At 57.5% G+C, this 56,451-nt stretch carries 58 protein-coding genes (2 of these 58 running past the window's edge); 28 read left to right on the forward strand and 30 right to left on the reverse strand.

All coding sequences use genetic code 11. The annotated features are described in order from the left end of the window. On the reverse strand, window positions 1-92 hold the 5' portion of the coding sequence (gene folK, locus OR573_15705; protein XGA79900.1) for a 2-amino-4-hydroxy-6-hydroxymethyldihydropteridine diphosphokinase. The gene continues 340 nt to the left of window position 1, outside the view; only the first 92 of its 432 coding nucleotides appear in the window; its start codon is at window positions 90-92; its stop codon lies off the left edge, out of view. A 150-nt stretch (window positions 93-242) separates the two neighbouring features. Here folK and OR573_15710 point away from each other — a divergent pair, with 150 nt between their 5' ends. Continuing rightward, window positions 243-1,001, forward strand: a complete 759-nt coding sequence (locus OR573_15710; protein XGA79901.1) for an SDR family oxidoreductase — start codon at window positions 243-245, stop codon at window positions 999-1,001. A 73-nt stretch (window positions 1,002-1,074) separates the two neighbouring features. Here the strand turns inward: OR573_15710 and ybiO are convergent, their stop codons facing one another. The 6 genes from ybiO to serA form a co-directional block, all read right to left on the reverse strand. Beyond that, window positions 1,075-3,396 (reverse strand): mechanosensitive channel protein, encoded by a 2,322-nt coding sequence (gene ybiO, locus OR573_15715; GenBank protein ID XGA79902.1) that lies wholly within the window; start codon window positions 3,394-3,396, stop codon window positions 1,075-1,077. Between the two features lie 98 nt (window positions 3,397-3,494). After that, entirely contained in the window at window positions 3,495-3,923 is a 429-nt protein-coding gene (locus tag OR573_15720) for a DedA family protein (GenBank protein XGA79903.1), read from the reverse strand. 43 nt (window positions 3,924-3,966) lie between these two features. Next, complete coding sequence (locus tag OR573_15725) at window positions 3,967-4,794, reverse strand: helix-turn-helix domain-containing protein (GenBank protein XGA79904.1); 828 nt, start codon at window positions 4,792-4,794, stop codon at window positions 3,967-3,969. Between the two features lie 157 nt (window positions 4,795-4,951). Next, the gene (locus tag OR573_15730) at window positions 4,952-5,779 is read right to left on the reverse strand and encodes an enoyl-CoA hydratase (protein ID XGA79905.1); all 828 of its coding nucleotides are present in this window, start codon (window positions 5,777-5,779) and stop codon (window positions 4,952-4,954) included. Window positions 5,780-5,911: 132 nt separating this feature from the next. Further along, the gene (locus OR573_15735) at window positions 5,912-6,886 is read right to left on the reverse strand and encodes a rhodanese-related sulfurtransferase (protein XGA79906.1); all 975 of its coding nucleotides are present in this window, start codon (window positions 6,884-6,886) and stop codon (window positions 5,912-5,914) included. 187 nt (window positions 6,887-7,073) lie between these two features. Beyond that, window positions 7,074-8,318 (reverse strand): phosphoglycerate dehydrogenase, encoded by a 1,245-nt coding sequence (serA, locus tag OR573_15740; GenBank protein XGA79907.1) that lies wholly within the window; start codon window positions 8,316-8,318, stop codon window positions 7,074-7,076. A 297-nt stretch (window positions 8,319-8,615) separates the two neighbouring features. Between serA and OR573_15745 the strand changes: the two genes are divergently transcribed. From OR573_15745 to djlA, 4 genes are all read left to right on the forward strand, one after another. Beyond that, window positions 8,616-8,933, forward strand: coding sequence for an exodeoxyribonuclease VII small subunit (locus OR573_15745; GenBank protein XGA79908.1), 318 nt, complete (start codon window positions 8,616-8,618; stop codon window positions 8,931-8,933). Next, window positions 8,927-9,817 carry a polyprenyl synthetase family protein gene (locus OR573_15750; protein ID XGA79909.1) on the forward strand — a complete coding sequence of 297 codons (891 nt, stop codon included), beginning with the start codon at window positions 8,927-8,929 and terminating at the stop codon, window positions 9,815-9,817. Before OR573_15745 ends, OR573_15750 begins: the two co-directional genes overlap by 7 nt. An 84-nt stretch (window positions 9,818-9,901) precedes the next feature. Next, on the forward strand, window positions 9,902-11,818 hold the full coding sequence (gene dxs / locus OR573_15755; protein XGA79910.1) for a 1-deoxy-D-xylulose-5-phosphate synthase: 1,917 nt from the start codon (window positions 9,902-9,904) through the stop codon (window positions 11,816-11,818). 38 nt (window positions 11,819-11,856) lie between these two features. Next, window positions 11,857-12,618, forward strand: coding sequence for a co-chaperone DjlA (gene djlA, locus OR573_15760; protein ID XGA79911.1), 762 nt, complete (start codon window positions 11,857-11,859; stop codon window positions 12,616-12,618). A gap of 38 nt (window positions 12,619-12,656) precedes the next feature. On the opposite strand, the gene OR573_15765 is transcribed toward djlA, so the two are convergent. Together OR573_15765 and ribA are read right to left on the reverse strand one after the other, a co-directional pair. Further along, complete coding sequence (locus OR573_15765) at window positions 12,657-13,328, reverse strand: hemolysin III family protein (protein XGA79912.1); 672 nt, start codon at window positions 13,326-13,328, stop codon at window positions 12,657-12,659. Between the two features lie 80 nt (window positions 13,329-13,408). Continuing rightward, window positions 13,409-14,044, reverse strand: a complete 636-nt coding sequence (ribA, locus tag OR573_15770) for a GTP cyclohydrolase II (GenBank protein ID XGA79913.1) — start codon at window positions 14,042-14,044, stop codon at window positions 13,409-13,411. Between the two features lie 193 nt (window positions 14,045-14,237). Here ribA and hemE point away from each other — a divergent pair, with 193 nt between their 5' ends. The 6 genes from hemE (at window position 14,238) to OR573_15800 (ending at window position 20,672) form a co-directional block, all read left to right on the forward strand. Next, complete coding sequence (hemE, locus tag OR573_15775; GenBank protein XGA79914.1) at window positions 14,238-15,320, forward strand: uroporphyrinogen decarboxylase; 1,083 nt, start codon at window positions 14,238-14,240, stop codon at window positions 15,318-15,320. Continuing rightward, complete coding sequence (gene speE, locus OR573_15780) at window positions 15,317-16,189, forward strand: polyamine aminopropyltransferase (protein XGA79915.1); 873 nt, start codon at window positions 15,317-15,319, stop codon at window positions 16,187-16,189. The genes hemE and speE overlap by 4 nt, the downstream gene beginning before the upstream one ends. A gap of 236 nt (window positions 16,190-16,425) precedes the next feature. Continuing rightward, complete coding sequence (locus tag OR573_15785; GenBank protein ID XGA79916.1) at window positions 16,426-17,451, forward strand: amino acid ABC transporter substrate-binding protein; 1,026 nt, start codon at window positions 16,426-16,428, stop codon at window positions 17,449-17,451. Between the two features lie 73 nt (window positions 17,452-17,524). After that, on the forward strand, window positions 17,525-18,715 hold the full coding sequence (locus OR573_15790; GenBank protein XGA79917.1) for an amino acid ABC transporter permease: 1,191 nt from the start codon (window positions 17,525-17,527) through the stop codon (window positions 18,713-18,715). Between the two features lie 19 nt (window positions 18,716-18,734). Then, complete coding sequence (locus OR573_15795; GenBank protein ID XGA79918.1) at window positions 18,735-19,835, forward strand: amino acid ABC transporter permease; 1,101 nt, start codon at window positions 18,735-18,737, stop codon at window positions 19,833-19,835. 108 nt (window positions 19,836-19,943) lie between these two features. Continuing rightward, window positions 19,944-20,672, forward strand: coding sequence for an amino acid ABC transporter ATP-binding protein (locus OR573_15800; protein XGA81770.1), 729 nt, complete (start codon window positions 19,944-19,946; stop codon window positions 20,670-20,672). Here OR573_15800 and OR573_15805 read toward each other — a convergent pair. Beyond that, a complete protein-coding gene (locus OR573_15805) occupies window positions 20,669-21,262 on the reverse strand; it encodes a histidine phosphatase family protein (GenBank protein ID XGA81771.1) in 594 nt (197 codons plus the stop codon). The two genes, OR573_15800 and OR573_15805, sit on opposite strands and share 4 nt — an antisense overlap. 153 nt (window positions 21,263-21,415) lie before the next feature. Between OR573_15805 and OR573_15810 the strand changes: the two genes are divergently transcribed. Both OR573_15810 and OR573_15815 read left to right on the forward strand, forming a co-directional pair. After that, entirely contained in the window at window positions 21,416-21,847 is a 432-nt protein-coding gene (locus OR573_15810; protein ID XGA79919.1) for a host attachment protein, read from the forward strand. A 106-nt stretch (window positions 21,848-21,953) separates the two neighbouring features. Further along, entirely contained in the window at window positions 21,954-23,804 is a 1,851-nt protein-coding gene (locus tag OR573_15815) for a methyl-accepting chemotaxis protein (protein ID XGA79920.1), read from the forward strand. Between the two features lie 8 nt (window positions 23,805-23,812). Here the strand turns inward: OR573_15815 and OR573_15820 are convergent, their stop codons facing one another. After that, a complete protein-coding gene (locus OR573_15820) occupies window positions 23,813-24,739 on the reverse strand; it encodes a LysR family transcriptional regulator (GenBank protein XGA79921.1) in 927 nt (308 codons plus the stop codon). Window positions 24,740-24,895: 156 nt separating this feature from the next. Here OR573_15820 and OR573_15825 point away from each other — a divergent pair, with 156 nt between their 5' ends. Beyond that, a complete protein-coding gene (locus tag OR573_15825; protein XGA79922.1) occupies window positions 24,896-25,672 on the forward strand; it encodes a ferredoxin--NADP reductase in 777 nt (258 codons plus the stop codon). Window positions 25,673-25,775: 103 nt separating this feature from the next. Here the strand turns inward: OR573_15825 and glnK are convergent, their stop codons facing one another. After that, window positions 25,776-26,114 (reverse strand): P-II family nitrogen regulator, encoded by a 339-nt coding sequence (glnK, locus tag OR573_15830; protein XGA79923.1) that lies wholly within the window; start codon window positions 26,112-26,114, stop codon window positions 25,776-25,778. Between the two features lie 274 nt (window positions 26,115-26,388). On the opposite strand from glnK, the gene OR573_15835 reads away from it, so the two are divergent. Further along, window positions 26,389-26,730, forward strand: coding sequence for a type II toxin-antitoxin system Phd/YefM family antitoxin (locus OR573_15835; GenBank protein ID XGA79924.1), 342 nt, complete (start codon window positions 26,389-26,391; stop codon window positions 26,728-26,730). A gap of 6 nt (window positions 26,731-26,736) precedes the next feature. Further along, entirely contained in the window at window positions 26,737-27,000 is a 264-nt protein-coding gene (locus OR573_15840) for a hypothetical protein (protein ID XGA79925.1), read from the forward strand. 138 nt (window positions 27,001-27,138) lie between these two features. Here OR573_15840 and OR573_15845 read toward each other — a convergent pair whose 3' ends face one another. After that, window positions 27,139-28,389, reverse strand: coding sequence for an ammonium transporter (locus OR573_15845; protein ID XGA79926.1), 1,251 nt, complete (start codon window positions 28,387-28,389; stop codon window positions 27,139-27,141). Between the two features lie 43 nt (window positions 28,390-28,432). Next, complete coding sequence (locus tag OR573_15850) at window positions 28,433-28,771, reverse strand: P-II family nitrogen regulator (protein XGA79927.1); 339 nt, start codon at window positions 28,769-28,771, stop codon at window positions 28,433-28,435. Window positions 28,772-29,113: 342 nt separating this feature from the next. Here OR573_15850 and OR573_15855 point away from each other — a divergent pair, with 342 nt between their 5' ends. The 4 genes from OR573_15855 (at window position 29,114) to OR573_15870 (ending at window position 31,654) form a co-directional block, all read left to right on the forward strand. Beyond that, window positions 29,114-29,479: an accessory factor UbiK family protein gene (locus tag OR573_15855; protein ID XGA79928.1), complete on the forward strand. Its 366-nt coding sequence runs from the start codon at window positions 29,114-29,116 to the stop codon at window positions 29,477-29,479. Window positions 29,480-29,517: 38 nt separating this feature from the next. After that, window positions 29,518-31,035: a YifB family Mg chelatase-like AAA ATPase gene (locus OR573_15860; protein ID XGA79929.1), complete on the forward strand. Its 1,518-nt coding sequence runs from the start codon at window positions 29,518-29,520 to the stop codon at window positions 31,033-31,035. Window positions 31,036-31,097: 62 nt separating this feature from the next. After that, a complete protein-coding gene (locus OR573_15865; protein ID XGA79930.1) occupies window positions 31,098-31,379 on the forward strand; it encodes a type II toxin-antitoxin system RelE/ParE family toxin in 282 nt (93 codons plus the stop codon). A 14-nt stretch (window positions 31,380-31,393) separates the two neighbouring features. Then, a complete protein-coding gene (locus OR573_15870) occupies window positions 31,394-31,654 on the forward strand; it encodes a HigA family addiction module antitoxin (protein ID XGA79931.1) in 261 nt (86 codons plus the stop codon). Window positions 31,655-31,728: 74 nt separating this feature from the next. Here the strand turns inward: OR573_15870 and OR573_15875 are convergent, their stop codons facing one another. Continuing rightward, a complete protein-coding gene (locus OR573_15875; protein ID XGA79932.1) occupies window positions 31,729-32,298 on the reverse strand; it encodes an NAD(P)H-dependent oxidoreductase in 570 nt (189 codons plus the stop codon). 97 nt (window positions 32,299-32,395) lie between these two features. Beyond that, entirely contained in the window at window positions 32,396-33,370 is a 975-nt protein-coding gene (locus tag OR573_15880; GenBank protein ID XGA79933.1) for an alpha/beta hydrolase, read from the reverse strand. Window positions 33,371-33,585: 215 nt separating this feature from the next. Between OR573_15880 and OR573_15885 the strand changes: the two genes are divergently transcribed. The 3 genes from OR573_15885 (at window position 33,586) to OR573_15895 (ending at window position 37,377) form a co-directional block, all read left to right on the forward strand. Next, complete coding sequence (locus OR573_15885) at window positions 33,586-35,760, forward strand: malate synthase G (GenBank protein ID XGA79934.1); 2,175 nt, start codon at window positions 33,586-33,588, stop codon at window positions 35,758-35,760. A gap of 152 nt (window positions 35,761-35,912) precedes the next feature. Then, entirely contained in the window at window positions 35,913-36,347 is a 435-nt protein-coding gene (locus tag OR573_15890) for a PaaI family thioesterase (GenBank protein XGA79935.1), read from the forward strand. Window positions 36,348-36,378: 31 nt separating this feature from the next. Further along, a complete protein-coding gene (locus OR573_15895) occupies window positions 36,379-37,377 on the forward strand; it encodes a serine hydrolase (protein XGA79936.1) in 999 nt (332 codons plus the stop codon). A 40-nt stretch (window positions 37,378-37,417) separates the two neighbouring features. Here the strand turns inward: OR573_15895 and OR573_15900 are convergent, their stop codons facing one another. From OR573_15900 to OR573_15960, 13 genes are all read right to left on the reverse strand, one after another. Further along, window positions 37,418-38,911, reverse strand: coding sequence for a mannitol dehydrogenase family protein (locus tag OR573_15900; GenBank protein ID XGA79937.1), 1,494 nt, complete (start codon window positions 38,909-38,911; stop codon window positions 37,418-37,420). 110 nt (window positions 38,912-39,021) lie between these two features. Next, entirely contained in the window at window positions 39,022-39,975 is a 954-nt protein-coding gene (tal, locus tag OR573_15905; protein ID XGA79938.1) for a transaldolase, read from the reverse strand. Window positions 39,976-40,018: 43 nt separating this feature from the next. Then, entirely contained in the window at window positions 40,019-41,497 is a 1,479-nt protein-coding gene (gene xylB / locus OR573_15910; protein XGA81772.1) for a xylulokinase, read from the reverse strand. Next, complete coding sequence (locus OR573_15915) at window positions 41,497-42,981, reverse strand: mannitol dehydrogenase family protein (protein ID XGA79939.1); 1,485 nt, start codon at window positions 42,979-42,981, stop codon at window positions 41,497-41,499. The genes xylB and OR573_15915 overlap by 1 nt, the downstream gene beginning before the upstream one ends. 35 nt (window positions 42,982-43,016) lie before the next feature. After that, entirely contained in the window at window positions 43,017-43,652 is a 636-nt protein-coding gene (locus OR573_15920) for a nucleoside/nucleotide kinase family protein (protein XGA79940.1), read from the reverse strand. A gap of 49 nt (window positions 43,653-43,701) precedes the next feature. Continuing rightward, window positions 43,702-44,490 (reverse strand): L-iditol 2-dehydrogenase, encoded by a 789-nt coding sequence (locus OR573_15925; GenBank protein XGA79941.1) that lies wholly within the window; start codon window positions 44,488-44,490, stop codon window positions 43,702-43,704. A gap of 45 nt (window positions 44,491-44,535) precedes the next feature. After that, window positions 44,536-45,225, reverse strand: a complete 690-nt coding sequence (locus tag OR573_15930; GenBank protein XGA79942.1) for an HAD family phosphatase — start codon at window positions 45,223-45,225, stop codon at window positions 44,536-44,538. Window positions 45,226-45,236: 11 nt separating this feature from the next. Continuing rightward, window positions 45,237-46,385 carry a sn-glycerol-3-phosphate ABC transporter ATP-binding protein UgpC gene (ugpC, locus tag OR573_15935; GenBank protein ID XGA79943.1) on the reverse strand — a complete coding sequence of 383 codons (1,149 nt, stop codon included), beginning with the start codon at window positions 46,383-46,385 and terminating at the stop codon, window positions 45,237-45,239. Window positions 46,386-46,398: 13 nt separating this feature from the next. Then, complete coding sequence (locus OR573_15940; protein XGA79944.1) at window positions 46,399-47,268, reverse strand: carbohydrate ABC transporter permease; 870 nt, start codon at window positions 47,266-47,268, stop codon at window positions 46,399-46,401. Between the two features lie 17 nt (window positions 47,269-47,285). Then, window positions 47,286-48,176, reverse strand: coding sequence for a sugar ABC transporter permease (locus OR573_15945; GenBank protein XGA79945.1), 891 nt, complete (start codon window positions 48,174-48,176; stop codon window positions 47,286-47,288). 72 nt (window positions 48,177-48,248) lie between these two features. Further along, a complete protein-coding gene (locus OR573_15950; protein ID XGA79946.1) occupies window positions 48,249-49,568 on the reverse strand; it encodes a sugar ABC transporter substrate-binding protein in 1,320 nt (439 codons plus the stop codon). Window positions 49,569-49,777: 209 nt separating this feature from the next. Then, window positions 49,778-50,734, reverse strand: a complete 957-nt coding sequence (locus tag OR573_15955) for a sugar-binding transcriptional regulator (GenBank protein XGA79947.1) — start codon at window positions 50,732-50,734, stop codon at window positions 49,778-49,780. Between the two features lie 168 nt (window positions 50,735-50,902). Continuing rightward, the gene (locus OR573_15960) at window positions 50,903-51,292 is read right to left on the reverse strand and encodes a DUF423 domain-containing protein (GenBank protein ID XGA79948.1); all 390 of its coding nucleotides are present in this window, start codon (window positions 51,290-51,292) and stop codon (window positions 50,903-50,905) included. A 145-nt stretch (window positions 51,293-51,437) separates the two neighbouring features. Here OR573_15960 and thiS point away from each other — a divergent pair, with 145 nt between their 5' ends. The 3 genes from thiS to trmB are packed head-to-tail and all read left to right on the forward strand — an operon-like array spanning window position 51,438 to window position 53,236. Continuing rightward, window positions 51,438-51,641 carry a sulfur carrier protein ThiS gene (thiS, locus tag OR573_15965; protein XGA81773.1) on the forward strand — a complete coding sequence of 68 codons (204 nt, stop codon included), beginning with the start codon at window positions 51,438-51,440 and terminating at the stop codon, window positions 51,639-51,641. A 34-nt stretch (window positions 51,642-51,675) separates the two neighbouring features. Then, entirely contained in the window at window positions 51,676-52,470 is a 795-nt protein-coding gene (locus OR573_15970) for a thiazole synthase (GenBank protein XGA79949.1), read from the forward strand. 22 nt (window positions 52,471-52,492) lie between these two features. Next, complete coding sequence (gene trmB, locus OR573_15975; protein XGA79950.1) at window positions 52,493-53,236, forward strand: tRNA (guanosine(46)-N7)-methyltransferase TrmB; 744 nt, start codon at window positions 52,493-52,495, stop codon at window positions 53,234-53,236. A 28-nt stretch (window positions 53,237-53,264) separates the two neighbouring features. Here trmB and OR573_15980 read toward each other — a convergent pair whose 3' ends face one another. Beyond that, window positions 53,265-54,263 carry a 2-hydroxyacid dehydrogenase gene (locus tag OR573_15980; GenBank protein ID XGA79951.1) on the reverse strand — a complete coding sequence of 333 codons (999 nt, stop codon included), beginning with the start codon at window positions 54,261-54,263 and terminating at the stop codon, window positions 53,265-53,267. 877 nt (window positions 54,264-55,140) lie between these two features. Between OR573_15980 and OR573_15985 the strand changes: the two genes are divergently transcribed. Continuing rightward, complete coding sequence (locus tag OR573_15985; GenBank protein XGA79952.1) at window positions 55,141-56,193, forward strand: XRE family transcriptional regulator; 1,053 nt, start codon at window positions 55,141-55,143, stop codon at window positions 56,191-56,193. Further along, window positions 56,194-56,451 carry the 5' portion of a PIN domain-containing protein gene (locus tag OR573_15990; protein XGA79953.1) on the forward strand. Its footprint extends 222 nt past the window's final position, so only the first 258 of its 480 coding nucleotides appear in the window; the start codon lies at window positions 56,194-56,196; the stop codon falls past the right edge of the window.

The raw sequence follows: 56,451 nt of genomic DNA on the forward strand, positions 1-56,451 counted from the left end.
TGTGCAAAATGGTAGTCAGGGTCAATATTCGACCCAATCGAGATGACGCATTCGTGCCGTTCTGGGTGGGCCTGTGCGGGCGCTTGCGACATGATCAACATCCTCGAAGATTGGAAGGAATATTAGCCTAACGATTCCTGCTTTTTGTGCAAGTGCTGTACAACTTATTGACAAACGCTTGCCTCACGCTGAAAGTATGGCTCACTTTTGAATGCATCTTCTTACCCGATGAGGAAACCGTCATGAGCGCTCAGGCAGCACTGATTACCGGCGGCGCCACGCGTCTTGGCCGCCACTTTGCAGAGGCATTGGCATCGGCTGGCTACGATATCGCCCTGCACGTCAACAGCTCTCGCCAGGAGGCAGACGAGGTGGCAGGGGGCATCCGCGCATCCGGCCGCGATTGCGAGGTGTTTAGCTGCAACTTTCTAAGTAACGCCGCTGAAGACGATCTGGGCGGGCTTGTTCAGCGCGTCAAAGCACGTTTCCCGCACTTGAACGTGCTGGTCAACAGCGCTTCCGCCTATGAACCAGCCCCCATCGCCGAGACAGAGCTGGCCATGCTGGAAACCCAGTTTCGCGTCAATATGTTTACTCCGCTGCTATTGACCCGCCACTTTGCTAACGCTGTCGATGAGGGCCGTGTGGTCAACATCATCGATAATAAAGTGGCCTATCACCAGTATCCCTATGCCGCCTATCTGCTGTCAAAGAAGAGCCTGGCCGATATGACCCGCATGGCGGCGCTGGAGTTTTCCCCACGCCTGCGCGTCAATGGCATCGCCCCTGGTGTGGTGTTGCCAGCCTCCCAGCGCACCAGCGATTATATCCAGTGGCGTATCGAGGGAATTCCCGCCGACCGCCAGGGTCATCCGGATCATCTGGTCCAGGCCCTGCACTATCTGCTGGATAACGCCTTTGTAGTCGGCCAGATCCTGTTTGTGGATGGCGGCGAATCCATCAACCTGGAAGGCCGCCACTCGGAAAATTACCCTGGCTGATGAGACTCACCAACCAACAAGGCCGCCCAATCGGGCGGCCTTGTTGGTTCAGTGGCGAGGTAGCAGCAAAACGCTAGATATCATCGCCTGATGGGTTGGCGTTTGATGGATCGGAGTAGCTTTGCAGGCTCTGCTTTGGATCATCATGGCGCACCTCGACCTTCTTGTTGTCAGGCATGGCATCCAGCACGCGGATATTGGCGGCTGGAGACTTGCCGGCTTTGTCTTCACCGAAATACATGGTGGTATGCGGGAAGGGAATCTCGATACCGGCCTGATCAAAGCGCAGCTTGACCAGACGGTTGTAGGCGCGCCCTACCGACCACTGATCGCCAGGGGTGGTCTTGATGACCACCCGGATATTGACCGAGCTGTCGGCCAGAGCCACCACGCCGGGCACATCCAGAGGTGCCAGCAGTTTAAAGCCATGATCCTCGCTGGCTTTAAGATCCTCAAAGGCCAGATGCAGCTGTTCAACCGCTTCATCAATGCTTTCACGGTAGGCAATACCGTACTCGCCAATATGGTTACCGTATTCACGCATATAGTTGGAGACGGTATCCACGCTGGAAAACGGCACAATATGATAGGTGCCGTAAAGATCACGGATACCCACCGAGCGGATGCTGAGCCTTTCCGCCGTACCAGTAACGCCGCCCACGGTGACCACATCGCCAGCATTCATGGCATTTTCCACCTGGATGAAGATACCGGTAATCACATCCTGCACCAGCTTCTGGGCACCAAAACCAATCGCCAAACCCAAGACACCGGCACCGGCGATCAAGGGGCCAATATTAATGCCGATTTCCGACAGCACTATCATGCTGGTCATGGTGACTACGGCAATTGCCAGGGCATTACGGAACAGGCTAAGCAACGTCTTGGCCCGTGCCGATGGCTCACCGCTGCCAGTATCCGGGTTCAACTTATGCTCGATCAGGCTGGCAAGCCCTAACCAGGTACCAATCGACAGGATCAGGATAAAGGCAACATTAATCAGCTTGTTGATCAGTTGGGTACCGCTTTCCGAGGCATACCAGGTGGGCAGATCAAAGGCCCCCCAGGCGTCCAGCACCACCATGATCACCAGAATGGCGATAATGGTGCGCAATACCCGCAGCGCATTGGGCACGTAGCTGTTCAGGCGTTTTTCCAGCAGCGGCAGTTTCTGGCGCAGTTCGCTGGACAGGGTGATACGCCGCCCGATGGTCTGGGTCAGGAAAGACGAGACCAGAATGCCTGCCACTACGGCTGCCAGGGTTTGCAGAGTGGCAAAGAGCACATAGGGCAAGGCATCGACTGGGCGTGTCAGGGTCAATACAAAGACCATCAGGAAGTAGAGCAAGGCAAACAGGTGCCAGGTACGGGCAAACAGTTGCAGCGTGACACGGCTGGCAGTAAAGCTGGCGTTGCGCGCCAAGGCATTGATGTTATCGCGCAGGCGCGCGCGGTTTTTGAGTATCACCGCCACCGCATAAATAAAGGCAAACACCATGATAAGCGTGCCCAACGCCTGCCCCAAGGTAGGTGCCAGGTAGTAATTGACCAGCGGCACCGCCACCATCAACCCGTAGCCGACCATACCGACTAACCGCGCCAGCCAGCGGTTCCAGTAGGAGGCTTCATTGGCGGAAATCGGCAACAAGCGCAGCCCTTCATAGCGGGAGGAGAACAGCATTCGCACGGCAGCCTTGATAAGCTCAATCACCAGAAAGGCATTCAGAAAGAGGGATGCTCGGGTGGAAAGACCACCCGTTTCGCCAATGGCAAAGGTGGCAATCAAATTACCGCCCACATAGGCAAAGGCCACGATCAACACATCAATCAAGGCGGCCACAGCCACGCAGAGAATCAGGCGCAGCACGGGTGTCAGCCCATAGCCATCCCGTGACCACAGGCTAAGCTTGGTGAACAGTGGACGACTCACCTGACGAAAAACAACAAACAGAATAAAGGTCGCCAGCACCACCAGCCCCAGATTGATACTGGCGCTAATAAAAGCAGACGAATCAAAGGTCCCAGCATCTTCTCCTGTAAACAGGCCGGTGACGATATAGAGCGTCTGCTCCAGCTGTTCGCCGACATCACCGACAACCCCACTGGTCATTTCAGCAATCTGGCGAGGAATGGAAACATCCTCGGCGTCCATATCACTGCCTTGCGCAGCCGATGCCTGCACATCTTCCGCAACGCCCGATGCCTGGTTACGCAGCAAGTTGATCAGTTCCTGACGGGACTGCTCATTTTCGAGCAGATCCGCCAGCGTGCTGTAAGAAGCTTGATCGCTCTGAGCAGTATTATCTGCAGTTTGCGCCAGTACTGGTGTTGTTATGGTAACGAGCGTCATCAACAGCCAGATGCCTAGCCAGGGCAAAAGTCTTAGTGGCATCACTGAGCTACCTCATGGGTGATTGAAATGGGTGATTGAATTTTACTATTTAGCCTAACATGCTCTTATGTTGGGTTTGCATACCATACGGGCAAAAACACTCAGCAAAGTGGCGCTAACCAGTGGTGGGCCAATAGCAGCACCAGTGCATAGCGGCCCCCTTTGGCAACCAGTATCCATACAACTGCTCGCCACCAGGGCAGGCGGAACACACCGGCCAGCACCGTCAAGGGGTCACCGACGACTGGCAGCCAGGAAAGCAGCAGGCTGGCTTCACCTAGCCGATGATACCAGCTCTCGGCCCTGGCCAGGCCCTCAGGAGTAGCAGGGAACCAGCGCCGATGCTGAAAGCGCCGGGCATAGCGGCCCATCCAGACGTTAACCAGGCTGCCCAGGGTATTGCCCAAGGTCGCCACCACCCACAGCCAGACAACCGGTTCCCCCAGACACCACAGCCGCGCCAGCCAGATTTCCGACCCACCCGGCAGCAAGGTGGCACTTGCCAGGGCCACCAGAAACAGGCTCAGCACGCCGATATGCTCAGTTTGGCAGCAGCATCATGCATATTATTTTTTACCAGGACGCAGGAAGATGGCCACCCAGCTGAGCGGTCACTTCTGCAGCCGTTGAGCGTACCAGTTGGCCAAGCTCAGCCAGGCGGGTATCCGGAATCCGCGCCACCGGCCCGGACACCGAAATGGCCGCCAGCGGGTGGCCGTGCTCGTCGTGGATACATGCCGCGACACAGTGCAGGCCAATGGCATGCTCTTCACGGTCACAGGCAAACCCCGCGCGCCGGATGCTGGCCATTTCCTGCTCCAGGGCACTGGGCGTTGCCAGTGTATTGGCAGTGACCGGCGTCAGCTTATGATTCGCCAGCAGCTGATTGCGCTCATCATCGGCCATCCAGGCCAGCAGTGCCTTGCCCACCCCGGAGGCATGTAAAGGTGCCCGCGAGCCGAGGCGGGTAATCATACGCATCATTTGCGGGGATTCATGCTGGGCGAGAAACACTGCCGCAGTACCATCACGAATGCCGAGGTTGGCGGTTTCCCCGCTGTCGCGGGTCAGTCGGCGCAGATAGGGGCGGCTGGTGGCAACAAAATCCCGTGCTTCCAGAAAACTGTTGCCGATACGGAATGTCTTGACGTCGATCCGCCATAGGCCCTGTTCGTTTTCCTGGCTGACAAACCCCTGACTTTGCAACGCCTGCAGCAGCCGGTGGGTGGTGGAAGGCGCTAGCTCGGCCATTTCCGCCAGCTCAGAAAGTGCCAGCCCACGCGGGCTTAACGCCAGGTATTCAAGCAGTGTCAGGCCACGCACCAATGATTGACTATGGCCACCGCTGACCTTGTTGCTGCCAGCAGGTCGCCCGGCGGTTCTGCGCTTTACCTCATTCACTCCGCTGTCTCCTTTAAAATGTTCCCTTGGCGCTGCTGTCTAAAGAGGTATCAGCCCCTTTGCAGGCGACGAAATAGGGACAGGATAACGCGACAGCTCTCGAGCTGTCGCGTTTGCGGAAATGTTTTCCATTCGAGGCAGCTGAGCGGCCGAATGCCTAGCGGTGCTTCCACTCGGGGTGACGCTTGGCAATAAAGGCATCAATGCCTTCTGCTACGTCTTCTGCCAGCATGTTGCAGGCCATGGTCTCACCTGCAAAAGCGTAGGCTTCTTCCAACGGCATGGCCAGCTGGCGGCCAAACATGGCCTTGCCGGTACGTACCGCCACCGCACTCTTGGCGCAGATTTTGTCGGTCAGTTCCGCCACGGCCGCATCCAGCTCGGCATCCTCGGCCACCCGGTTGATCAGCCCCCAGTCAAGCGCGGTGTCGGCAGTGATAAAATCGCCGGTCAGCAGCATTTCCATGGCGCGTTTGCGTGCCACATTGCGTGATAGCGCCACCGCTGGGGTGGAACAGAACAGGCCAACGTTAATCCCTGAGACGGCAAAGCGGGTGCTTTGTGCCGCCACCGCCAGATCACAGCTGGCCACCAGCTGACAGCCTGCCGCCGTGGCAATACCCTGCACACGGGCAATCACTGGCACCGGCAGGTTAACAATTGCCTGCATCACCTCGCTGCAACGCGCAAACAGCGTCTGGTAATAGGCTTTTTCCGGGTTAGCACGCATCTGCTTAAGGTCGTGGCCAGCGCAGAAGGCCTTGCCTTCGGCGGTCAGCACCACGCAGCGCACGCTATCATCTTGTGCAATATCACTCAGCGCCGTGTGCAGGGCTGCCAACATATCTTCAGACAGCGCATTGAAGCTTTTCGGCGCATTCATGGTCAGCGTGGTCACGCCGTTGCTGTCTTCACGCAGCAGCAATGCAGCCGGAGCCTCATCGCTGGTCGCAGTAGTCGAGGGTGTCATTGTCGTTGTTGTCATCAGGCGTTACTCCATCAACGGATAGCGGATTGAGCTGCTAGTCTAGCCCGTTGAGCCAGTCCTGCGGGCAACCTACGACGAAAGGCGAATAGGCGCCTTAAAACGTTAAGTGGATGCCTTTGGCAGCGGCTTTCAAGACGTGCGGCGGACGCTCTTGCTCAGGTCACGCCCAATGGGATGCGGCTCGCCCCGCGCCTTGGCCAGATCAATCTGGCGCTGGCGGGCACGCGCCGCTGCGCGGGTCTTTTCAGGCAGCGTATCAATGCAGTGGGGGCAGCTGATGCCCAGCTCAAACGCCGCGCTGGTACGGTCATCCGCCGACAGCGGCTGGCGGCAGGCATGACACAGGGTGTGATCCCCTTCACTGAGGTCATGGCGCACGCTGACCCGGTTATCAAACACAAAGCAGTCGCCGCGCCACAGCGACTGTTCTTCAGGCACTTTTTCCAGATAGCTGAGTACGCCCCCCTTGAGATGGTAGACGTTTTCAAAGCCTTCTTTGAGCATGAAGCTCGACGCTTTTTCACAGCGGATGCCACCGGTGCAGAACATGGCGACTTTCTTGTGCTTCTCGGGATCATAGTGCTCCCGCACATAGTCGGGAAACTCCCGGAAAGACGCCGTTTGTGGGTCAATGGCCCCTTCAAAGCTGCCGATGCCGACTTCGTAATCGTTGCGGGTGTCAATCACCAGCACTTCGGGGTCGCTGATTACCGCATTCCAGTCTTCCGGCTCAACGTAAGTCCCCACGGTGTCGTTGGGGTCGATGCCCGGCACACCCAGCGTGACGATCTCTTTTTTCAGCTTGACCTTGGTGCGATAGAAAGGCGGCTCATCGCAGAAGGACTCTTTGTAGAAGGCCGGATTGTGGGCTATATCCGCCAGGCGTGGGTCCCGGCTCAGCCAGTCTATCAGAGCGTCGATATTCTCACGGCGGCCCGCTACCGTGCCGTTGATACCTTCCTTGGCCAGTAGCAAGGTGCCTTTTATGTGATTATCCAACATCACCTGATAGAGCGGCTCGCGCAGCTCGGCGGTGTTGTCCAGGGTGACGAATTTATACAGGGCTGCCACCACAATCGGCGGCGTTGACGTCTTAGGGTTCATCAAGGGCTCCAGGTGGTCGCCCGCGTAAAGGGCGGACCGGATCAAAAAACGCGCATTTTACGCGGAACAGACCGCTCTCGCACCCCCCAAAAAACAGCAAGGCCCCAACTGCCAGATAACAGCAGCGGGGGCCTTGTGAACGGACGACTATCCGCCGTTTTATACCTTGGATATCCCGCCTTGGGTATCAGGTATTCTGCGAAGAATACAGCGCACGCAGTTTCAGGGTGTGATCAACCTGCTTGAGGGCTTCCAGCGCTGGCGGGCCATAGGCCTTGTCAACGTCAATCACCACATAGCCGACCTTGTCGTTGGTCTGCAGGTACTGACCGGAGATATTGATGTCATTTTCTGACAGCACGCGGTTGATCTGCGACAGCACGCCCGGCACGTTGTCGTGAATATGCAGCAGGCGGTGCTTGTCGGGGTGGGCTGGCAAGGCGACTTCCGGGAAGTTGACCGACGTCACGGTGGTGCCGTTATCCGAGTAGGTAATCAGCTTCTCGGAGACTTCGATACCGATGTTTTCCTGGGCTTCCAGGGTGGAGCCACCGATATGCGGCGTCAGGATGACATTTTCCAGGCCACGCAGCGGGCTTTCGAACTCTTCGTCGTTACCTTTGGGTTCCACCGGGAACACATCGATAGCCGCACCGTTAAGCTTGCCCGCCTTGATGGCTTCCGCCAGGGCGTCAATCACTACCACGCTGCCGCGCGAGGCGTTGATAAAGACAGCGCCAGGTTTCATGGCGGCGATCTCTTTCTCGCCAATCAGCCAGCGGGTGGACGACAGATCCGGCACGTGCAGGCTAATCACATCGGAGCGCCCGAGCAGTTCTTCCAGCGAACCGACCTGATTGGCGTTACCCATTCCCAGCTTGGTCACCACATCATAGTAGATGACGTTGAAGCCCAGGGATTCTGCCAGCACCGAAAGCTGGGCACCGATGTTGCCATAACCAACAATACCCAGAGTCTTGCCGCGGGCCTCATGGGAGTTCTTGGCCGATTTCAGCCAGCCGCCCTGGTGGGCGCGGGCGCTTTTCTCGGGAATACCACGCAGCAGCATGATGGCCTCAGCCAGTACCAGTTCAGCCACCGAGCGGGTATTCGAGTACGGGGCATTAAATACCGCTATACCGCGCTTGAGCGCTGCCTGAAGGTCAACCTGGTTCGTGCCGATACAAAAGCAACCCACCCCGACCAGCTTTTCCGCTGCCGCAAACACCCGCTCGTTGAGCTGGGTGCGGGAACGGATACCGATAAAGTGCACATCACGGATTTTCTCGATCAACGCCTCTTCATCCAGCGATGTCGGCAGATGTTCGATGTTGTGATAACCCGCGTTATGAAAATTGTCCACCGCAGTCTGGTGGACGCCCTCAAGCAGCAGGATCTTGATCTTGCCTTTTTCCAGGGACGTTTTGGCCATGGCTGAATCAACCTCTTGGTCAGCGGCTCGCGCCGTGGTTAGGTTCACGAAGGGCCAATATATTAGCACACCCACAGCGGGCAAATAGCCGCCAAGGAATGAAAAGTCTGCGCTGCAGGCATGAAAACCGCACATATTGATGCCAAGGTGGGCAGACGCGGCATGGGGTCCTCGGTGTATACTGTGGCCAACGTAAGTTGGCACTTTCTCAGGTACTAACTCAAGTACTAACTCAAGTACTAACTCAAGTACCCACTCAGGTGCTAACAGGATTCAGGCAGACACGGTAGGCTGGCCATGAATGACCACAACACTTCTTCCCCACAAGATTTTGCCGCCACGGTCGAGCAGCTGGAAAGCCTCGTTGAGCGGCTGGAGTCCGGCGCCCTGTCGCTGGAGGATTCCCTGACCGCCTTTGAGCAAGGCATTCGCCTGACCCGCGAAGCCCAGCAGCGCCTGGATGAAGCTGAACTCAAGGTGCGCGCACTCAGCGAGGACAGCCAGGGCCGCCCGGCAATGGAACCCTTTGACCCTCTCGAACGCTCTGATCAGGCCAGCGACAGCGCATCTTCGCCTGACAACGACACCGGCCACAAGGATCACCCCCCATGGTAGCCGCTACCTCCCCCCTTGCTGCTCTGCGCCTGAATGCCCAGACGCGCGTTGACGCCACCCTGAACGGGCTGTTTGAGGCGCGTAACCCTGCCGCGCCGCGCCTGGATGCGGCCATGCGTCACGGCCTGCTGGTGGGCGGCAAACGCCTGCGCCCGCTGCTCGTCTACCTTTCGGGCCGGGCGCTGGGCGCTGATGACTCAGCACTGGATGCCCCAGCGGCCGCCATCGAGTTGATTCATGCCTACTCGCTGATTCATGATGACCTGCCGGACATGGATGACGACGATTTACGCCGTGGCCAACCCACGGTACACAAAGCCTATGACAACGCGACGGCCATTCTGGCCGGTGACGCCTTACAGGCCCTGGCGTTTGAAGTGCTCGCCCGCCAGCCGCATCCTCGGCTGGGCCCTATGGTTTACACCCTGGCCCAGGCATCCGGGCGGGATGGCATGGTGGCTGGCCAGGCGCTGGATCTTGAAGCCGTAGGTGGCCACCCGGATGTGGAGGCGCTTGCCTATATGCATGCCCACAAGACCGGCGCGCTGATTGAAGCGGCGGTGCGCCTGGGTGGGCTGGTGGCCGTTGAGGCAGACGACCCGCGCCTTAACGCCCTGAACCTTTACGCCCAGCGTATTGGTCTTGCGTTCCAGATCCACGATGACATTCTGGACGTCACCGGTGACACAGCGACTCTCGGAAAGGTATCCGGCGCTGATGCCGCCCGTGCCAAGCCCACTTATCCGGGGCTACTCGGGCTTGACGGCGCGCAGCAAAAGGCCCGCCTGCTGACTGAAGAAGCGCTGGCTGCACTGGCACCCCTCGGCGAGACCGCCGCTCCGCTGGCCGAACTGGCCCATTACATGATCGAGCGCGACCATTGAAAATGACCACCGTTAGCAACACGACATCGTTACCAAAGGTCTTTGAAAGCGGTTCCTAAAAACGGTCCTTACAAAAGAGTGCCCATGAAGCTGTTCGATGAGATTCCCCGCGAGCGCCCGGCCACGCCGCTGCTCGACTCCTTTGACCATCCCGCTGCCTTGCGGGCCATGAACCTTCACCAGCTGGACCAGCTGGCCGATGAGCTACGCGCCTATCTGCTTTATAGCGTAGGTGTTTCCGGCGGCCATTTTGGTGCTGGCCTGGGCGTGGTAGAACTGAGTGTTGCCCTGCACCACGCCTACCATACCCCTGAAGACCGTCTGGTGTGGGACGTCGGCCATCAAGCCTATCCCCACAAGATCCTGACCGGACGCCGCGAGGCTATGACCAGCATCCGCCAGCACGGCGGGCTGGCAGCTTTCCCACGCCGCGCCGAATCCGAATACGATACCTTTGGCGTCGGGCATTCCAGCACCTCAATTTCCGCTGCTTTGGGTATGGCTCTGGCTGCCAAGGCCCAGCAACAGCCCCGGCGGGTGTGTGCGATTATCGGTGATGGCGCCCTGACCGCTGGTATGGCCTTTGAAGCCCTGGCCCACGCTGGCCATGTGGACGCCAACCTGCTGGTGATTCTCAACGATAACGAGATGTCGATCTCCGAGAATGTCGGCGGTATCGCTACCTATCTCGCCCGGATGCTGGCGAGCAAGCCTTACCTGAAGATGCGCGAAGAAAGCAAGAAGGTACTCTCGCATCTACCCGGCGCGCTGGAGCTGGCAAAGCGCACCGAAGAACACATGAAAGGCATGGTCAGTCCCGCGACCCTGTTTGAAGAAATGGGCTTTAACTATGTTGGCCCGATTGACGGCCACGACCTCGATACCCTGACCCAGGTGATTGAGAACCTGCGTGATCTGGACGGCCCCCAGTTCCTGCATATCAAGACCTGCAAGGGCAAAGGGTTTCTACCGGCCGAGGCCGACCCCATTGGCTATCACGCCATTACCAAGCTTGAGCGCCCGGATGCCAGCAAAGCCAAGCGCCAGGCCTCCAAGTCCTCGCCAGCCCAGCCAGTGCCACGCAAATACTGCAACGTTTTTGGTGACTGGCTGTGCGATATGGCGGCAAAAGACAGCCGCCTGATGGGCATTACCCCAGCCATGCGCGAAGGCTCCGACCTGATACGCTTTTCCCAGGAATACCCGCAGCGCTATTTTGATGTAGCAATTGCTGAACAGCATGCGGTCACCCTGGCAGCAGGGATGGCCTGCGAAGACATGAAACCGGTGGTAGCCATCTACTCCACCTTTCTGCAGCGCGGCTATGATCAGCTGATTCATGACGTCGCCGTACAGAATCTGGATGTTACCTTTGCCATCGACCGTGCTGGCCTGGTCGGCGAGGATGGCCCCACCCACCACGGCAGCCTGGACATTTCCTACCTGCGCTGCATTCCCGGCATGGTGGTGCTGACCCCGGCGGATGAAGCCGAATGCCGCGCCATGCTCAGCGCCGCCTACTACCACCCTGGGCCTGCCGCCGTGCGTTACCCACGGGGAACAGGGCCTGGCAGTGAGATCCCGGCGCACCTCGACCCCATCCCTCTGGGGGAAGCCCAGCTGCGGCGTACCAGCCAGGCAGACGGCATGCGTATTGCCTTACTGGCATTCGGCAGCCTCAACACCGCCGCCGCCGAAGTCGCTGAGCGTATGGATGCCACCCATCTGAATATGCGCTCGGTCAAGCCGCTGGACCGCAAGGCTGTGCTGCACGCCGCGGATGAACACGAGCTCCTGGTGACTCTGGAAGAAAACGTGGTCGCCGGAGGGGCTGGCAGCGCCGTCAATGAACTGCTTGCCGCTGAAGGTGTCCAGGTGGAAGTTCTCAATCTGGGCCTGCCGGATGCCTTTGTGGAACACGGCACACCTGCTGAACTGCTCCGCGATTGCGGCCTGGATGCTGACGGCATTGAACGCGCCATTCGCGCGCGACTGGCCTAAGCGTTCAACTTTTAACTTTTTAGATAGCTGAGAATGTCATGATATTTCTGATCATTGTGTTTGGCCTGATCGGCCTGGCCTTTGGGGGTTTTATTGGCCTGCTGATCGGCGCGGGGCTTGGCTGGGGCCTGGGCCGATATATTGGCCGCCGTCTGAACGCCGCTCGCCGCCAGATCCAGGAGGGCTTTCTGGAATCGATCTTCTCGGTGATGGGCTGTCTATGCCAGGCCGATGGCAAGGTCACCGACGATGAGCTGAGCGTTGCGGAAAAGCTGTTCGACCAGATGCACCTGCAGGGAGAAGCCCGAGCTAAAGCCAAGGCGGCGTTTGAACGCGGCCGCGCTGACAGCTTCAACCTGGAGGCGGAGTTAGCCAAGGTTAACCGCCTGACCCAACGCCAGCCGACTTTACGTCAGGTCTTCCTGCAGGTGCAGCTCACCGCCATTGCGGCGGATGGCGAACTTCACCCCGCCGAGCATGAGATGATTTTGCGGGTCGCGCGAGGAATTGGCTGCAGCGAAGCCGAAGTGCAGCAGATTGAAGCCATGCTCCACGGTGCAGCCGCCAATTCAAAGGGTACCAGTAAGGAAGCGCTTGAGGATGCCTACCGGGTACTGGGCGTTTCTGAACAGGCCAGCGACGCGGAAATCAAAAAAGCCTATCGCCGCCTGATGAGCCAGAACCACCCGGACAAACTGGCCGGCAAAGGCCTACCCGAAAGCATGCGCGAAGTAGCCCAGGCCCGCACCAGCGAAATCGGCAACGCCTATGAGCGGATTCGCGAGGCGCGCGGCACCTGAACTGTGTTGCTTCACCTGCGCTCAAGTCGACAGGCTTTTCAGGGAGCAGTGTAAGGTAACACGGCGCTGTAAACAGCAAAGTAGTGGCACACGCTTCCGCCCATGACAAACAGATGCCATATCGCGTGGTTATAGGGAATCGCGCGGACAGCGTAAAAGATGACGCCCAGGGTATAGACAATGCCACCCGCCGCCAGCAGCACAATGCCTGTCGACGATAAGCTGGCGGCCATTTCGTCCCAGACCAGCACAATCATCCAGCCCATGGCCAGATAGACCGTCACGCGCAGCAGCGCCAGACGTTTTGGCCAACGCAGTACGCAAAAAATACCGGTAAATGCCAGCGACCATACCAGGGCAAACAGCACCCAGCCCGTGGGGCCACGCATATTGACCAGCAGGAAAGGCGTGTAGGTGCCAGCAATGAGCAAGTAGATCGCACAGTGATCAAGCAGTTGAAAGCGCTGCTTCCAAAGTCGTTGAGGCAAACCGTGATAAAGACTTGAGGTGATATAAAGCACTACCAGTGTGGTGCCGTATAAGCTCAGGCTGACTATCTTCCACGGGTTGATGTGCGTTGCCAGGCTCGCGGTTATCACAAGGGTAAGCAGGCCCACCAGGCTGAGGACAGCACCAATGGCGTGGGAAATGCTGTTCAGGCGCTCTTCAATAACGCTGAACTCACCCTGTGTTTCTGGCGCGTTGCGCATTGATCACTCCTGGTGGCCAATTCTCCGCGACCCTAATTCTTCACGACCCTAATTCCCCACGACTCCAATTCTCCACGACCCTAGCCCTTGCGTTCGATATCCAAATCGCTGGCGTGTTTGAAATCTTCCAGCGCCATCATGTGGCCAAGCTTGCCCGCCTTGGTGGTCAGGTAGTGCTCGTTGTGGGGGTTCAGGCCGGTGGTGATCGGCAACCGCTCAACTACGTTCACCCCGTCACGGGTCAGCGCATCCACCTTGCGGGGGTTATTGGTCATCAGCTTGAGGGCCGTGATGCCCAGATGATCGAGCATCGGCACGCATAAGTCATAGCGGCGCATATCGGCACCAAAGCCCAGCCGCTCGTTGGCTTCGACCGTATCCGCCCCTTCATCCTGCAGATGATAGGCGCGGATCTTGTTGAGCAAGCCAATCCCCCGGCCTTCCTGGCGCAGATAGAACAGCACTCCTCGCCCTTCCTCGGCAATGCGCTTGAGCGCTTCCTGCAACTGATAGCCACAGTCACAGCGCATCGAAAACAGCGCATCGCCGGTCAGGCATTCAGAGTGAACACGCCCCAGTACCGGAGGGTCGCCGGATACATCGCCCAACGTCAGCGCAATGTGATCCTTGCCCGTTGCTTCATCTTCGAAGCCATGCATGGTAAATGTGGCCCAGGGAGTGGGCAGCCGGGAAGCAGCAATAAAACGAATCGTCACAGGTTACCTCGGTGTCAGCACACCCGTTTCAGGTCTGGCGGTGTCTAAAGTTGCCAAGCATGTTATCAGGAAGTTGACGTCTTTGCCGCGCATTCCCCTGCGCCTGGCCATATCATCCGGCGCCCCTGCTGCCCTATAATTGCGCCACTGTTTACTTTCCAAACGCCTTACTACTTTTTCAAGAGCCTTACTTATGACGTCAGTGTTAAAAAATGACCGTTTCCTGCGCGCCCTGGCCCGCCAGCCAGTCGACCGCACCCCCGTCTGGATGATGCGCCAGGCCGGGCGTTACCTGCCGGAATACCGCGCCAGCCGCGCCGATGCCGGAAGCTTCATGGATCTGTGCCGCAATCAGGATCTGGCCTGCGAGGTCACTATGCAGCCGCTGGAGCGTTACCCGTTAGACGCCGCCATCTTGTTTTCCGACATTCTGACCATTCCGGATGCCATGGATCTGGGCCTGTATTTTGTCACTGGCGAAGGCCCTAAATTCAAGAAAACCGTGCGTACTCCTGCCGAGGTAGAGGCACTGAAAGTACCTGACGCCGAGCGCGACCTTGATTACGTTATGAATGCCGTCTCCACCATTCGCCGTGAGCTTAATGGCAGCGTGCCACTGATCGGTTTCTCTGGCAGCCCCTGGACGCTGGCCACTTACATGGTGGAAGGCAGCTCCAGCAAGGATTTCCGCCACGTCAAAACCATGCTGTACGATACGCCGGATGCCATGCATCAGCTGCTCGACAAGCTGGCCCATGCGGTGACGGACTACCTCAACGCCCAGATTCGCGCCGGTGCTCAGGCGGTGCAGATTTTTGATACCTGGGGCGGCACCCTGTCGACCCCGGCTTATCGTGAATTTTCACTACGTTATATGGAACAGATTGTTTCCGGCTTGATTCGCGACCACGACGGTCGTCGTGTGCCGGTGATCCTGTTCACCAAGAATGGCGGTCAGTGGCTGGAGGATATCGCCTGCGCTGGCGCCGATGCCCTGGGGCTGGACTGGTCAACCGAGCTGTCTGATGCCCGCGCCCGGGTCGGGCATAAGGTGGCTTTGCAGGGTAACCTTGACCCCAACGTCCTGTTTGCCCGCCCATCGGCCATCCGTGCTGAAGTCGCGCGGGTGCTGGAAAGTTATGGCCACGGCCCCGGCCATGTGTTCAACCTGGGCCACGGCATCAGCCAGTTCACCAACCCGGACAACGTGACCGCCTTTATGGAAGCGCTGCACGAACTCAGCCCCCAATATCACAGGGAGATCAGCGTTAAATGAGCCCGCTTGCTGACAACCAGTGGTTTACCGAAGTCTTTGATCGCCACGGCAGTGCCTTTTCGCTGAAAGTCAGCGAAAAGCTGCTGGATGTACACAGCCCCTACCAGCACCTGGAAGTCTACGCCACCGAGACGTTTGGCAACCTGATGGTGCTGGATGGCTGCGTGATGCTGACCGATCGCGACAACTTCCTTTATCATGAGATGATTGCCCATCCGGCCCTGTTCACCCATCAGCAACCTGAGCGGGTGGTGATTATTGGCGGCGGCGACTGCGGCACCCTGAAAGAAGTGTTGCGCCATCCGGGCGTTCGGCACGTCACTCAGATCGACATTGATGAAGAAGTCACCAAGGCAGCCGAGCGCTTCTTCCCAGCCTTGGTGGACGCCAATGACGACCCCCGCGCTGAGCTGCTGTTTGCTGACGGCGTCAAGTGGGTCGACGAGGCGGAGGATGAGAGCATTGATGTGCTGATTATTGACTCCACCGACCCGGTTGGCCCCGCTGAAGGGCTGTTCAAGACCGAGTTCCTGACCCGCTGCCACCGCATCCTCAAGCCGGGCGGCGTCATGGTGCAGCAGAGTGAATCACCGCTTTACCACAGTGGTTCCATCATTCGGGAACTGCGCCGAGATATGCGTGAAGCCGGTTTTTCCAGCGTCGCTACCCTGCCGTTCCCCCAGCCGGTTTATCCCTCTGGCTGGTGGAGCGTCACTCTGGCAGGCAAGCAGTGTTCGGTTGAGAGCTTTCGTGAAGAGGCAGTTGCCGAACACACAATGCCGCTTCAGTACTATACGCTGGCGGCCCACCGCGGCGCCCTGACACTCCCGCCCTTCATGCGCCAGGCATTGGATGAAACACCTGCCTGATGAATCTTTTCTGGCTAAGCCTTGCACCTTTTTGGTGAAGACAAACGTCTAAATGGCACACTTGTGAGCAGCAATGTTTCGCAGGTGTGTCTTTTGCAGAGAATAATTTGCGTTGAAAAGCGCTGAATTCAGAACCATACCCTTGATGGCACTTTCCTTGCTAGGTTTTAGTGACATGCCTTGGCATGCGTTTATCAAAAGACGTAACGACACTTAACCACGTAAGGTGAATTCCCATGCTAAACAAGAAGAACCTGGTTCTCGCAGTGTCCACGAGTGCACTGGCCCTGGCCAGTATTTCCAGTGCCCATGCTTCTACTCTGGAAGATACAATGGAGCGTGAGGCTGTGCGCTGTGGCGTCAGCGATGGTCTGCCCGGCTTTTCAGCACCCGACGACGATGGTAACTGGCAAGGCCTGGACGTGGATGTCTGCCGCGCGGTCGCCGCTGCTGTGCTAGGCGATGCGGATGCCGTTGACTATGTATCCCTCAACGCCGTTGAGCGTTTCACTGCACTACAGTCTGGCGAAGTCGATGTGCTGTCGCGTAACACCACCTGGACAACCACCCGCGATACCACCTTGGGAATCAACTTTGCAGGTGTCAGCTTCTACGATGGCCAGGGCTTTATGATCAGCCGTGACCTGGGTATCTCTAGCGCTTCTGAGCTCGGCGGTGCCGCCATCTGTATTCAGGCAGGTACGACTACCGAGCTTAACCTGGCAGACTATTTCCGTGCCAACGACATGGAATTTGACCCCATCGTATTTGATACCTCAGAGCAGACCGTTGGCGGCTATCAGGCCGGCCGCTGTGATGTCCTGACCTCTGATACCTCCCAGCTGGCGGCACTGCGTATCCAGTTGGATGACCCGGATGCTTCCGTGATCCTCAGCGACGTTATCTCCAAGGAGCCGCTCGGCCCTTCCGTGCGCCAGGGCGATGACGAATGGTTCAATATCGTCAAATGGTCGCTGTTTGCCCTGCTGAATGCAGAAGAACTTGGCATCAGCAGTGAAAACGTTGACGAGATGCTTGAATCCGAGAATCCCAATATCGTGCGTCTACTCGGCCAGGACGGCAACTACGGCGAAGGCATGGGGCTGGAAGCCGACTGGGCTTACAACATCATCAGCCAGGTCGGCAACTACTCAGAAATCTATGACCGCAACGTCGGCATGGATTCACCGCTGCAGATTGAGCGCGGTGTCAACGCACTCTGGACCGATGGCGGCCTGCAGTACGCACCGCCCATCCGTTAAGCGTCCCGTGTAATCCAGGCCCGCCGCAAGGCGGGCTTCTTGATCGTGTTTTTGTGCCACGGAGACGCCACCCATGTCTGTAAAACCCACTCCTCGCCCGGCAGGCCAAAAGCCCCCGTTCTGGCGAGACAGGGCCAAACGAGCGCTTATCTTTCAGCTGTTGCTGATTGCCGCCGTTGCTGCCTTTCTGCTTTATATTGTCGGTAATACTCAGGACAACTTATCCGAACGTGGCATCACCACCGGGTTTGGTTTCCTGAGTAATACCGCCGGTTTCGGCATTGTTCAGAGCCTGATCGACTATTCCTCGCAGAGTAGCTATGGGCGCACCTTTGTGGTTGGCCTACTGAATACCCTGCTGGTTGGCGGCCTGGGCGTGTTGGCAGCGACGATTATTGGCTTTACCGTCGGCATCGCTCGGCTGTCACCTAATTGGCTGATTGCGCGTCTTGCCAATGTCTATATCGAAACCTTCCGTAATATCCCTTTGCTGCTACAGATTTTTTTCTGGTACTTCGCCGTCTTGCGCACCTTGCCAAGCGCTCGGGAAAGCATGGCCTTTGGTGAAGCCATTTTTCTGAATGTGCGCGGCCTCTACCTGCCTCAGCCGCTGTTTGAATCCGGCTTTGGCCTGATTCCCGCTACTTTTCTGGTGGCCATTGTCGCCAGTATTGCGCTGATGATCTGGAACAAGCGCCGTCATGAAGCGACCGGTAAACGCCTCCCTGCTGGCTGGTTATCATTGGTGCTGATTTTTGGTCTGCCGCTTGTGGTACTAATCGCCACCGGTGTGCCAGTGACCTGGGAAATGCCTGAACTGCGCGGCTTCAACTTCCGTGGCGGTATTACCATTATTCCCGAATTTCTCGCCCTGTGGTTGGCACTCTCGATCTATACGGCGTCGTTTATCGCCGAAATTGTCCGCTCAGGTATCCAGGCGATTTCCCACGGCCAGACGGAAGCAGCCCAGGCATTGAGCCTGCCGCGCAATCTGATCCTTAAGTTGGTCATCATTCCTCAAGCCATGCGGGTGATTATTCCGCCGCTGACCAGTCAGTATCTCAATCTGATCAAGAACTCATCGCTGGCCACGGCGATTGGCTACCCCGATCTGGTCTCGGTATTTGCCGGCACGACGCTCAACCAGACGGGGCAAGCGATTGAGGTAATTGCCATGACCATGGCGGTGTATCTCACCATCAGCCTTTTGGTATCGATGTTCATGAACTGGTTCAACGCCCGCGTGGCGCTGGTCGAACGCTAGGCCTGATGAGGATAACAAGATGATTCATAATCGTGACATGATTGATGAGCGGCCAGCGCCCAAAAGTACTATTGGCCCACTGGCCTGGCTGCGTGCCAACCTATTCAACGGCCCGATCAACTCGTTGTTTACCTTGATCGGGCTTTATCTGGTGTATCTGCTGTTTGTGCCCGCTATACAGTGGGCCTTTATCAACGCCGACTGGATCGGCACCAGCCGCGACGACTGCTCCCGCGAAGGCGCCTGCTGGGTGTTTGTGAATGCCCGTATCGGGCAGTTTATCTACGGGCTCTACCCCAGTGAGGAAACCTGGCGGCCCAATATTATATTTGCCGGCTTCTTTGCGCTGATCGCCTGGCTGGCGATTCCCCGCCTGCCCTTAAAACGCTGGGTCGCCACCTTTGCCCTGCTGGCATTTCCCGTTATCGCGTTCGTATTGCTGCATGGTGGCTATTTCAACCTGACCGTTGTACCCACCAGCCAGTGGGGTGGCCTGATGCTGACCCTGCTGCTGGCCACGGTGGGCATGATAGCGGCCTTGCCGATTGGCATCATGCTGGCCCTTGGGCGGCGCTCGGAAATGCCGATTGTAAAAAGCTTTTGCGTGGTATTTATCGAGTTCTGGCGCGGCGTGCCCTTGATCACCATTCTGTTCATGGCCTCGGTCATGCTCCCGTTGTTTTTGCCCGGGGATATAAACATTGATCGTCTGGTACGGGCGCTTATCGGCATTACCCTGTTCCAGAGTGCCTATATGGCGGAGGTGATTCGCGGGGGACTACAGGCCATCCCCAAAGGTCAGGAAGAGGCTGCCGCTGCGCTGGGGATGACCTACTGGAAACGCATGGGCCTGATTGTACTGCCCCAGGCGCTGAAGATGATGATTCCCGGTATCGTCAATACCTTTATCTCGCTGTTCAAGGACACCACTCTGGTGATGATCATCGGGCTGTTTGATCTGCTGGGTATCGTCCAGGCGGCCCTGTCGGATTCACGCTGGCTGGGCTTCTCGCTGGAAGGCTATGTGTTTGCCGCCTTCATGTTCTGGATTTTCTGTTTCAGCATGTCGCGCTACAGCCAATACCTTGAGCGCAAACTGCATACCGGCCACCGGAACTAGCAGCCGTTACTGAACAACGATCTATTAAAGACTGGCTTATTTAATAACAGTTTATAAAACAGGGTGAATATCGCTATGGCACAAACAGCGATCGACAACGCAGACCTAATGGTCGAAATGCATAACGTCAACAAGTGGTATGGCGATTTCCATGTTCTGCGCGATATCAATCTGCAGGTAAGACGCGGTGAGCGCATCGTGATCTGCGGGCCATCTGGCTCCGGCAAATCCACCATGATCCGCTGTATCAATCATCTTGAAGAGCACCAGCAAGGGGATATCACGGTCGGCGGCGTGCCCCTGACCCAGGATGTAAAACGCATCGAGCAGATACGCCGCAGCGTGGGCATGGTGTTTCAGCACTTTAACCTGTTTCCGCATCTGAGCGTGCTGGAGAACTGCTGTATTGCGCCCATGTGGGTGCAAAAGAAACCGCGCAAGGAAGCCGAAGAGCTGGCCATGCAATACCTGGAACGGGTACGTATTGCTGAGCAAGCGCTCAAGTACCCGGGCCAGCTTTCCGGCGGCCAGCAGCAGCGCGTGGCGATTGCCCGCTCGCTGTGCATGCATCCGGAGGTCATGCTGTTTGACGAGCCAACCTCAGCCCTGGACCCAGAGATGATCAAGGAAGTGCTGGATGTCATGGTTGAGCTGGCTGAAGAAGGCATGACCATGCTGTGCGTCACCCACGAAATGGGCTTTGCCAAAACCGTGGCCGACAGGGTGATTTTTATGGACCAGGGCCAGATCATTGAGGAAAACGCGCCAGAGCCTTTCTTCAACGACCCGCAATCCGAGCGTACCCAGCTGTTTCTCAGTCAGATTCTGGGACACTAAGACGTCGGCCATATCGTAATGCTGGCAGGTGCCAGCGCAAGCTGATTGCGATGCTGGGTAAGCGCTTGCTGAGCCAGTGCGGTCAGCAGGATTTGCAGCGGGTCGCCATGGCTGACCAGCAAGATGGTTTCGCCTTGTGCGCGCGCTTCCCAGCCATCAATCACCGTGCACATCCGCGCAGCCACCTGGCTGACGGCTTCAACGCCCTGCCAGCGGTGCTCAGCAGACACGGCATCCTGCGCCCACACCTTGGCGTAGCAAGTATCTGGCTGGGTATCAAAAGCGCCGAAGAATCGCTCGCGCAGGCCCTGCTCGGCTATCAGCGGCAGGCCAAAGTGTGTGGCCACACGCGCCGCCGTCTGGGTAGTACGTAAAAAGTCCGAATGCACGATGCGTGTGGGCACTGGCCACGCCCACTCACTCACTACCTCAGCCAGCTGCTGCTCGCCGTTGGGTGATAAGCCATAGCCGTTAAGCCCCTGCTCAGGTGAGCTGATGATAATGCCGGCCTGATTGGCCTGGCTATGGCCGTGGCGCATCAACAGATAGCAGTTACGCCAATCACTGGCCGTAATGAAAGTATTTGGCATAGGTTCAGGAAAGTTCATCTGTCATCCATAAATTCGTATTGTGCCCAGCGCTCGCGCCTCTGCAACTGTAGTTTACCCCTCATACGAGTTTGACCAAACGGCGAACACTTGCCATGGTGAAAGAGCAACCAATGACAAGGAGGACGTACAACGATGACCACCTATATCGTGGTAGCTGATGCCGCCCGCGCACGCATCTTTACCCGTGATGCGTTGGATCTCACTGAGCACGACAGCCTGGTACATGCAGAGGGCAGGCTGCATGAAGGGGATCTGGTCACCGACCGCTGTGGTGCCGATGTCCATGAATCAGCGTCAACGTCGGCACGCTCATCTGGTGAAGAAGGGGCAGCCTCGCAGCATGAAAACGAACTATTCGCCAAGGAAGTCGCTCAGCGTCTGTATAGCGCCCGCGTCGATAACAGCATGGAAAAGCTCATCATGGTTGCGCCACCTAAATTTCTTGGTTTGCTGCGTGAAAAGTTAGATAACACGACTCAAAAGCTGGTCATTCATACGCTTTCAAAAGACCTTAGCAAGGCGTCACTGGCCGATATCCAAAACGCCGTCAGCGATTTACGTTAACACTTTCATCGGTACTCGCTGTTTTTTTTATCAAGGCTGCTTTTACACTAAAGAAGTGGTCGCTCTTGCCGATAATCGTCTGATTCCTGATGATTAGAGAGCGACCATGTTTTTTTCCTTGCGAACCCGCATCCTAATGGCCGCCCTCACGGCCATCGTATTAGCACTGATGATTAACGGCATTGTCAGTTACACCACCGTTAAACACCACAATAACCAACAGGTCAGCAGCAACCTAAGCGCCGTCGTGAACGGCAACACCCAGGCGCTTAACGAGTGGTTCAATGTCCGTTATGCCATGCTGGAGAGCATGGAAGAAGCCGTAGCGTCTCCTTCACCCAAGCCTGCCTTGCGCCAGCTGGAGACCTCGGGAGACTTTATGTCGACCTACTTGGCCACGCCTTCGGACTCATCCCTTGTCACCTCGGATGACTGGGTTCCTCCCAGCGATTATGACCCACGCGAACGCCCCTGGTATCAGGCGGCCGTACGCGAGCGGGAGACGATCATCACCGCGCCCTATGTCGACGCACAAACCGGCAATCTGGTGGTGACCTTTGCCCGCCCCTACTACAGCGGAAATCGGCTGGAAGCAGTGATCGGTGCCGATATCATGATCGGGGATATCATTGATATTGTGGCCAATATTGCCCCGACGCCATCTAGTTTTGGCTTTCTGACCACAGACGATGGCACCTTGGTCGCGCACCCTGACACCGCGCTGACTCTCGAGCCTGCCACCGCTATCAACCCAGCACTCAGCGCCGAGCAGTTGGGCAGCATTGCCTCCAACGACACTCCCACCCACATTACCTTGCAGGATAGGGATAAACGGCTTTTGGGCCGCACGCTTAATGGCACCAGTGGTTGGCAGTTAACGGTTGCGCTGGATGAGCACGAAGCCACTGCAGGCCTGCGCGCCATTGTCACCACCTCGACTATCACCCTCTTGGCCGTCGCCGCCATCACCGCCGTGGTATTGGGTGTACTGCTGAAACTGCTGCTACGCCGCCTATTGTCCGCCCGGGATGCCATGCATAATATTGCCTCTGGTGAAGGCGACCTGACCCAGCGCCTGCCTGAGCAGGGCCATGATGAGATTGCCCAGATTGCCGCAGCCTTCAACCGCTTCGTTTCAAGAATGGATGATGTGCTGATCGACGTGCGCCAAAGCAGCCAGGCAGTCAGTACGGCGGCCACAGAAATTGCCACCGGCGGGCAGGATCTTTCACGCCGCACTGAGAACACCGCCTCCAGCCTTCAGCAGACATCGGCTTCCATGGAAGAAATTACTAGTACCGTCGAGCATACGGCAGCCTCAGCCCGGGAAGCCAACCAGCTTTCCGATGCGGCCGCCCAGGTCGCTGAGCGGGGCGGCCAGGCAGTGGCTGAAGTGGTGACGACCATGGAGGAAATTGCCACGTCCTCTCATCAGATTGGCGATATTGTGGCACTGATGGACGGCATTGCCTTCCAGACCAATTTATTGGCCCTCAACGCCTCCGTTGAAGCTGCCCGTGCCGGTGAGCATGGCCGTGGGTTTGCCGTGGTAGCCGATGAAGTGCGCAAACTGGCCAGCCGCAGTACCGACGCCGCCAACGATATCAAGCGCCTGATCGAGACCTCACAAAGCCGGGTGGAAAATGGCACCCTCCTGGTACAGCGTGCGGGCGACACCATGCAGGATATTGTGCGCAACATCGCTCAGGTCAGCGATGTACTGGGAGAGATCAGCTCGGCAACAGGCGAGCAAAGCGATGGCATTGGCCAGGTCAACGTGGCGGTAGCTGAGCTTGATCGCATGACCCAGGAAAACGCCGCCATGGTGGAAGAATCCACGACGGCTGCTGAACAGCTAAGGGAACAGGCGCAACATTTATCCGAAGTGATCAGCCACTTCAAGCTATCACTAGCCAACCAACCGGCTCTAGGATCAGGCCAGGCTCGCCTGCCCTGATACGGCTGTCAGAGAATCGGTGGTAACTCAATCTCATCGCTGCGCTGAGCATCAGCGGTCATTTCCCGGCAAACGCGTAGAAATTCGCGTACGCCGGGAGTCAGGTACTTGTGCCGGTGCCAGATAAAGGTGAACTGGCGCTTAAGATCAAGCTCAGGGGTCGGCAAAGGCACCAGGCTACCGCGACGAAACGCATCGCGCAGCGCCAGCCGGGAAACGCAGCCAATGCCCAGCCCTGACTCCACCGCCCGCTTGATACCTTCCGTATGCTCCAGCTCCAACAGGGTATTGAAACGGCTGCGGCGGTGGCGGGCGGCCTGCTCAAGCGTCAGCCGCGTGCCTGAGCCTTCTTCACGCATGATCCAGTCCTCGCGCAGCAGTTCCTCCAGCTCCAGGCGTTCCCGCCCCGCCAGAGGGTGGTGCGGCGAGCAGAACACACACAGCTCATCATCCACCCAGGGCTGGCTGATAATGCTTTCATCATCGCAATGCCCCTCAATCAGGCCGATATCGAGGGTATGTTGGCGTACGCCTTCAATAATATGTCGGGTATTGCGCACCGCCAAGCGTGCCCGGCTACCGGGGAAACGCTGCATGAAATCACTGATCAGCAGCGTTGCCAGATAATTGCCGATTGTCAGTGTCGCCCCTACATGTAGCGTGCCGACGCCCTTCTGGCCGCGCAGCAAGCCTTCAATTTCTTCACCACGATCAAGCAGCGCCACCGCCTTGGGCAATAGCTGAAACCCCAGCGCATTGAGCTTGAGACGCTTGCCCTGTCGATCCAGCAGCTGGCAGTCAAACTGGCGCTCCAGCTCGGCCAGTGCGGTGCTGGTCGCCGATTGCGACATAGCCAGCGTCCGGGCAGCATGCGAGACACTTTCGTGCTGGGCCACGGCGACAAAGACCTCTAACTGACGCAAGGTGAAATGCATAAACATTGACCTATATCTATATGCTGGATAAGCGTTATCAATATTATTGACTTAACAGATATATGGCATTTTTTTAGACTAAGATGCAACAGTAAACCGATCTTTTATTCAATTTATGAATAAAAACGCTTTTTTTAACGCCTTACCGGAGACACCATGAGCAAGTTTGCCCACGAAGAAGTTCTCAGCGTTCACCACTGGAACGACACCTTATTCAGTTTTCGCACCACAAGGGGGCGCAGCCTGCGCTTCAAAAACGGCCAGTTTGTGATGATTGGACTGGAAGTGGACGGCAAACCTCTGATGCGTGCTTACTCGATTGCCAGCCCTAACTATGAAGATCACCTGGAGTTTTTCAGCATTAAGGTGCCGGATGGCCCGCTGACCTCGCGTCTGCAGCATCTGGAAGTTGGCGACAAGATCATGGTCAGCCGTAAACCCACCGGCACCCTGGTCACTGATGATCTGCTGCCTGGCCGCAACCTTTACCTGCTCTCAACCGGTACTGGCCTTGCGCCCTTCATGAGCCTGATTCTTGACCCGGAAGTCTACGAGCGTTTTGAAAAGGTCGTACTGGTACACGGCGTGCGCGAAACGTCTGAGCTTGCCTACGCTGACTTTATCACCCAGGACATGCCTGCCCACGAGTATCTGGGCGAAGAAATTGCTGAAAAACTGGTGTATTACCCGACGGTTACCCGTGAAGAGTTCCACACCATGGGGCGCCTGACCGACCATATCCGCAGCGGAAAACTGTTTGACGACACTGGCCTGCCGACCATCGACCCGCGCCAGGATCGCGCCATGATCTGCGGCAGCCCCTCGATGCTGGATGACACCAGCGCCCTGCTGGATGAACTGGGTCTGAATATCTCACCGCGTATGGGTGAACCCGGCGACTATGTGATTGAACGGGCGTTTGTTGAGAAGTGAGTGGTTGAGGCATTAAGCGCTTATCCTCAGATAAGGCCTCTACAAAAAAGCAAAACCCCTGCCAGACACAGCGCTGGCAGGGGCTTTGGCGTCTTTTTTGGCTTTACACCGCGTCTTTGCCGGTTTCGCCGGTGCGAATGCGGATCACCTGCTCAAGCGGCATGACAAAAATCTTGCCATCGCCAATCTTGCCGGTATTGGCCACCTGAGTAATGGCATCAATCACCTGCTCGGCCATATCGTCATCCACGGCCACCTCAAGTTTTACCTTGGGTAGAAAATCCACCACATACTCGGCACCCCGGTACAGCTCAGTGTGCCCCTTCTGGCGGCCAAAGCCTTTCACTTCTGTCACGGTAATGCCTTGCACACCGATATCGGAGAGCGATTCGCGCACGTCATCAAGCTTGAACGGCTTGATAATGGCAGAAATCAGTTTCATGGCGTCGTCCTCTGAATAAAATAGGGTTTGAAAACGTTTAGCGCCGTCTGCTCATGGTGTGTGCGTACGCCATGGTCAGCAGAGACGATCTCAATCGATGCCCTTTAGCATACACCGCCACCCCCCGATAATGAAAAGCTGATTGAAAGTAGACAGGCAAAGGCCGTTGCTACAAGCGGGAATGTGTCCAAGGCCCCCATACTCAAAAAATTGCAAAACAAGCCATTCTGGCTACACTGGCCAGTGATAGCTCTTAATTCCTGCGAGTATGACCATGAAAACCGTGACGGCCGTTGAGGCCAAGAACAACTTTGGCCGCATGCTGGAGGCGACCCACCGTGAGCCGGTGATGGTAACGAAGAACAACCGCGAGATCGCGGCGATGTTCTCGATTCAGGATGTTCAGGCTTTGGCGGATACTTTCCTGGCCGACCCGCTCAAGGCCGAGGTGGCAGAGGGCAAACGCTCCGTGCTTGATGCACTTATGGCGCAACTGGAGATCAACCGACGGCTGGAGGCCGGACGCAAGGCGATTGCTGAGGGCAATGGTGTTGTTGCCGATGACACCTATTTTGCATCGCTGCGCGACCGCGCCCTGTCGCGTATTTCCTTATAGCTCCGTATGAAGGGCGCGACAATCATCCTATCTCCCGAGGTAGACGCGGCGATCCTGCGCCTGATCGACTATGTGGATCCCAGCGAAATCCCGGATGTGGTGAATTTCCTTGAGGACATTCACCAGCGCATGGCGCGCGTGCTTTCGGACTTCCCCGAGAGCGGGGCGCCCTTTCAGGGCCAGGTACGCTTTCTCTCGCTTGAAGGCTACACCTACACCTCTACGAATTTCAGGAAGACACCAACGAGGTGCATGTGCTGGATCTCATGATGCCAGGACAAAACTGGCGGTAGAGCGCGCAGACCTCGCTCCTTCATGCCCTTCACGTTCCTGGCATATCGTGACCCACAAAAAAGCCTCCCGTAATGGGAGGCCAAGAGGAGTACGTCACTTTTTACATGGCATCGCTTATTTGTTGGAAGCACTGAACTCCGGATAGGCTTCCATACCACATTCAGCAATGTCGACGCCTTCGTATTCTTCCTCTTCGGTGACACGAATACCCATCACCGCCTTGAGAATCAGCCAGACAATCAGGCTGGCAATGAAGACCCAGGCAAAGATACCGGCCATACCGATGATCTGCGCACCGAAGGTGGCATCGGCATTGGTCAGCGGTACTGCCAGACAGCCCCAGATACCGACCACACCGTGTACGGAGATCGCACCGACAGGATCATCCAGCTTCAGCTTGTCGAGCATCACGATAGAGACGACCACCAGCAGACCACCGACAACACCGATCAGCATGGCGCCCAGCGCGGTGGGAGCTGAAGGCCCTGCGGTAATCGCTACCAGACCCGCCAGGCCACCGTTAAGTGCCATGGTCAAATCCGCCTTGCGGAACCACAGCTTGGCCAGGATCAGGGCTGCAATCACACCACCAGCCGCCGCTGCGTTGGTATTTACCATGACCTGTGCGACCGCATTGGCAGAGCCGACGTCAGACATCTTCAGTTCAGAACCGCCGTTGAAACCAAACCAGCCCATCCACAGGATAAAGGTACCCAGTGTGGCCAGCGGCAGGTTGGCGCCTGGAATCGCACGGATGGAGCCATCCTTGCCGTATTTGCCCTTACGTGGGCCAAGTACCAGAACACCCGCCAGTGCCGCTGCTGCACCAGCCATGTGAACAATGCCGGAACCCGCGTAATCAGAGAAGCCGATAGCGCTGATCCAGCCACCGCCCCAGGTCCAGTAGCCGGAAACCGGATAGATCACAGCGGTCATCACAACGGCAAAGGCCAGGAAGGCCCACAGCTTCATACGCTCTGCCACGGCGCCCGAAACAATCGACATCGCCGTCGCCACAAACACCACCTGGAAGAAGAAGTCGGAGCGCATGGAATAGTAGGGTGCATCATCGCCGCCAGCCGTCACGGCATCCACGCTGTTTTCAGCGCCAATCAGGAAACCCAGGTTGGGGATAAAGCCGCCTTCGGCGCTTGAATACATCAGGTAGTAGCCCACCAGCAGGTACATGGTGCAGGCAATCGCAAACAGGGCAACGTTCTTGGTCAGGATTTCAGCGGTGTTCTTGGAGCGGACAAGACCGGCTTCCAGCATTGAGAACCCAGCGGCCATCCACATGACCAGAATACCGCATATCAAGAAGTAGAAAGTATCGAGCGCGTAACTCAGCTCTGCAAACTCGTTCATCGGACAGTCTCCATCAGGCTAGAATCAAGGGGTGAAAGCGGGCTTATACTGCGTCGCCACCACGCTCACCGGTACGGATACGGATTACATCGTCCAGCGGTGTTACGAACACCTTGCCGTCACCGATCTTGCCGCTGTTGGCGGCACTGCAAATGGCGTCCAGTACGCTTTCCAGGCGCGAATCATCGACGGCGACTTCCACTTTCACCTTGGGTAGAAAATCGACGACATACTCAGCGCCACGGTAAAGTTCTGTATGTCCCTTCTGACGGCCAAAGCCTTTGACTTCAGTCACGGTAATGCCTTGAACACCGTTGTCAGCCAACGCTTCACGCACGTCGTCGAGCTTGAACGGTTTGATGATGGCGGTGATGAGCTTCATCCCGGATCTCCCTTGCGTCGTTAACAGAGGTTGGCGCAAGCAGCAGCCGCTGCCCGAACCAGGTGCTTGTCCTCTACAATGCGTATAACGTGCCAACTTGATATTTTTATCTTTAAATACAAAAAGTTAATACGATTATTCACATTCCTATGTGCTATCAGGGCGCACTCTGCCAGCCGTCAACACTGAACATGCACCAAAAAAGAGCGCTCAATTTACGGCACTGCATCATTTCAACTCATACAGCGGGCCAGGATTTTTTTAATCAAAAGAGTCCTGACACATGCGCGTTGGCGCTGTGTTGCGTATCCTTGGGATAGCCCACTCGAAAGGAGAAAAATCATGATGCCCCACGACCGTATCGGCCAACTGGCACAACAGATCGGCGAGCGCCTGCAGAATGCCTCGCAAGCCCCGGAAGATATTCAGAAAGGTGTCCAGCAGGTGGTACGCGGCGCCTTTGACCGCCTGGAGCTGGTGTCACGGGAAGATTTCGATATCCTGATGGATGTGCTGCAACGCACCCGTGCCCGCGTCGAAGCCTTGGAAAGCCAGGTCGCCGCGCTTGAAGCCGCACTGGATAATGATGAGCAGGACGCATCGTCGGCAGATACAACGGCCTCATCAGCCCCAATTGAAACTGATGAAGAGCTTTCCAACGCAGCACCTGAAACCACCACCACTCGTCGTGAAGGTGATGACCAGTGATATAGGCTGTATGAACTAACACAGAGCGAGGGAACGCCATGACACTAGCGATTGTCGCCACTCGGGCCGGGCTGGGGCTGGAAGCCCCACCGGTGCACGTTGAGGTTCATCTTGCCAATGGCCTGCCGGGGCTGACATTGGTGGGATTGCCGGAAGCCGCCGTCAAGGAAAGCCGCGAACGGGTACGTAGCGCCCTGGTCAACGCAGGCTTTGACTTTCCCAACACCCGGCGGATTACCCTGAACCTGGCGCCCGCCGACCTGCCCAAGGAAGGCGGTCGCTTTGATCTGCCTATTGCTCTGGGCATTCTCGCGGCCTCCGGCCAGATTCCGGTTGAAGCGCTGGAAGGCATGGAATGCACCGGGGAGCTGGCGCTGGATGGCAAACTGCGCGCCGTACCCGGCGTACTGCCTTTTGCCCTGGCCACCAAGGCTGCTGGCAACATTCTGATTGTGCCGCGCACCTGTGCCGATGAAGCCGCCCTGGCTGGCGAATCGCTCAAGGTACTGCCCGCCGATTCGCTCTGGGAAGTGGTCGCTCACTTACTCGGGCAGACACCCATTCAGCCACACCGCCTGGCGACTCCGCCCACGGCCAAGGCGCCCATCGCCGATCTGGCGGATGTGCGTGGCCAGCAGCAGGCCCGTCGCGCCCTGGAAGTCGCTGCTGCTGGGGGCCACAACCTGCTGTTTGCTGGCCCACCCGGCACTGGCAAGACGATGCTCGCCAGCCGCCTGCCCGGCATTCTTCCCCCACTTTCCGACGATGATGCCCTGGCCGTGGCGGCGGTACGCTCCGTCTGCGGCATGGCGCTGGATGAACATTGGGGGCAACGCCCGTTCCGCCAGCCTCACCATAGCGCCAGCGCTGCGGCCCTGGTCGGCGGTGGTTCAAAACCCAAACCCGGCGAAATTTCCCTCGCTCACAAGGGCGTGCTGTTTCTTGATGAGCTGCCGGAGTTTTCGCGCCATGTGCTGGAGGTACTTCGTCAGCCACTGGAAACCGGGGAAATACATCTGTCCCGCGCCAACCATGAACGCCGATATCCTGCCCAATTTCAATTGGTTGCCGCCATGAACCCTTGCCCCTGCGGGCATTTGGGTGACCCGCGCCAGCGCTGCCAGTGCAGCGCCTCACAGATCCAGCGCTATCAGGCGCGGCTTTCCGGCCCGCTTTTGGACCGTATCGACCTTCAGGTAGAAGTCCCCGCCCTTCCGCCGGAGCAGCTCACCGCCCAGACCGAAGGGGAATCCTCCGCCGCCGTGCGCCAACGGGTAATGGCCGCCCGCAAGCGACAGATGGCAAGAGGCGCGCTCAACAGCCAGCTCAGCGGCAAAGCCCTGGAAGCCGCCTGCGACCTCAACGATGAAGAACGCGCCTGGCTGGCCGGTGTGCTGGAAAAACTCAAGCTCTCCGCCCGCGCCTACCACCGGGTACTGCGGGTCGCACTAACCCTGGCGGATCTGCAGGGAGAACCCAAACCCACCCAGCCACATCTGATCGAAGCCATCGGCTACCGCCAGTTGGATAGGTTATTGAAGGGGGGGATGAAATAGAAAATAGCATGGTATAACGCCAGGCGTTATACTTATCAAAGTGATGCCATCAGGGAAAAGGCATGATTAAAAGCTTCAAGGATCGTCAAGCAGCGTTGATCGCTGAAGGGAATGTATCGCGTAAGCTGCCACATACTATGCAGCGCAATGCGCTGAAAAAATTACGCCAGCTTGATGCTGCCAGCACGCTTGATGATCTGCGTATTTCGCCCGGCAATCGCTTGGAGTCATTGTCTGGCGATCGCGAAGGTCAATATAGCATCCGCATCAATGACCAATGGCGTTTGTGCTTTTGTTTCAGTAACGGCGATGCTTATGATGTCGAAATTATTGATTATCACTGAACAGGAGACCGAGCATGGCCAAACTGCCTAACATCCATCCTGGCGAAATTTTATATGAAGATTTTATGCAGCCCATGGGGCTGAGTAAAAATGCATTAGCCAGCAAAATGGGCGTGCCCGCCACGCGTATCGGTGAGATCACACTGGGTCGTCGCGCGATTACCGCTGACACTGATTTACGCTTGGCGCGTGTTCTTGGCACTAGCGAAGGCTACTGGCTACGCTTGCAAAATGCCTACGATCTGGAAGAAGCTCGTCGCCATCTAGTGGCCTAAACCCACCCAGCTACACTTGACTGAAGCCATCGGCTACCGCCAGCTGGATAGGTTATTGAAGGGGGGTTAAAGGTTTAGCGCAGCGCGTTGACCGCCTCGATCACCCGCTGGCAAAGGGCGTCAAGCTGTTCGGCCTGTGCCGATTCCTTGAGCGCGCCATTATCGTCGAAGGCATTGCCTGCGCCCGGCAACGTCATGGCTGGCGGAATAACCACCAGGTTGAGGTTATGCATCAGTTGTTGAACACCGGCCATGGCGCGAATACCGCCCAGGCCACCCGGTGAGGCGCCCAGCAGACCGGCTGGTTTGCCAGCAAACAGGGCAAGCCCCGGCGTGTTGTCATCAGGGCGCGACAGCCAGTCCAGGGTGTTTTTCAGCAGCGGCGTGATAAAGCCATTGTACTCAGGGGAAGAAATCACCACGCCGTCATGCTCGGCCAGCATCTCACGCAGCTTGACCACGTTTTCCGGCATGCCCTGCGCTTCAATATCTTCATCAAACAAGGGGCAAGGGTAATCCTTCAGGTCGATAAAGGTTGCTTCACCGCCCAATGCCTCAATGCGCTTGGCCGCCAGTTGAGCAAAGCACTTGTTAAGCGAACCTGTGCGTGCGCTGCCTGCAAATACCAGTATTTTTTTAGCCATATGCATCTCCTTTTGATGTTCAGCGTTCAGAGGAAGTTAAAAGTTATACATGGAAACGATACCCAAGGTAGCAAATATAACTTCTGTTAACATCCTTTCAACTTAACTGATCGATAAAGCGATCCAGCCGCTCAAACAGTTCATGGCGAATCGGCTCTGCCTCATTGACCAAATGGTGGCGCGCCTCCGGGTGGCGATGTATCTCCGCCTGGGGAAATTTTTCCGCCAGTACCGTCAGGTTCCACTCCCAGTCGACCGTGAGATCCTGTTCGCCCTGCAGAATCAGAGTAGGCACCGAGACCGGCGGATAGGCCAGCAGCTGTGGCATCCAGCGGCGCATGGCGCTCACCCAGCCAACGTTGATCTTGTCAGGTTGCAGCGGGTCTTGTTCACGCAGGAAAAGCGCAAAGGCCTCATCGGTTGAGTTGGCACGGTATTTACGCGGGATTTCCTTGATAAAGGGGCTAACCACACGATGCACCCAGCTGGACTGCGTCCATCCCCAGGGCCTTACCAGCGGTGCCAACAGCACCAGCCCTGACCAAGGCGACGGGTTGCCGTGGGTGAGCGCATCGGTGGCCAGAATCGCAGCACCCGTGCTTTGGCCGATACCTAGCCAGGGCACTGGCGCCAGGGATTCTGCCTGCAGCCGGGTTTGTAAGGCGCTCAGACAATGCTGATACTCCTTGAAGTCATCAATTGCTGCCCTGGGACCGCTGGAAAGCCCGTGACCCGGCAGATCCCACAGCACCACTCGCCAGTTTTTTGCCAACAGACGTTCAAGCAGATGGCGATAAAGCCCTAGATGATCAAAATAACCGTGAACCACAAAGGCCGTGCCCGAAGGTTCGGGCGGGCTCCACACCTGGCACCAGAGGGAAAAGTGCCCAGCGTCGATAAAACCAGCGTGAACCAGACTGGTATCGGCCAGCAAGGTTTCCAGCCCATAGTGGGCGAAATAGTCCTCAAGCGCCTGGGCCAAGGCACTGCCCGGATGCAAGGGCTTGAGTGAGGCTTCATCCGGTGAGACGGAGAAAATCCCTGCAAGATGTTGAAAATCCTCTAAGTGCATGCTCACTCTCCTTGCCGAGCCGCTGCGGGTCTAACGTGAAAGTATAATCTTTTGGTCGAGCATGATAGGGCTTTAACGGCTATGCTGTTTACACGACAGTGCATTTATGGAATTATTTTCCAAAATTGTAGTTTGTTACTCAAAATCCTATTGACCTGCGTGGCCAGCGTTTGCTTTCTGCTCGCCGCGCTTACCTGACAGACAGGAGAATTTTCATGAGCGAGCGTATCACGCATCACCGTTTACAGGTGGCCGCTGACCTGGATCGTTTCATCAATGAGCAGGCCCTGCCGGGCACGGGCGTCGATGCCGATGCCTTCTGGGCAGGCGTGGATGCCCTCTTCCATGATCTGACCCCCAAAAACCGTGCATTGCTCGAAAAGCGCGATGTGCTTCAGGAAAAACTCGATGCCTGGCACCGTGAAAACCCAGGCCCGGTGAGCGATATGCCCGCTTACCGCAGCTTCCTGAAGGAAATCGGTTACCTGGCCCAGGCACCAGCCAATGTCAAAACCACGACCGCCAATGTTGACCGTGAGATTGCCGTTCAGGCAGGCCCGCAGCTGGTTGTGCCAGTCAGCAACGCCCGCTATGCCCTGAACGCCGCCAACGCCCGCTGGGGCAGCCTTTATGATGCTCTCTACGGCACCGACGTCATTTCTGAAGACGATGGCGCCGAAAAAGGCACCAGCTTCAACCCTAAGCGTGGCGCCAAGGTAATTGCCTACGCGCGTGGCGTGCTTGACCGTGCCGCTCCCCTGGCCACCGGTTCACACCGCGATGCCGTCAAGTATGCCATCCGTGATGAGCATCTGGTGGTCACCCTTGAAGGCGGCCGCGAAACCGGCCTCAAGGATGCTGGCAAGCTGATCGGCTTCACCGGCGATGCTGCCAAGCCTGAGGCCATCCTGCTGGCCAACAACGGCCTGCATGTGGAAATCCAGATCGACGCTGAGCACTCCATCGGCAAGACCGACCCCGCCCATGTTAAGGATGTAGTGGTTGAAGCCGCTCTGACCACCATCATGGATTGCGAAGACTCGGTCGCCGCCGTGGATTCTGAAGACAAGGTCGGTGTCTATACCAACTGGCTTGGCCTGATGAAGGGCGACCTGCAGGAAAAGATCGAGAAAGGTGGCAAGACCTTTACCCGCGACCTGCATGCCGACCGCAGCTGGCAGACCACCGATGGCAACACCGTCACGCTGCCCGGCCGTTCGCTGATGTTTGTGCGTAACGTGGGCCATTTGATGACCACACCGGCGATTCTGGATGCCGACGGCAATGAGCTGCCGGAAGGTATTCTGGATGCAGTGATGACCTCGCTGCTGGCCCTGCATGACCTGAAGAAAGGCGCTGACCAGCCGCGCAACTCGCGCTCTGGCTCGGTCTACATCGTCAAGCCCAAGATGCACGGCCCGGAAGAAGTGGCCTTTGCCAATGAACTCTTTGGCCGCGTAGAAGACATCCTTGGCATGAGCCGTGACACTCTCAAGATGGGTATCATGGATGAAGAGCGGCGTACCACGGTTAACCTGAAAGCCTGTATTGCACAGGCGGCGTCTCGGGTGGTGTTTATCAACACCGGCTTCCTCGATCGTACCGGTGACGAAATGCACACCGCCATGCAGGCTGGCCCCATGGTGCGCAAGGGTGATATGAAAGGCGCTGCCTGGATTCAGGCCTACGAGAAGAACAACGTTCAGATCGGCCTGGCCTGCGGACTGCGTGGCCGCGCCCAGATCGGCAAGGGCATGTGGGCCATGCCGGACCTGATGCACAACATGCTGGAGCAGAAAATCGGCCACCCCAAAGCCGGTGCCAACACCGCCTGGGTTCCCTCCCCCACAGCGGCCACCCTGCATGCCCTGCATTATCATCAGGTTAACGTCACTGATATCCAGCGCGAGCTGGAAGCCCAGGGCGAGCCGGATTACCTGGACGACCTGCTGACCGTGCCGGTGGCCGAAAACCCCAACTGGTCAGACGAGGAAATCCAACAGGAGCTGGACAACAACTGCCAGGGTATCCTGGGCTATGTAGTGCGCTGGGTAGAACATGGCGTTGGCTGCTCGAAAGTTCCGGATATCCACAACGTTGGCCTGATGGAAGACCGCGCGACTCTGCGTATTTCCAGCCAGCACATCGCCAACTGGCTGCACCATGGCATTGTCGATGGGCCGCGGGTTGAAGAAACCCTGAAGCGCATGGCCAAGGTGGTGGATGAGCAGAATGCCAATGACCCGACCTACACCGCCATGAGCGCTGACTTTGCGGAATCCACCGCATTCAAGGCGGCTTCCGACCTGATCTTCAAGGGCCTGGTCCAGCCGTCTGGTTACACGGAGCCGTTGCTGCATGAATGGCGCCAGGTACACAAAGCCAAGTAAGCCCTGACAGCCTGGCCAAAACGCCACTGACCTCAACGCCCCAAGCTCGCACCTTGGGGCGTTTTTATTTATGCTTGGATGACGTTGACGTTAACTGCTATTAATAGCCAGACTACTTTCCCGTAATGATCGATCACCCAAGGAAAACAACAATGACCGTGATGACCGCCGAGCAGATAGAAACGTTTCTGGATGAGGTGTTTCCACAACGCATGGGGCGCACTGAAAGCGTCGGCGAGATGCGCGCCACCCTGCGCCTGGCCGTTGATGAACGGCACCTGCGTCCTGGCCCGCGGGTGTCCGGCCCGACCATGATGGGCTTTGCCGATGTGGCCCTTTATGTGGCCATCCTCGCCCAGATCGGCCCTGAACCCATGGCAGTGACCAGCGACCTGAACTGTCACTTCCTGCGCGCGGCCTCCGGCGAGCATGACATTGTGGCCCACGCCCGTCTGATCAAGCTTGGCCGCCGCCTGGCCGTCGGTGAAGTCCAGATTTTCTCGGCAAGCGATGATACTCGGCCCGTCGCCCACATTACAGCGAGCTATGCGCTGCCAGACAAACCTTCACGGGAACAGGGTGTCTGACTGACCACAGCATCCAACCGGGAGTGACGACATGGCCAAGCTGACGCGACGACAACTTCTAGGGGGCGGTGCCACCCTGCTGACCTTGCCCTGGCTAAGCCATCAAGGGTGGGCGCAGGATAACACCCTGGGCAAGGTCGCTGATCAGGCCCGGCGCCTGGAACAGCTTCATGCTCTGGTGATTCGCCGCCAGGGGGAGCCCGTGTTGGCTGAGGCGTTTCGCGGCCCAGCCGTGACGCAGCCAGCCAATATCAAATCGGTTTCCAAGACGCTACTCGCGCTATTGACCGGTATCGCCATCGACAAAGGGGTTCTGCAAAGCCCCGACCAGCGGATCATGCCGCTGCTCGACCGCCCCCTGGTCGGGGATGCCCGCGACCCCCTGACCATCGGCCATCTGCTCAGCATGCAGACCGGCCTTGAAAGCACCTCGGGCGCCAATTATGGCGCCTGGATAGCCAGTTCAGACTGGATTGACTATGCGCTGACCCGGCCGCTGGTGGATGAGCCCGGCGGGCGTTTCATTTACTCCACCGGCAGCTGGCACCTGTTAGGCGCTATCCTCACCCGAGCCAGCGGCAAAAGCCTGCACCAGCTGGCCAACGACTGGCTTGGCAGCCCGCTGGATATGTCCATTCCCACCTGGGTAGCCGACCCTCAGGGCTATTACATGGGCGGCAATGAAATGGCCGTCAGCCCGCTAGGATTGGCCAACATCGGTGACATGGTGCTGGATCATGGCCGCGTCGAGGGGCGCCAAATTGTCAGTAAGACCTGGATTGAGACTTCCTGGCAGCCTCGGGGTCGCTCACGTTTTTCAGGTGATCAATACGGTTACGGCTGGTTTCTCACCCGCTTTGCTGGCCAGCAGGCCGCCTACGCCCGCGGCTATGGCGGCCAGATGCTGGTAGTGGTTCCCGACAAGCAGCTCTCCATCGCCATCACTGCAGACCCGACAAGACCGGCCCGCAGCGGCGGCTTTTTCGATGATTTACGCACGCTGGTGACGCGGATCGTTGCCCTTAGCTGACGATGAACGCGTGGCAACCTGTTAAACGCGCCTTGCTCCCTTACCCGCTGGCGAGGCCGTGATTGCCGTAATCACGGTAACGGCAGATAGCTGCGCGTGGCCCACAGCGCTCAATCAATGCCAGCCAACCGGCAAACGCCGCCTGCAGTTCTGGCGACTCCCCCAGATGAGCGAAAACCTCCTTAATGCCCAGAAACACCAGAGGTGCTTCTCCAGCATCCCGCGCTGCCCGTTTCAGGCGCGCCGCCATGGCATCCGCAAGGCCCGGCACCCCCGGCGTATCGTCAGCGACCCGGCAATACTGGCACCACAGGGCCAACTCAAGGGCTAGCCCCATCACAGGCAGCCTCTTATCCATGGCATCCCGCAGGGCTGGCAGAATGAACTTGGGCTGGCGTGCCGAACCGCTGGCACACAGCCGAGAGACGGTATCCCCCATCTCGGGATTACAAAGGCGGCGCATGATCCGCGCCCGGTATTCACGGTAATCAAGCCCTGCTGCCGGACTCAGCGTAGGTAGAATCTCACGATCCTGAAGAGCCAGCAGCCAATCACGGATATCCGGATCGCTCACCGCAGCATGCACCTGCTGATACCCTAGCAGCGCCGCCACATAGGCGAGGCTGGCATGGCTGGCATTGAGCAGGCGCAGTTTCATGGTCTCGTGGCTGGCTACATCACCAACAAACTCGACGCCTACCTTTTCCAGAGGAGGGCGTCCGGCGCAGAAACAATCTTCCACCACCCATTGGCGAAACGGCTCGCAGACAACAGGGGCCGCATCGCTGATACCAAAACGCTGGCGAACCAGCGCCCGCTCCCGCTCACCGGTGCGGGGCGTAATGCAGTCCACCATCGAATTGGGGAAGCTGACCTCACGGCGGATCCAAGCCGCCAGCTCAGGATCGATGCGTTCGGCAAGGCCCAGCACGACGCTGCGCGTTACCGCACCATTGCCAAGCAGATTATCGCAGGAAAGTACCGTGAAAGGCCCCAACCCTCTGGCACGACGTTCGGCCAGCGCCCTGACCAGCATGCCGAACAGGGTGCGAGGAGTTTGAGGAGCAGCAATGTCGGCGAGAATCCGCGGATGACAGGCATCAAAGCGCCCGGAGGCCGCGTCAAGAAAATAGCCGCCTTCCGTGATGGTCAGCGAGACAATACGAATGCCTGGATCCAGCAGAGCCTTGATGATGGCCGATGCAGCCACCGGCACAAAATCGACCATGGCCCCGACCACCTGAGCCGAGCTTCCAGCGGGGTCAAGGTCCACTACGGTGGAAAGCCAGTCCTGGGCCTTCAGGCGTCGCCGCATACGCGCATCAGCCAGCATCACACCTGCGCCGATAACTGCCCACTCGTGAGCATCGCCCTGGTTGAAAAGGCGCTCAAGATAGGTCGCCATGTGCGAACGGTGGAAATTGCCCAGCCCGATATGCAGGATACCGGGCTGCAACTGGTGACGCTCATAGCCTGGCACTCGGACACCCTTGCCGAGAGCAGCAAGGGTCTGGTTTGAGAGTGTCAGCGCCATGGATTTTCCTCCTGCTCCCTGCTGCGGGCCTTGAGACACCGGTCGCTTATTATGCAACGTTCAGGCCGCTGACGCATCCTGGCGCAACGCTACCACCTATCCGGTCCCTTTCACTTGAAACTCTCGGCGATCAGGCCTTCGAGATGTGCTTGATCCTCGGCGAAACGGCGGATGCCCTCGGCCAGCTTGTCGTTGGCCATGGCATTCTGGTTATGCTCCCAGCGGAATTCAGGCTCGCCAAGCACTTCTGGGCGCGCGCGCTGGCTGCCTTCCTCAGCAATCGCTCTGGTCACGTCCCCCTGGGTGCCCGCCAACTCCTCCAGCAATGCCGGGGAAATCGTCAGCCGCGGGCAGCCCGCCAGCGCCAGCACTTGTCCTGTCGTGCGGAAGCTCGCCCCCATCACCACGGTGTCATAGCCACCCTGGTTAACCCGTTGACAGACACCACGCACAAATTGCACGCCGGGATCTTCCTCAGGCGTGTATTCCTGGCCAGTCTCTTTCTTGTACCAGTCAGTGACCCGGCCCACGAACGGCGAAACCAGGAAGACACCGGCATCAAGGCAGGCTTGAGCCTGAGCATCGCTGAACAGCAGCGTCAGATTGCACTGGATGCCCTCACGCTCCAACCGCTCGGCGGCACGGATGCCTTCCCAGGTGGAAGCCAGCTTGATCAACACACGGTCGCGCCCTACGCCACGCTTGTCATAGTATTCAATCAACTCATGGGCCTTGCGAACACTGGCTTCTTCATCAAAAGAAAGGCGTGCCGCAACTTCCGTGGATACTCGCCCCGGCACCACCTGGGCGATTTCGATACCCATGGCAACGGCAAGGCGATCCACGGCCTGCTTGGCCTGAGCCTGGCGATCACCGCCCTGGGCCCGGATTGCCGCCAGCTCCGCCTCAATCAACGGCTGGTAATCAAGGAGTTCAAACGCCTTTAGGATCAAGGAGGGGTTTGTCGTTGCATCCTGTGGTTGATAGCGCCGGATAGCATTTAGGTCGCCCGTATCGGCAACGACCAGTGAATGGGTTTTCAGGCTGTCAAGTTGTGTGGTCATTATAACCTCCAGAAAAAAGTAATCGCGTTCAGGACGATATGTCTCAGACCGATATGGCGTGGCGCTCTGTCAAGCGACGGCAATAGCGGGCATAAACCTCGCGATAGGCCTCGACATTGGCCGGATCTGGCATGGCCCGTGAGCGTGTGTCGAGGCGAACCATGCGATCACACAGGGTGGCCAACTCACCGCCCTGATCACACCAGGCCGCTTGCAATGCAGCCCCCAAGGCAGCAGCGTCAGTGATATCGGGGCAGATCACCGGCGTGGCGGTGATATCGGCCACGATCTGTCGCCAGACTGGACTATTGGCTCCACCGCCGATCAGGCGGATCTCACTAAGCTCTCCTGCCAGTGGCCCAAACTGATCCAGGCCGTAACGCAGGCCAAGAGTGGCCCCTTCCACCACCGCCCGGCAGAGGTTTGCCGGGTTGGTGTTGACACCAGTAAGCCCATCCAGGCTGGCGGTAGCCTCGGGCAACATGGGCACTCGCTCCCCGTTGAAGAAGGGCAGCAGGGTAACTCCTCCGGCACCGACGGGCGCGCTGGCCACTTGCTCGCCAAAGGCAGTCAGGTCGAGGCCAAACAGCTCGCGCATGCGTGTCGTTGCTGAAGTGACATTCATGGTGCAGACCAGCGGCAACCAGCCGCCATGACTGGCACAGAAGTTGGCGACCAAGGGGTTATCCACTACCGGCGTTGGCGAGTAGGCACAGATGGTTCCTGATGTCCCCAAACTCAGGGTGACAAGCCCCGGATGGATGTTACCGGTCCCAATAGCCCCGAGCATGTTGTCGCCGCCCCCGCTTGAAACCACGACGCCCTCGGCCAGCCCCAGTTCACGGGCCAGCTCGCGGCGCACCGTACCCGCTGGTTCGTGGGAGTCAATCAACCGCGGCAATACGCGGTCAGGATCGAGTTCCGGGGCAATCCTGGCAAATACCGCCTCGTGCCAGCGCCGAGTTCGGGTGTCAAAATAACCGGTGCCCGAGGCATCGCCGGCTTCAGTCACCCGCTCACCGGTGAGCCAGAAGTTGAGGTAGTCATGAGGCAACATCAGGGTGGCAATACGTGTGTAGGCCTCGGGGTGTCGGTCGCGCAGCCAGGCAAGCTTGGAGGCGGTGTAGCCGGTCTGCACGACCAGGCCCAGGGTATCGAGGCATCCCGCCTCACCACCCAGGCGCTCGATGAGGGCGGCGTTATGCGCGGCGGTCTCGGTATCGCACCACAGCTTGGCGGGGTGCACCGGCTGGTCGTCGGCGTCCAACGCCACCATGCCATGTTGCTGGCCGGAAACACCGATGGCGCGGATTGCTCGGATGTCGATAGCAGCCTTTTCAGTGGCATCGAAAAAAGCCTCGCGAAAGGCCGCTAACCAATCAGCAGGCGATTGCTCACGACGCCCGTTTGGCCCTTCATCCAGACGATGCGGCCGGCTTGCCTCACTCAGGATGCGCCCGCCGCCCACGTCGAGAACCACCACCTTGGTGCTCTGGGTGCCACAGTCCACACCGATGTACATCATTGACCTCCTTGCTGGACCAGCGTTTCCAGCGTCGCACGAGCCCCTCGGCGATGCAGGCTCTCCAGCACCTCGACATAGGCATCACGAAAGCGCGACTGCTCGGCCAGATCCCCGAACAGTTCGCGATTCTCGATAAAGGCCGTGGGTGTTTGCCGGTTGTGGGCGGCGATTGCCATCAGTTCATCCTTGAGGTGGTCGACCACCTCGATGGGCGCACCCTGCTCGTCGCGGCCCTCAGCATAGCGCGCCCAGCTGGCCACCACAGCGGCGGCCCGAAACAGCTCACCGTTACGGGCAATCTGCTCACGAATGACCGGCACCAACCATTTGGGAATTCGATCCGAGCTCTCGGCGCACAGCCGCGCCAGGGTGTCCTTGACCTCGGGGTTGGCAAAGCGCTCGATAAGGGTGCGGCGATAGGCGTCCAGATCGACCCCTGGCAGTGGAGCCAGGGTGGGAGTTGCCTCGTGGGTCATGTAGCCGAGCAGAAAGTCGACAAACAGCGGATCCTGGCACACCTCGTGGGCATAGCGGTAACCGGCCAGATGCCCAAAGTAGGCCAGGGCCTGGTGGCTGGCGTTAAGTAGGCGAAGCTTCATCAGCTCATAGGGTTCGACATCCTCAACCATCTCGACACCGACGCTCTCGAAGGCTGGGCGTCCGGCGACAAAGCGATCCTCAAGCACCCATTGGGTGTAGGGCTCGCAGACCACCGGCCAGACATCCTCAACACCAAAACTCGAGGCCAGATCCTTTATATCCTCGGTCGTGGTCACCGGCGTGATGCGGTCGACCATGGAATTGGGAAACGGTACCTCGGCCTCCACCCAGGCACCCAACTTGGCGTCGCGGGCGTCTGCATAGGCCTTGAACATGCGGTGAGCCACCTCACCGTTACCCTGGATGTTGTCACAGGACATCACCGTGAAAGGACAAAGACCACGCTCACGGCGGCGCGCCAGTGCTTCAGTAATCAGCCCAAAAGACGTTTTCGGCGAGGCGGGGTTGGTCAAGTCGTGCTGTATATCCGAGTTGTCGAGATTGAACTCGCCGCTCACCGGGTGGAAGTTGTAGCCCCCCTCGGTAACCGTCAAGGAAACAATACGGGTGGCCGGGTTCGCCATCCGCTCGATCACTGTCTCGGGGTCGTCTGGCGCGTAGTGGTAGTCGATCATCGAACCGATGACCCGCGCCTCACGGCGGCCGTCAAGATGCTTGATTATCAGAGTATAGAGATGATCCTGGCGGGCTAGCGCTTCTTGCATGCGTCGGTCGCCGGGCATCACGCCAACACCAATAATACCCCAGTTCAGGGCCTCACCGCGGTTCATCAGGTCATCCACATACATGGCCTGATGCGCACGATGAAAGCCCCCCACCCCGAAATGGACGATACCTGGGGTCACGGCATCCCGCTGGTAGACCGGCACCGCAACCTCGGAGGGGAGCTTTTCGAGATTGTCGTTGTTGAGTGGGATCATGCGGGGTCTCCTTTAGAGTCGTGGGCCGTCTGGCATTAGCGCCACACCAGGTCGGGCGGAAGGGAGCTTGTCTTGACCAGATGGGCGTTAGGCATATCGTTATCCAATGCCTTGCGACGCGCAGACGCATCATCCAGGCCCAGCGCCAGCCAGCGCTCAAGCAGCCGCTGCTCAAGGGTTTCATCATCGACCTCCAGCATGACGCTAAGATCAAAGAGCGCTTGCAGGGACGACCAGGGAGGACGATCAAGCAGCAGATAGTTGCCTTCAACGATGATAATGCGGTGTTTAAGGCTAACTTCTCGGGCACCGGCCCGGGCCAAGTCGAGAGGACGATCAAAGACCGGCACTGTCACCCGGGTATCAGCACGCCGAATACGCTCAAGATCAACCCTGAGCCCCTCGATGTTGAAGGTGTGAGGCGCCCCCTTGACCGGTAGCAGCGCCTCGCCAAGCAAGGCGTTATCAAAGTGATAGCCGTCCATGGGGACAACCACCGCCTGTCCAGGCAGGGTGGCGTCGATATGCTGAAAAAGCTGCTCCGAACGGTAGGATTTACCGGCTCCGGGTGGGCCGACTAGCGCGACAATCAGACGATCGCGATCTTCCAGAGCCATCAGGATGCGCTGAGCCATCGCCTCCAGTGCATCAATACGTTCAGGGGGTGTCATGGTATGACTCCTGCGTCAAAATGTAACGGCTTGTGTCATTACGCTTCATTCAGCTCATCCAATTGCCGCCGTCGACGTTGAGGGTCTGGGCCACCACGTAATCACTATCATCGCTGGCCAGAAACACGGCAGGGCCAGCATAGTCCTCTGGTCGGCCCATGCGTCCGTAAGGCACCGCTTCACCCACCAGGCGTTTCTTTTCACCGAGGGGGCGCTTTTCGTAATGGGCAAAGAGCGCATCCACCTCCTCCCACATCGGTGTATCCACCACGCCGGGGGCAATACCATTAACACGGATACCATGACGCACCAGATCCAGCGCGCAGGACTGGGTCAGACTGATGACCGCAGCCTTGGTGGCGCAGTAGGTGCTTACCAGAGCCTCGCCACGGCGGCCTGCCTGTGAAGATATATTAATGATTGCCCCACCCTGGCCACGCTCGACCATGGCTCTAGCGACAGCCTGCAGGGTGAAGAAAAGGCCTCGCACATTGATATCAAACTGACGGTCAAAGCTTTTCTCGGTCACGTCCAACACCGGCAGCATGTCAAAGACGGCAGCGTTATTAACCAGAATATCGATACCCCCAAAGCGGGCGATAACAGCCTCCACCATGGCGTCGATATCTGCGCGGTCACGGACATCGAGCTGCACTCCCATCAGCCGCTCAGCGGCGTGCCCCTCATCCTCAAGGGCCGCCAGGGCATCGTCGATGGCCGCCTGATCAATATCAACTACCACCAGACGGGCCCCCTCAGCCAGATACGCACGGCCAATGGCCAGGCCGATACCTCGTGCACCGCCGGTGATGATGGCAATCTTGTCCTGCAGTTTCATCGCTCCGTGCTCCTTTTAAACGACCGATTTACCTAGGTTTCCGAGTTAATAAGATGATGGATCAGACGTTGCCGCCTGCTGCACCTTTCTCACCAGTGCCGGCAGTTCCTGCATGTTGGCTATCACCTGACAGGCACCCGCCTGGCGAAGGCGCTGTGCCTGACCGGGCCTGACGTGACTGGCACCGATAAAGCCGATCACTGTCATTCCAGCGGCATGCGCCGCGGTAACCCCAGAGACACTGTCCTCCACCACTAGGCAACGTGTCGGTGAAACCCCAAGGGTGTCAGCGGCGAGCCGATAGAGCGCAGGGTCCGGCTTGGGGTGAGCAACCTGCTCAGCCGTGAAGACAGGGGCACTGCCCAGCCGGTTATCCAGCCCGGTTGTTGCCAGCGACGTCAGTACACGCTGTCGACGACTGTTGGAGACCACGGCCTTGGGCAGGTCGATGGCCGTAATCGCGTCCGCCACGCCCGGCATGGGGTTAAGCTCCTCGGCCAGGCGGGCCTCGACGCTGGCATCCACTGTTTCAACGGCACCCACGGGCAAGCTGTAGGCACTTATCCCCTCCAGATGGCGCAGGATATCAGCGGTCGTCATCCCCAGGGCCTGACTGAGCACGGTATCGGCGTCCAGATCGGGCAGCCACTCACCAAGCAGCGTCACCAGCGATGCTTCAGCGATATGTTCACTGTCTACCAGTACACCGTCACAATCGAAGATCAGCATGTCCATGGATGCCTCCTTTACGCGCTTTCGGTATCGTCGGTGGCAGCGCGATTATCCCGGCGCGTCAGGTTCGCCAGAGGATGCTGATGAAGACTTGGCAGTGTCAGGCCATCGCCATCAAACAGATGTGCCCGCTGCGGTTCGAAGCTGAAGCGTACCGTGTCGTGAACACGGTGCGCCACGTCACCGTCTGCCATGATGGTCATCATGATGTCGCCCATCTGCACATACAGCGAGGTCTGGCCGCCGAGCCGTTCCAGCACCTTGATCTCACCTTCCAGTAGCCCCTGGTCATCAAGCTGAAGATGCTCAGGGCGAATGCCCAGCTCCAGCTTGGCATTCGCCGCCAGGCCGCTGCCATCCGCAGGAACACTGCAGATTCTGCCACTGGGTAGTGTGATACTGACCCCTTCGGCATGCGCCTTTTCCAACCCGACATTCAGGAAGTTCATCTTCGGTGAGCCGATAAAGCCCGCCACAAAGCGGTTACGAGGGTGATGGTAGAGTTCCATTGGAGAGCCGAGCTGCTCCACCTCGCCATCGTGCAGCACCACTATTTTGTCGGCCATGGTCATGGCTTCGATCTGATCATGGGTAACGTAGATCATGGTGGCGTCCAGTTCCTCATGAAGGCGCGCCAGCTCAATACGCATCTGGACACGCAGGGCGGCATCCAGATTGGAGAGCGGCTCATCAAACAGGAAGATACTGGGATTACGCACGATGGCCCGTCCAATGGCCACACGCTGGCGCTGGCCACCGGAAAGCGCCTTTGGCTTGCGGTCCAGCAAGGGCTCAAGTTGCAGAATCTTTGCCGCCTCGAGCACTTTCTGACGACGCTCCTCTTTGGGTACCTTGGCCAGGCGCATACTGAAGCCCATGTTGTCCTCAACGGTCATATGGGGATAAAGCGCATAGCTCTGGAATACCATGGCCAGCCCTCGATCAGCAGGCCCTACATCGTTCATCCGTTCTCCGTCGATGAGAATATCGCCGGAAGTGGCGTTTTCCAGCCCCGCAATTATCCGCATCAGGGTGGATTTGCCACAGCCGGAAGGACCAACGAAGACTACGAATTCGCGGTCATTGACCTCAAGGTCGACCCCCTTGATGACATCGGTCTCGCCAAAGGTCTTCTTGATCTGCTTGAGTTGTAACGTTGACATCTGAGTACCCCTTTTACTTGACGGCGCCGAAGGTCAGGCCACGTACCATCTGTTTCTGGGTCATCCAGCCGAGAATAAGGATGGGGGCAATGGCCATGGTCGAGGCTGCAGAGAGTTTGGCCCAGAACAGCCCTTCAGGGCTGGAGAAGGAGGCGATATAAGCGGTCAGCGGTGCGGCATTCGAGGAGGTGAGATTGAGGCTCCAGAACGCCTCGTTCCAGCTCAGGATCACCGCCAGCAGACCGGTTGATGCAATCCCTGGCAGGGTCAATGGCATCAGCAGGTAGAGCACTTCCTGCAGGGTGCTGGCACCATCCATGCGCCCTGCTTCAAGAATATCCTTGGGCATATCCTTGAAGAAGGTATAAAGCATCCACACCACAATCGGCAGATTCATCAGGGTATAAACGATGATCAGCCCGGTTCGGGTATCCAGAAGCCCCAGATCGCGGAAGATCAGGTAGATCGGCACTAGCACTCCCACCGGTGGCAGCATCTTGGTGGAGAGCATCCACAGCAGTGTGCCCTTGGTGCGTTTCGTGGGTAGGAAGGCCATCGAGTAGGCTGAAGGTATGGCGATCAACAGCGCCAGCAGGGTCGACCCGAAAGCAATTACCACGCTATTGAGGGCGAACCGGGCATAGCCCGAACGCGCCTGAACTGCCTGATAACTTTCCAGTGTCGGCGAGAAGATAAGGCTGGGATCAGCAATGGCGTCGGCCTCGGTCTTGAAGCCGGTCAGAACCATCCAGAAAATTGGAAAAAAGATCACACAGGCTACCGTCCAGCCAAGCACGGTCAGGACAAGCTTCCTGACCTGCGGTGAGGCCAACGGGGAAGAAGATGCTTTCGCCCCGGATAAAGGGGTTCTTGAAGACGTCATGAGCAGCTCCTGTTACCTTAGTCTTCCAGGTTCCTGGCCACCATACGGACCAGAAAGATGGCAACAATGTTAGCGAGAATGATCGCGACCACCCCGCCTGCGGAGGCCATGCCGACATCGAAATTCAGCAGAGCCTGTATGTAGATCAGATAGGCCAAGTTCGTGGTGGCGAGCCCTGGGCCGCCCGAAGTGGTCACAAATATCTCGGCGAAGATGGTCAACAGGAAGATCATCTCGATCATGATCACCACACTGATCGCCCGCTTGAGGTGCGGCAGGGTAATAAAGAAGAAAATAGCGACCGGGCCAGCGCCATCCATACGCGCAGCCTCCACCTGATCATCGTCCAGCGACTGCATAGCGGTGAGTAGGATCAGCAGGGCAAAGGGCAGCCACTGCCAGGCCACGATGATGATGATTGAGGTCAGCGGCAACGAGGAGAACCAGTCAACGGCTGGCAGCCCAAAGGTCTCAGCGACCCAGGAAAGCACCCCGTTGGAGGGGTGCATCATCATATTCTTCCATACTAGGGCGCTGACCGTGGGCATAACAAAGAACGGCGAGATTGCCAGTACGCGGGCAATGCCTCTGCCAGCAAAGTCCTGCTGGAAGAGAACGGCCAACAGGGTGCCGCCCACCACAGTGATCACCAACACCCAGCCCACCAGCAGCAAGGTCGTACCCATGGCTGACCAGAGCGCGGGGTCAGTGAACAGGTACTCATAGTTTTCCAGTCCGGCAAAACCGGTCATACCGGGCATTAGAAGGTTATAACGCTGCAAGGAAAACCACAGGGTCATACCCAGCGGCACCAGCATCCATACCAATAACAGGGTGACGGCCGGTGCCTGCAGCGACAGGGTTCTCAGACCCCCGACCGTGCGTCCGGAAGCTCTTGTCTTGTTCATGGAATTACCCGTAAAACCAGGTAGGAAAGGAACCCCGGCCAGCGTGATCCGGCCGGGGATGGGCATTCAGTGTCAGTCCAGGTAGCCGGCGCGCTTCATGGTGCGCTCAGTCGCCTGCTGGGCAGACTGCAGCGCCTGTTCGACACTGGCATCCCCGGTCAATGCCGAGGCAATGGTCTGGCCTACCTGGGTCCCGATGGCCTGGAACTCGGGAATACCGACGAACTGCACTCCGATATAGGGGGATGGTTTCAGCGTTGAGTCCGTCGGGTCGGCACCTTGCATCGCTTCAAGGACAAAGTCAGCAAAAGGTGCTGCTTCAATATAGCGCTCATCCTCGTAGGTGGACGTACGGGTTCCCGGTGGAACACTAGTCCACCCTTCCGTCTCGCCTACCAGCTCGATGTATTCCTTGGAAGTGGCCCACTCAACAAAGGTTCTGGCCGCTTCCTGCTTCTCAGAAGATGCCGGGATAGCTAGCGCCCAGGACCACAACCAGTGTGAGCCTTTCGGCGTTTCAGCCACCGGAGCCTGAGAGAAACCAAGCTGGTCGGCAACGCTGGATTCATCCGGATTGAAAATACGTCCCGCAGCCGAGGTGGCGTCTACCCACATGGCACACTTGCCGCTGGAGAACAGCGCCTGGTTTTCATTGAAGCCGTTGGAACTAGCGCCGGGCGGGCCATAGTTGCCCAGCAGGTCAACATAGAAGGAGATGGCTTCCTGCCACTCGGGTGAATCCAGCTCCGGATTCCAGTCCTCATCGAACCACCGGCCACCAAAGGTGTTGACCAGGGTTGATACAAAGGCCATGTTCTCGCCCCAGCCCGGCTTGCCGCGCAGGCAGATTCCGAAGGTTTCGTTATCGGGGTCGTGGATCTCGGCAGCCCAGTCGCGAACCTCTTCCCAGCTTGGCTGTTCGGGCATATCAATGCCGTGCTCATCAAACAGGTCAGTCCGGTAATAGAGCATTGAACTCTCACCGTAGAAAGGTAGCGCGTGCAAGGTACAGTCATGAGACAGGCCATTGCGCACGGACTTCAACAGATCTTCCTCGTCATAGCCCTCAGGAAGGTTATCGAAAGCTGCCAACCAACCGCGCTCAGCCCAGATCGGAACCTCGTAAGTGCCGATGGTCATGACGTCAAACTGACCACCCTCAGTGGCGATATCCGTCGTCAGACGCTGGCGCAGGACGTTCTCTTCCAATACCACCCAATCCAGTTTTATATCGGGATTGGCCTGCTCGAACTGATCAGTCAAGCTCTGCATGATGACCATGTCGTTGTTGTTGACCGTGGCAACGGTGATCTCCGTCTGCGCCTGAGCCTGACTGGCAGAGGCAATTGCGGCAGCCAGCGTGGCCATGGGTAAGGATCGTGTGAGCTTCATGAACGGACTCCTGTCTATTAGCTATTGTTGTGATTGTGATGTGGTTGGTCCATTTTGATCAAATTGATCAGCTGTCAATCAAATGATCGAACACAAACCCAAAAAAAGCAAAGCCAGTGTTCCTAGACTTTGGTTGCATGCCCGGGTGAGAGGTGAGAGGTGAGAGGTGAGAGGTGAGGAGAGTATGAAAAAAATTATGAAAAGCAGGATTAATCCACCGCGCGCTCAATGATGTAGCGTGCGGCCACCTCATCGGTCACCAGGCCCTTGATCCAGCCGCCACGCAAGGCTGCCAGGATGGCAGGGGCTTTTTCAAGCCCGGCGCTAAGCGCGACAAGCGACTGCTGAACCAGGTTACTCAGGGGTTGACTGGTTACCCGTTGGGTGACCGTGCAATCAATGACCTGACCGCTGGCGTTCAAGGGCCAACCGAGCAACTCCCCTACCGCGTCCAGCGCAATCAGCTCCTCCAGCTCTCTTTCACTGATGAAATGATCCTGAAATAGTGTTGCCTGACGATCAATCTTGCCAATCCCGATAAATCCCGCTTCGGCTTCACGGGCCACCTCGAAAATCGCCTGAAAAAGGCGTTGCTCCTGCATTGATGTCTTTTCTTCAACCGAGCTCGCCACCACGGGCGCTGGCAGCAAAAAGCGCTCCCCGCCCGTCTTGTCGGCCAGCACCATAACGCCATCATAGCGGTTGGACGAACCATCTCGGGCCACGTTCCCCACCAGGGAAACAAACCGGTGTTGCGGGCGTTCAACCCGGCTAAGCGCCTCCACGGTCGCCCGCACCGCTCGCCCGGTGCCCAACGCCAGAGTCAACGGCTTCTGGCGTTCCACCAGGCGGGCAATGCGCTCGGCACCGGCCACCGCCAAGTAATGGGCTGCACCGTCCGGAACCTCTGACTCGGCGGGCACCACATCGCAGAAATCAAGGTCAAAATACTCGCGAATCGCGTCGCCCATGGCCATATAGGCGGCGATCGGGTGGTCAATATGCACCTTGACCAGCCCTTCCTGACGCGCCAGCGCCAACAGACGTTGCACCCCTGGCCTGGATACGCCCAGTTGCTGGGCGATCTCATCCTGAGTGATGCCGCCTATATAGGACATCCAGGCTGCTCGGGCTGCCTGATCCAGCTTGACTTCGAACTTGTCCACGCACTCACCTGTTCAGCGTTACCCTGCCATTACCTGTCTTTGCTATTTCTTGCTTATGCTGTTTATAACCTATTCTTTTAATGATCTATGCTGTTACTGGCCCTAGCCGCCTTGCGTGCACTCCAATGGGCAGATATCACCCGGTCGGCACGGTACCCCAAAAAGAGGTTAAATAACTTTCCGCCCCCCGGCAAGCGCCACCACGCCCAGCGTTAACCAGCCGCTGATCAGGAACACACCACCAATCGGCGTGACGATACCAAGGCTCAACCCCGCCAGTGCCATCAGGTACAGCGAGCCGGAGAAACACAGCATGCCTAGCGCCCACAGCGCCATCACCCAGCGCTGGCCGGCCATCGGCTGCACATGGCGCCATACCAGCACGACCATGATGGCCAGGGTGTGCCAGGCTTGGTAGCGCACCCCGGTTTCCACGGCGCTGACCAGCTCAGCGCTGACCCTGGCACTCAGGCCGTGAGCGGCGTAGGCGCCGAGTACGACCATCAACGCGCCTGAAAGCGCCACACCGCACCAGGCCCAGCGATTGATTGGCTGCATACTGCGTTCTCCTGTTGTCTGATGTGAGGGGTTGGCGGTTTTATACCCGCTTTTAAGGCTGCCTGACATCGGCTAAACCGTTACAATAAACCCTTTTAGGCTTTCCCTTGATACTCACTAGCTGGCAAGCAGGCTCTCCATGACAATGATCCATATCCGCCTGAATGGCGACCCTCATCCTCTGGAAGCAGGCACGCACCTTGACCAATTGATTGAACAGCTTGGCCTGACAGGGCGACGCATTGCCGTCGAAATCAACGAAGAAATCGTCCCTAAAAGCCAGCATGCCCAGACGCCATTGGCCGAGGGCGATCAGGTGGAGATTGTTCACGCCATCGGTGGCGGTTAGCCGCCTTACGTTTTTGCTTTCACAAGGAACCGCTATGACGCCATTGACTGACACTCCCTTGACCGTTGCCGGGCGCGAATTCAGCTCCCGCCTGCTGGTGGGCACCGGCAAATACAAGGATTTTGACGAAACCGGCGCCGCCATTGCCGAAAGCGGCGCGGACGTGGTGACCTTTGCCGTGCGCCGCACCAACTTGGGTCAGGACGCAGAGGCGCCCAACCTGCTGGATGCCGTGTCACCCCAGCACTACACCCTGTTGCCCAACACTGCCGGCTGCTATACCGCCAAGGATGCCGTGCGCACCTGCCGCCTGGCGCGCGAGCTGCTGGATGGCCATAACCTGGTCAAGCTTGAGGTGCTGGGTGACGATCATACGCTCTACCCTAATGTGGTTGAGACACTGAAAGCCGCAGAGACACTTTTAGCCGATGGTTTTGATGTCATGGTGTACACCAGCGATGACCCTATTGTGGCACGCGAGCTGGAGGCCATGGGTTGCTGCGCCATCATGCCGCTGGGCTCGCTGATTGGCTCGGGCCATGGCATCCAGAACCCCCATAACGTGCGCCTGATTGTCGAGCAAAGCAGCGTCCCCGTCCTGGTGGATGCCGGTATCGGCACGGCGTCGGATGCGGCCATGGCCATGGAGCTTGGCTGCGATGGCGTGCTGCTGAATACCGCCATTGCTCATGCCCGTGATCCTTTACGCATGGCTCGCGCCATGAAGCTGGCCGTTGAGGCAGGCCGCGATGCCTTTTTGGCAGGGCGTATGCCACGTCGCCAAAGCGCCGACCCTTCTTCCCCCTTTGCTGGGCGTATCAATAGCTGAACGCTTGACTCAAGAGACACTGATGACTGACTCCCAACACTCCGCTGATACCACCACAGGCCCGGAAGACGCTGATGCGCCGCTGCACCGTCGTGGCATCAAAAGCTATGTGATTCGCGCTGGCCGCATGACACCGGCTCAGACCCGTGGTCTCGAGGTTGTCTGGCCGCGCCTGGGGCTGACGATTGCTGATGGACGCCAGGATCTGGATGCCCTGTTCGGGCGCCAGGCCCCCAGGGTGGTCGAAATTGGCTTTGGCATGGGCAATTCGCTGATCGAGCAGGTCGAACGCCATCCTGACACCGATTTTATTGGCATAGAAGTCCACGCGCCCGGGGTGGGTAAACTGCTGGATGAAGCTGATAAACGCGGGCTGACCAACCTGCGCGTTTATCGGGAAGATGCCCTGGCGGTGCTGGAGCAGTGTATTCCCGAGGCCAGCCTGACCACGGTGCAACTGTTCTTCCCCGACCCCTGGCCGAAGAAAAAGCACCACAAACGGCGGATTGTGCAACCTGCCTTTGTTGAGCTGATTCGCACCCGCCTAAAGCCCGGCGGCACCTTCCATATGGCCACCGACTGGGAAGCCTACGCCGAATGGATGGCTGAGGTGATGCAGGCCGCTCCCGGCTATGCCAATACCGCCAGCCAGGAGACCGCGCCTTATGTGCCGCGCCCAACGTTTCGCCCGCTCACCAAGTTTGAAGCCCGCGGTGAAAAGCTCGGCCACGGCGTCTGGGATCTGATTTACCGCCGGGAAGATTAAACCTGCTGAAACTGGCCAACCTTCAGCATCAGGATTGCTCAATCACCACCCTGTGCATCTCGCCGCTGCCGTTTTCGAAGGCGTCAATATTGTTCAGGGTGGTTTCCGCAATATTGGTCAGCGCCTCGTCGGTGAAAAAGGCCTGATGCCCGGTAATCAGCACATTATGAAAGGTGGTCAAACGCATGAACTGATCATCGTCGATCACTTTGTAGGACAGATCTTCGAAAAACAACTGCTCTTCCTCTTCATACACATCAAGGCCCAGATAGCCAATATGGCCGCTTTTCAACCCCCCAATCACCGCTTGAGTGTCCACCACTCGCCCACGTCCGGTATTGATCAGCATCACACCGGGTTTCATCCGCGCAATTGCTTCGCCATCAATCAGATGGTCGGTTTCAGGGGTCAGCGGGCAATGTAGCGAGATGATATCCGCTTCGGCGTAGAGGGTTTCCAGCGGTACGTATTCCACAAAGTCCTTGGCATCCGGGTTTATGAACGGGTCACTCGCCAGAATACGGCAACCAAAACCGTGCATGATATCGGCAAAAATCAGCCCGATTTGCCCAGTACCCACGACCCCCACGGTTTTGCCGTACAGGTCAAAGCCCAATAAGCCATCGAGTGAAAAGTTACCATCGCGCACCCGGCTGTGAGCTCTGAAGGTCATCCGGTTGAGGCTCAGAATCAGCGCCACAGCATGCTCTGCCACCGCGTGGGGCGAATAGGCAGGCACCCGAGCGACAGTAATGCCAAGACGCTCTGCTGCCATCAGGTCAACGTGGTTGAAGCCCGCCGAACGTAACGCCACCAGGCGCGTTCCCCCTTCATGCAGGAGTGAGAGCACGTCAGCGTCCAGATGGTCGTTAACGAAAGCACATACGCCATCAAAGCCTTGCGCCAGCGCCGCAGTGTCGACATTCAATCGGGCATCAAAAAAGTTCAGATCGTGATTTCTGGTGGCATTGGCACGCTTCAGAAATGTCTCGTCGTAAGGTTTGGCGCTGAATACCGCAATACGCATAAGGTTCTCTCCACCGTCGTTGATGTCGTCAACCAGAGTGCCCTGCCACCCGTACACTAGGCAAGGCTGAATCGAATAAGAGAGGGAAAGTATAGAAAAAAGAAAGCCGCCCCAATAGAGGCGGCAAAAAGACCGTGACTAGCAATGAGAGGGAGAAACCACGACAGGTAATAAGGTGATGATACGTTACCTAGTGGATGTCATGGTGTCAGCGACTCATCAAACGCTGACATTCACAATATAATCATTCTCATTTACCGCGTCAACATTAATACGAATCTTTTTTATTTACTTTCTTTCAGAGTACCCTTAGCCCTTAAGAATCCTTACAAATATTTAAATAAAATCAAGAAGTAATGTTAAATGAGCCTGCATGAGCCGGCGTGCAAACGTCTTCAAGCACTTCTGGATACGGTGGGTGCCTTGCTGACGGATCGTTGATTGGGGTTAACAGCGCTTGGGCGTGCTGTGCCAGGACCTGTGGCCCCTCGACGTACCATCAAGCACGTCAATCGGCTATTGGGCATCCACCATTTGCACGAGGAGCGCCCCTTGTTTTATTGGCTGGTGGCTGATGAAAAGCCCTCCTGTTCGGGCTGGGCTTTGGTATGCATCAATCGCGTCAGGGCAGGCGTCTCGAGATCCTTCTGCTGATCGCGATGCAGGCCAATATAGCGATGATGCGACGACTCAAAAGGGGGACACCACAAACATAACGATGCTGATTGGCAAGCTGGAGGAGCTACAACAAGAGGTTTAATGCAAAGTATTCAATGCCAAGTAAAAGTGCTGATGCTCCATGGTTTCCCCTACCTCAACATGCAATTATGGTTTACAGTATATGATATATTTATAAATTCATAAACCGGAGGTCAGTATGATCGGCGAGCGTCTGAAGCGAGCCCGCAGCGCGGCTGGCCTATCTATGGCTAAGTTAGGAAAAGCTGCCGGTGTCAGTGCTAACATGATCAAGAAGTACGAGCATGACGACAACATGCCCTCGTCCTCTGTACTGATCAAAATGGCTGAGGCCCTGGATGTCCGTACCGAGTTCTTCTTTCGCCCTGTCACTGTTAAACTTTCAGGTATTGAGTACCGCAAAAAAGCTAGCACTCCGCAAAAGGTGCTGGACAAGATCGCTGCGGACGTTCTGGATCAGGCCGAACGTTGGTTTGAGTTGAAGAATCTGTGGCCTGACTTTCCAATCCCGGGCTTTGAGCGTCCATCCAACTTGCCTAGTGTATCGGCCTTGGAAGACCTAGAGGCCTTCAGCGTTGCTATGCGCAGAGCCTGGCAGCTTGGCTTAAATCCTTTGCCAGACATGATCGATCTACTCGAATCCAAAGGAATTCTGGTGATTGTGACCGAGTCAGATCAGGCAGATAAGGTTGATGGCATGCAGGCTAGTGTAGAAAAGCAGCCCGTCATAGTGATATCGAGCCACTGGCCAGGCTGCAGGCAGCGCTTCACCCTCGCGCACGAACTGGGGCACCTGCTACTACATGGCATATTGCCAAGCAATATCAATGAAGAGCAGGCTTGTAACCGTTTCGCTTCTGCTTTTTTGCTTCCTCGCGACGGTGCCATTGAGCACCTTGGAGCCCAACGCCATAACATCGACTGGAAAGAGATGTATTTGCTCAAGCACGAATACGGTCTGAGCATGGCCAGTATTCTCTACCGCTCTCGAGATGTGGGCATCCTGACTCCGCAGAAGTACAAATCCCTTTTCATTCAGTTTTCAACCAATGGCTGGCGAAAAGAGGAGCCTGGTCAAGCTTACCCAAAAGAGCAGACCCTGCTTTTTGAACAACTGGTTTATCGTGGCGCAGGTGAAGGCCTGATATCCGATTCCAAAGCTGCAGAGCTGCTGAAGATGCCAGTCGCTCAGTTCCGTCAAGATAAGATGATGGAAGGAGCGTTAGCCTAGATGCAGGTGCTTATCAGTGATGCAAATGTACTGATTGATATGGAAGCAAGCGGGCTTTTGGAGTTTATGTTCCAACTTCCCTTCGAGTTCAAAGTCTCTGATATGCTTTTTGCCGATGAACTTTCTCATCAGCACTCTCACCTGCTCAACCTTGGTCTTCGCCAAGCAGCATTGACGTCGGCCAGCATGATGGACGCAATGCGTATGACACACGCTTATGCCGGACCAAGCCGATATGACTGCTTTTCCCTGGCCTTG

This window comes from Halomonas sp. CH40 (genome assembly GCA_041875495.1).
Taxonomy (GTDB): Bacteria; Pseudomonadota; Gammaproteobacteria; order Pseudomonadales; family Halomonadaceae; genus Vreelandella.

What these genes read in the sequence shown, in the direction of transcription:
- OR573_15710 (XGA79901.1), top strand. Translation starts at nt 243, where the DNA reads ATGAGCGCTCAGGCAGCACTGATTACCGGCGGCGCCACGCGTCTTGGC.
- OR573_15730 (XGA79905.1), bottom strand. Translation starts at nt 5,779, where the DNA reads ATGACAACAACGACAATGACACCCTCGACTACTGCGACCAGCGATGAG.
- OR573_15735 (XGA79906.1), bottom strand. Translation starts at nt 6,886, where the DNA reads ATGAACCCTAAGACGTCAACGCCGCCGATTGTGGTGGCAGCCCTGTAT.
- serA (XGA79907.1), bottom strand. Translation starts at nt 8,318, where the DNA reads ATGGCCAAAACGTCCCTGGAAAAAGGCAAGATCAAGATCCTGCTGCTT.
- OR573_15745 (XGA79908.1), top strand. Translation starts at nt 8,616, where the DNA reads ATGAATGACCACAACACTTCTTCCCCACAAGATTTTGCCGCCACGGTC.
- OR573_15750 (XGA79909.1), top strand. Translation starts at nt 8,927, where the DNA reads ATGGTAGCCGCTACCTCCCCCCTTGCTGCTCTGCGCCTGAATGCCCAG.
- dxs (XGA79910.1), top strand. Translation starts at nt 9,902, where the DNA reads ATGAAGCTGTTCGATGAGATTCCCCGCGAGCGCCCGGCCACGCCGCTG.
- djlA (XGA79911.1), top strand. Translation starts at nt 11,857, where the DNA reads ATGATATTTCTGATCATTGTGTTTGGCCTGATCGGCCTGGCCTTTGGG.
- OR573_15765 (XGA79912.1), bottom strand. Translation starts at nt 13,328, where the DNA reads ATGCGCAACGCGCCAGAAACACAGGGTGAGTTCAGCGTTATTGAAGAG.
- hemE (XGA79914.1), top strand. Translation starts at nt 14,238, where the DNA reads ATGACGTCAGTGTTAAAAAATGACCGTTTCCTGCGCGCCCTGGCCCGC.
- speE (XGA79915.1), top strand. Translation starts at nt 15,317, where the DNA reads ATGAGCCCGCTTGCTGACAACCAGTGGTTTACCGAAGTCTTTGATCGC.
- OR573_15785 (XGA79916.1), top strand. Translation starts at nt 16,426, where the DNA reads ATGCTAAACAAGAAGAACCTGGTTCTCGCAGTGTCCACGAGTGCACTG.
- OR573_15790 (XGA79917.1), top strand. Translation starts at nt 17,525, where the DNA reads ATGTCTGTAAAACCCACTCCTCGCCCGGCAGGCCAAAAGCCCCCGTTC.
- OR573_15795 (XGA79918.1), top strand. Translation starts at nt 18,735, where the DNA reads ATGATTCATAATCGTGACATGATTGATGAGCGGCCAGCGCCCAAAAGT.
- OR573_15800 (XGA81770.1), top strand. Translation starts at nt 19,944, where the DNA reads ATGGTCGAAATGCATAACGTCAACAAGTGGTATGGCGATTTCCATGTT.
- OR573_15805 (XGA81771.1), bottom strand. Translation starts at nt 21,262, where the DNA reads ATGCCAAATACTTTCATTACGGCCAGTGATTGGCGTAACTGCTATCTG.
- OR573_15810 (XGA79919.1), top strand. Translation starts at nt 21,416, where the DNA reads ATGACCACCTATATCGTGGTAGCTGATGCCGCCCGCGCACGCATCTTT.
- OR573_15815 (XGA79920.1), top strand. Translation starts at nt 21,954, where the DNA reads ATGTTTTTTTCCTTGCGAACCCGCATCCTAATGGCCGCCCTCACGGCC.
- OR573_15820 (XGA79921.1), bottom strand. Translation starts at nt 24,739, where the DNA reads ATGCATTTCACCTTGCGTCAGTTAGAGGTCTTTGTCGCCGTGGCCCAG.
- OR573_15825 (XGA79922.1), top strand. Translation starts at nt 24,896, where the DNA reads ATGAGCAAGTTTGCCCACGAAGAAGTTCTCAGCGTTCACCACTGGAAC.
- glnK (XGA79923.1), bottom strand. Translation starts at nt 26,114, where the DNA reads ATGAAACTGATTTCTGCCATTATCAAGCCGTTCAAGCTTGATGACGTG.
- OR573_15835 (XGA79924.1), top strand. Translation starts at nt 26,389, where the DNA reads ATGAAAACCGTGACGGCCGTTGAGGCCAAGAACAACTTTGGCCGCATG.
- OR573_15840 (XGA79925.1), top strand. Translation starts at nt 26,737, where the DNA reads ATGAAGGGCGCGACAATCATCCTATCTCCCGAGGTAGACGCGGCGATC.
- OR573_15845 (XGA79926.1), bottom strand. Translation starts at nt 28,389, where the DNA reads ATGAACGAGTTTGCAGAGCTGAGTTACGCGCTCGATACTTTCTACTTC.
- OR573_15850 (XGA79927.1), bottom strand. Translation starts at nt 28,771, where the DNA reads ATGAAGCTCATCACCGCCATCATCAAACCGTTCAAGCTCGACGACGTG.
- OR573_15855 (XGA79928.1), top strand. Translation starts at nt 29,114, where the DNA reads ATGATGCCCCACGACCGTATCGGCCAACTGGCACAACAGATCGGCGAG.
- OR573_15860 (XGA79929.1), top strand. Translation starts at nt 29,518, where the DNA reads ATGACACTAGCGATTGTCGCCACTCGGGCCGGGCTGGGGCTGGAAGCC.
- OR573_15865 (XGA79930.1), top strand. Translation starts at nt 31,098, where the DNA reads ATGATTAAAAGCTTCAAGGATCGTCAAGCAGCGTTGATCGCTGAAGGG.
- OR573_15870 (XGA79931.1), top strand. Translation starts at nt 31,394, where the DNA reads ATGGCCAAACTGCCTAACATCCATCCTGGCGAAATTTTATATGAAGAT.
- OR573_15875 (XGA79932.1), bottom strand. Translation starts at nt 32,298, where the DNA reads ATGGCTAAAAAAATACTGGTATTTGCAGGCAGCGCACGCACAGGTTCG.
- OR573_15880 (XGA79933.1), bottom strand. Translation starts at nt 33,370, where the DNA reads ATGCACTTAGAGGATTTTCAACATCTTGCAGGGATTTTCTCCGTCTCA.
- OR573_15885 (XGA79934.1), top strand. Translation starts at nt 33,586, where the DNA reads ATGAGCGAGCGTATCACGCATCACCGTTTACAGGTGGCCGCTGACCTG.
- OR573_15890 (XGA79935.1), top strand. Translation starts at nt 35,913, where the DNA reads ATGACCGTGATGACCGCCGAGCAGATAGAAACGTTTCTGGATGAGGTG.
- OR573_15895 (XGA79936.1), top strand. Translation starts at nt 36,379, where the DNA reads ATGGCCAAGCTGACGCGACGACAACTTCTAGGGGGCGGTGCCACCCTG.
- OR573_15900 (XGA79937.1), bottom strand. Translation starts at nt 38,911, where the DNA reads ATGGCGCTGACACTCTCAAACCAGACCCTTGCTGCTCTCGGCAAGGGT.
- tal (XGA79938.1), bottom strand. Translation starts at nt 39,975, where the DNA reads ATGACCACACAACTTGACAGCCTGAAAACCCATTCACTGGTCGTTGCC.
- xylB (XGA81772.1), bottom strand. Translation starts at nt 41,497, where the DNA reads ATGTACATCGGTGTGGACTGTGGCACCCAGAGCACCAAGGTGGTGGTT.
- OR573_15915 (XGA79939.1), bottom strand. Translation starts at nt 42,981, where the DNA reads ATGATCCCACTCAACAACGACAATCTCGAAAAGCTCCCCTCCGAGGTT.
- OR573_15920 (XGA79940.1), bottom strand. Translation starts at nt 43,652, where the DNA reads ATGACACCCCCTGAACGTATTGATGCACTGGAGGCGATGGCTCAGCGC.
- OR573_15925 (XGA79941.1), bottom strand. Translation starts at nt 44,490, where the DNA reads ATGAAACTGCAGGACAAGATTGCCATCATCACCGGCGGTGCACGAGGT.
- OR573_15930 (XGA79942.1), bottom strand. Translation starts at nt 45,225, where the DNA reads ATGGACATGCTGATCTTCGATTGTGACGGTGTACTGGTAGACAGTGAA.
- ugpC (XGA79943.1), bottom strand. Translation starts at nt 46,385, where the DNA reads ATGTCAACGTTACAACTCAAGCAGATCAAGAAGACCTTTGGCGAGACC.
- OR573_15940 (XGA79944.1), bottom strand. Translation starts at nt 47,268, where the DNA reads ATGACGTCTTCAAGAACCCCTTTATCCGGGGCGAAAGCATCTTCTTCC.
- OR573_15945 (XGA79945.1), bottom strand. Translation starts at nt 48,176, where the DNA reads ATGAACAAGACAAGAGCTTCCGGACGCACGGTCGGGGGTCTGAGAACC.
- OR573_15950 (XGA79946.1), bottom strand. Translation starts at nt 49,568, where the DNA reads ATGAAGCTCACACGATCCTTACCCATGGCCACGCTGGCTGCCGCAATT.
- OR573_15960 (XGA79948.1), bottom strand. Translation starts at nt 51,292, where the DNA reads ATGCAGCCAATCAATCGCTGGGCCTGGTGCGGTGTGGCGCTTTCAGGC.
- thiS (XGA81773.1), top strand. Translation starts at nt 51,438, where the DNA reads ATGATCCATATCCGCCTGAATGGCGACCCTCATCCTCTGGAAGCAGGC.
- OR573_15970 (XGA79949.1), top strand. Translation starts at nt 51,676, where the DNA reads ATGACGCCATTGACTGACACTCCCTTGACCGTTGCCGGGCGCGAATTC.
- trmB (XGA79950.1), top strand. Translation starts at nt 52,493, where the DNA reads ATGACTGACTCCCAACACTCCGCTGATACCACCACAGGCCCGGAAGAC.
- OR573_15980 (XGA79951.1), bottom strand. Translation starts at nt 54,263, where the DNA reads ATGCGTATTGCGGTATTCAGCGCCAAACCTTACGACGAGACATTTCTG.
- OR573_15985 (XGA79952.1), top strand. Translation starts at nt 55,141, where the DNA reads ATGATCGGCGAGCGTCTGAAGCGAGCCCGCAGCGCGGCTGGCCTATCT.